This is a genomic window from Aeromonas sp. 96A, from assembly GCF_051919165.1.
Taxonomy (GTDB): Bacteria; Pseudomonadota; Gammaproteobacteria; order Enterobacterales; family Aeromonadaceae; genus Aeromonas; species Aeromonas veronii.
Genome location: NZ_JBQBFE010000001.1, coordinates 2883071 through 2930000, shown reverse-complemented (window position 1 = coordinate 2930000; position 46930 = coordinate 2883071). Strand labels below are relative to the sequence as shown.

Here is a 46930-nt window from a genome sequence, read left to right as displayed (position 1 = left end):
ATGTACAGGCTGCACGATGGCATGCCCGCCATTGTTCAGCAACCAGGCCACCCGTTTGGCAACGGCACTGCCCGAGTCAATAAGCTGACATTGCGGCATCAGTTGCCCAATCTCTTCATTGAGTAGCGGGAAGTGAGTGCAACCAAGCACCAGCGTATCCGGCTTCTCTTCCCCTTCCAGCCAATCGGCCAATACCTCGCGCAGTAGCGCCATATTGACCGGCAGGCCCGCCAGCTTGTGTTCGGCTTCTATAACCAGCTCGGTGGTGCCCTTGAGCAGCACCCGCTTGCCGGGAGCAAACTGGGTGATCAGTTCGTGGGTATAGTCGCGGCTAACGGTGCCTGGAGTGGCCAGCAGACCGATACAACCGTTGCGAGTCTGTGCAGCGGCGGGCTTGATGGCTGGCACCACCCCCACCACGGGAATATCCAGTGCCTCACGCAAGGCCGGCAGCGCTATGGTGCTGGCCGTGTTGCAGGCAATCACCACCAGATCGATATGATGACGGGCTACCATGGTGGTCACCAAGCGGGTGCAGGCAGCAATCAGGGCGGGCTCGCTCAATTCACCATAGGGGAAGTTGGCGTTGTCGAAGCAGTAGAAATAGTTGTGTGCCGGCAGAACGCGGCGGATTTCGCGGTAGATGGTCAGGCCACCCATACCGGAATCAAACACGAGAATATTGGCCACTTGAGCTCCCCTTTGGTGCAAGGCGGCGATCATACTCCCGCCTGCCGCCAATAGAAAAGGCCCTGCCAATGGCAGGGCCTCGGTTTTTCAAGGATGAACCGAATAAAGCATCAGAAGCGGTAGTCGGCAGTTACTTTGAACTCTGTCCCCGGTGATGCATAGCCTTTAGCGACTTCGTAATTGCGATCAAACAAATTATCGATACGACCGCCCAATGTCAGCTGATTGGTAGCTGCATAGGTAGCACCCAAGTTCACAAGGGTATACGGGCTCAATTCAACATTGCCTACATCGAGTCTTTCACCAACATATAGCACCTCTGTACTCCAGGTCATTTGACCTGTCGTGAAACTGGTCAGCCAAGCACCTTTGTGTTTCGCTCGACGCAAGAGTTGCTGATCATTCTCATTTTTGTCCTTGGCACGTGTGTAGTCATAGTTGAAATCATGATGCACAAGCCAGGTATCCAAACCAAGGGCCAACTCGATGCCTTCAATGTCGGCATCAGTATTACCCTTGGTGCAGGTGATATAACCTTTTTGGCACTGAATCAGGTTTTGGATTTGGTTACGATAGAAGTTTGCTGACCAGTCCCAACCGGTATAACGACCGGAGAAATCCAGCTCCAAATTCTTGCTTTCTTCTGGTTTCAATGCCGGATTCTCATAACCCGGGTAGTAAAGATCCATAAAGGTGGGCGCTTTGAAGCCAGTACCGTAGCTCAGCCGGACATTATGGTTCTCATCGATATCCAACCCGCTGGCGGCAGACCATGTGTTGTGACGACCATATTGCTGGTTGTCATCGGTACGACCTGACAGCTCCCACAGCAGCACCTGCCAACGGTAGCTTCCCACAGCAAACAGACCGGTATTGTCGCGATTAGGTGCGCTGAAGGTTTTGCCATAGCTGCGAGAATCTGACTTCATCTCCTCGCGCTGCCAATCTGCGCCACCAGTTAGATTAATCCCTTCGATGCCGCTCCAACTGTTAATCCAGGAGAAGCGGGTTAAACCTGTATGAATAGGCTCACCGCTAGCCTCTCCTTTAGCCTCCTGCCAAGTCTTCAGCTTGTTCTCACCGTAACTGGCTTCAAGTCGACTGATCAGATCCTGACCCTGGAACTTGACACCACCATCATATTGGAAAGCCTGTACCCGACTCTGATCCGTGCTGCCATCGGTGTCGGTGAGATTGTCATAGCCCTGAGCATTGAAGTCCGCACTCCAGGCATCATTAAACGCGTGGTTCAAACCCATTTGGCCATTACGGCTGGCAAAACCATCACGATCCGGCTGTTTGGTATTGGCTACGACATCAAAACCGTCAGTACGCTCGTAGCCAATCAGCATGTTCATATCGGTTTTTTGGCCAAATGACTGAACTGTTCTTAGCTCGCCCTGACCATAGCCATTGCTGCCAGCACCACCTTTCAGATGTGTCTCGCTGCCATTCTTGGCGGATGTTTTGGTGATGAGGTTGATAACACCGCCAATGGCATCGGAACCATACACTGCCGCTCGTGGGCCACGGATATACTCGATGCGCTCGATATTGCCGAGCGGGATTTGGCTGAGATCGGGCGTGCCCGCCACCATGGCGGCAATCGGGCGACCATTCATCAAGACCAGAGAGTGGTTGGAGTTGGTTCCACGGACAAACAGGCTGCTGATGTGCCCCCGGCCTCCCAGAGTCGCCATCTGCACGCCGGGCAGGGTTTTCAGCAAATCAGGCAAACTCTGCACCTGACGAGATTCGATCTCGGCACGATCGATCACCACAACGGGCGCCAGCACCGAGCTGACCGGTTGTTCCACGCGGTTGGCCGTAATTACCAGAGTTGGATTGATGGGGATGGTAGTTTGGGCAAACGCCGCCGTCGGCAACAGGGCAGCCGCCAGAAATTTCTTCGACATGAGAGATCCTTAAGTTCGCGTAAGTATCTACTTCGTGGCCGGTTTCTCTCGGCCCGAAATACGAACTCTGGCAGGTCTTCGGGCTCGGGGGCTGATAGCCTACGGCGACGGCTTCCCGCCTGACGGCAGTGCCCTGATGTCGCTTCGTTCCCCCTTACCGCTGCGCGCCAGCTCCGGATTTTCACCGGATTCCCTATTAAGCATGATGCGCCAAAGCGGGAGGATTATAGGCAGAGCCAAGCTGGATGTATAGCCATCCAGATTTCTATTTCTTGCCAGCCAACGCCGCCAGCCGCTGTTGGGCCCCCTCCATCACCGCCTGTACCCCGGGATGGGAGAGATGGCGCCCTGCCGAGACCAGATAATAAGAGAGGGTAACGTCGGTGAGGGTCGCAATCCGCTCCACTCCGTAGAGGCGACCAATCTCGTCAGCCATCGCCAGCGGCGCCGGGAAGATCCCCATCCCCGCCTTGCCGAACGACTTCATCAGAGTGGAGTCATCAAACTGCCCCACCAGATGGGGATGAATGCCCTGCTGGCGATACCACCCCAGCAGCCGATCGTGGGTGGCAGACTTCTCTCCGGGGATCAGCAGCGGCAACCCCTCCAGCGAGGCGGGAAAGCCGTCCCGCGCCCGCGTCGCCAGCTCGGGGCTGGCAAACAGCGCCAGCGGGCTACGCCCCAGCTCGTGGTTGTAGCCGCGCACACCACTGTCGGGAGGAAGCGGGCGATCGATCAGCACCATGTCGAGCTTGTGACGGGCCAGCTCGCTGAACAGCTGCTCGGCCCGCTCCTCGTGGCACACCAGTCGCAGCGGGGTCGCCAGCGCCATGGCGGGAGCCAGCAGCTCGAACGCCAAGGTACGGGGAACCGAATCGGCGATCCCCACCTGCATGGTCAGCTCCTGACTGGCGTGGCGCAGGGTGTGCTCCAGCTCGGCGCCGAGCGAGAAAATGGCCCCCGCCTGCTCCTGCGCCTGCCGTCCCGCAGCAGTCAGCACCAGACGTCGCCCCACCCGGTTGAACAGTGCCACCCCGAGGGACTGCTCCAGCTCGGCGACCTGACCGCTGATGGTCTGCGGCGTGAGATGCAGCTGTTCGGCGGCCTGTGTCACGCTGCCGCTGCGTGCCACATGCCAGAAGTAGTAGAGCTGTTTGTAGTTGAGCATGCCGTCCCCTATCAGTTTTTACCGAGCAACCATCAGCGAGAATCTGATTTTATCGAAACATTGCGGGCTCTAGCATGCAACCATTATCTGAACTGCCCTGCGAACCATCATGCTGGACGTTGTTGTACTCTTCTTTCTGTTTGGTCTGCTGGCCGGTCTGGTGCGCTCCGAGCTCAAACTGCCGCCTGCCCTCTACGACACCCTCTCTCTCTTTCTGCTGCTGGCCATCGGCCTCAAGGGCGGCGTCGGTCTGGCCCAGCAATCCCTGCAGCCTCTGCTGCCACAACTGGCGCTGGTGATCCTGCTCGGCGTGGTGCAGACCCTGCTCGGCTTTGCCGTGCTGCGCCTCAAGATGAACCGGGTCGATGCCGCCGCCACCGCCGCCCACTACGGCTCGGTCAGCGTCGCTACCTTCGCGGTCGGAGTGAACTGGCTCACCGAACGGGGCATCAGCTTTGAATCCCAGCTTTCGATCTTCCTCGCGGTGATGGAGATCCCCGCCATTCTGGTGGGCATAGTGCTGGCCCGCGGCATCAGCCGCGAGACCCGCTGGCGCATGCTGGCCCACGAGACCTTCCTCGGCAAAGGGGTGACCCTGCTGCTGGGCGGCATGGCCATCGGCTATCTGGCCGGGCCGGACGGAATTGCCCCGCTCAAACCGCTGTTTGTCGACCTGTTCAAGGGGGCGCTGGCGCTGTTCCTGCTGGAGATGGGCCTGATCGTCGCCCGCCAGTGTCAGGATCTGCGCCGCCACGGCCTGTTCCTGCTCGGCTTCGCCCTGTTGATGCCGCTCGCCTCGGCGGGACTGGGATTGGCTGCTGGCCAGCTGATGGGGCTCTCCCTCGGTGGCCTGACCCTGCTGGCTACCCTGGCGGCCAGCGCCTCCTATATTGCCGTGCCGGCCACCATGCGCATCGCCGTGCCTCAGGCCAACCCGGGGCTCTCTCTCAGCGCTGTGCTGGGGGTCACCTTCCCGTTCAACATCATGCTGGGGATCCCGCTCTACCACAGCTGGGCCCGCCACTTCACGGAGTAGCCACATGCAGACCGAGACCCGCACCCTGCTGACCATCATCACGGAAGCCAATCTGGAGCCTACCCTGCTGCGCACCCTCACCCGCGAGGGGCTGCGCGGCTACACCATCACAGATGCCCGCGGCCGGGGGGATCATGGCGAGCGCAACGCCAGCTGGAGCGAGAGCGGCAACATCCGGCTGGAGGCGATCTGCAGCCGGGAGCAGGCGGAGCGGCTGCTGGCTCACCTGCAGAGTCGTTACTACCCCGATTACGCCATGATCGCCTTTCTGCAACCGGTCGAAATCGTGCGACCCGAGAAATTCTGAGCCGGCTTGCCGGCTCTTTTTGTTTACCAAAAGCAAACGTTTAACAGTAAGGATTCAGAGAAAATGAACACCCCTCCCCTGATCGGCCTGGTAATGGGCTCCGACTCCGACTGGCCCGTGCTGCAGGCTGCCGCCCGCATCCTCAAGGAGCACGGCGTGCCCTACGAGGCACAAGTAGTCTCGGCCCATCGCACCCCGGATCTGCTGTTCGAGTATGCCGCCACTGCCCGCGAGCGCGGCCTGCGCGCCATCATCGCCGGAGCCGGTGGCGCCGCTCACCTGCCGGGTATGGTCGCCGCCAAGACCACATTGCCGGTGCTGGGGGTGCCTATCCCCTCGCGCCATCTCAAGGGGATGGACTCCCTGTTCTCCATCGTGCAGATGCCCAAGGGGGTGCCGGTCGCCACCTTCGCCATCGGCGAGGCGGGGGCTGCCAACGCCGCCCTGTTCGCGGTCTCCCTGCTCTCCGTTGCACAAGACGACGACGCCCCCCGCTACCGGCAGCAGCTCGACGACTTCCGCACCCACGAGCGAGATCGGGTGCTGGCACTGCAACTGGAGGAGCCGACATGATCCTGCCCCCCGCGACCCTCGGCATGCTCGGCGGCGGTCAGCTTGGCCGCTACTTTGTGATGGCCGCCCACCGCCTCGGCTACAAGGTAGTGGTGCTGGACCCCGATCCGGCCAGCATCGCCGGGGCCGCCGCCGATCACCATATTGTCGCCCCCTATGACGACACTAGTGCACTGGTCGAACTGGCCAGCCGCTGCGAGGCCATCAGCTGCGAGTTCGAGAACGTGCCCGCCGCCACCCTCGCCCTGCTCGAAAAACAAAAGCCGGTACGCCCGGGCGCCAGCGCGGTGCGCATCTGTCAGGATCGCCGCGAGGAGAAAGTCTTTCTGCACGGAGCCAACATCCCGATCGCCCCCTATCTGGCGCTACAGGCGGAGGACCCCATCCCCGCACAGGCCAGCGAACTCTTCCCTGCCATCCTCAAGACGGCCCGCGAAGGGTACGACGGCAAGGGACAGTGGCAGGTGAGCGACCTGGATGAGCTGGCGACGGCGCTGGCAGCCAGTGGCGTGCCCTGCGTGCTGGAACAACGGCTGGCGCTGGAGGGGGAGTTTGCCCTTACCCTGGCCCGCAGCCCGAGCGGCGCCATCAGCGCCCTGCCACTGGTGCAGAACTGGCACAGCGGCGGCATCCTCGATCAGACCCGCTCCCCGGCCAATGTGCCGGCGCTGGAGAGCGGGGCCAAAGGGATCGCCGAACACATTATCGCCGCCCTCGATTACGTCGGGGTGCTGACGGTAGAGTTCTTTCTGGTGGAAGGCCGATTACTGGTCAACGAGCTGGCACCCCGCCCCCACAACTCGGGTCACCCCAGCCTCGACAACGCCGCATGCAGCCAGTTCGAGCTGCAGGTGCGGGCCCTGTGCGATCTGCCGCTGCCGGAGCAGATCGCCGTGCGCCCCGCCCTGTTAATCAACCTGCTGGGGGATCTCTGGCAGAACGGCACGCCAGACTGGGCCGCCCTGCTGGCGCTGCCCGGCCTGCATCTGCACCTCTACGGCAAGAGCGAACCCCGCCCCGGCCGCAAGATGGGCCATATCACGGTGACCGGTGACGACTGGTCAACGGTGGAGGAGACCTGCCGTCAGGCCCGCCAGCTGCTGGGGCTAGCGCCACGCTGATCGAGCATCGGAAATGCAAAGACCCGGGCATGGCCCGGGTCTCTGTTTTTGCTTGCTGTGGCAGGGAGGCTTATCAGGCCCGCTCCACCGCTACCGGTGCCGGCAGGCGGATGGTGAGGGAGAGCACCAGCGCCACCACCAGCAACACCAGGATCAGGTGGAAGGTCGCCATAAAGCCGCCAAACAGAGAGGCCACGATGGAGCCGATGATGCTGCCCAGACCAAAGCCCAGATAGATGACGCCGTAGTTCTTGGTCAGGTTGTTGAGACCGAAGAAGTCGCTCACCAGCGAGGGGTAGACGGTGATGGTGCCACCGAAGCTGAACGCCACACAGGCGACCGCCACAAAGAACAGGTTGGCGTTGAGCGGCACGAAGAGCAGCAGTGCCATGCCCGCCAGGGTAATCAACTGGGCGATGGTGATGACCCGGATGCGGGACATCTTGTCGGAGAGGATACCCAGCACCAGCCGGCCACCCAGGTTTGCCATGGCGATGATGGCGACGGCATTGGCAGCCACCACTGCTGGCAGACCCACCATCTTCTCGCCGATGTCCTTGGCCACGCCGATGACGTAGAGGCCGCTCATGCAGGCGGTGAGGAACATCAGCGCCAGCATCCAGTACTGCGGCTTGCGCATCGCCTCGGCCAGGGTGAAGTCACGGCTCTCGCTCTGCTGCACGGAGGCGGCCTGCTTGGGCGCATCCTTCATCAGCATGCCGCCCACCAGCACCATGGACATGGCGATCAGCCCCCACAGCTGGAAGGTGGTCTCAAGGCCGGAGCTGGAGAGCAGCAGCAGGTTGATGTATTTGAAACCGAGACTGCCGAGGCCATAGGCACCGATGGAGCAGGCGGAGATCAGCCCCTTGCGCTCCGGGAACCACTTCACGCAGTTGGAGAGGGTCATCAGGTAGCCGGTGCCGTCGGCAAAACCGACCAGAATGCCCGCGCAGAGGTAGAGCATCGCCAGATTGCTGGCGTGGGCGGTGAGGAAGAAACCGATGCCGAGCAGCACGCCAGCCCCCAACGTAACGTTGCGCACCCCGAACCGATCCTGCAGCTTGCCCGCCATGGAGGAGGCAACCGCCAGCGACAGGCTGAGCAGGCCGAAGGCGAAGGCCACCTGACTCACCGGCTCGTCCAGCTTGTCGGAGAGCTGGGCGTTGAACAGGCTCCAGGTATAGACAGAACCCAGTGCAAACTGGGTGATGATGGTACCGATCAGTGTCAGGTACCGGGTGCGATTCATCTCTTTGGTCATGATGCGTCTCGGTCGATGGCCTTAAGGAAATTGAGGCCACTATAGGCAAGACGCAGTTCGCGCCGATCGATTAAGGCATGAAATGCAGATCGGCGGGAATGAATGACAATCAGAGCCGCATCAGCTGACGGAACGCCTTGATGTTGCTGCGACTGACCGGCACCTCGAACGGCAGATCATGGAGTCGGATGAGATAAGTGCTGTTAAACCAGGGGACTATTTCGCGGATCTTGTTGATGTTGACGCAGTAGGAGCGGTGGCAGCGAAAGAACCCCTCGGCAGGCAGCCGGCTGACAAACTCGCTGATGGTCATGGTCATCACGTAGCGGTCATCACGGGTGTAGACATAGGTAAGCTTCTCGTCGGCTTCCGCGTAGTAGATCTGCTCGCAGGGGGTGACGATGATGCGCTCCCCCTTCACCAGATTGACGGTGCGATTGTGGGGGCTGTTCCCCTCGCCGCTCGCCTCCCCCGTGGTGGCTGGCTGCGACTTGCCCGCATGCTCGAGCTTTTGCAGCAGATTGATGATGCGCGGCTCGTTGTAGGGTTTGAGGATGTAGTCGAACGCCTCCAGCTCGAACGCCTCCACCGCAAACTCCTTGTAGGCGGTGACGAAGACGATGTGGGGCGGATGGCTCGACTTGTGCAGGTTCTTGGCCAGCAGCAGGCCGTCGATGGAGGGGATCTGGATATCCAGAAACACCACGTCCACCTCGTGATCCTGCAGGTATTTGAACGCCTCCAGCCCGTCCTCGAAACTCGCAACTATCTCGATCTGGCTGTGCTGATTCACCAGATAGATCAGCTCCTCGCGGGCCAGATACTCATCTTCGACAATAATGGCTTTCAGCATGACAACACCTCTCGCGGCACACACTTATCCTCAACCATGATGGCACTCAGCATGGCATCGACTCCTGATCCGGCAGATAGAAACTCACTTCGGTACCCGGCTCCAGCCGCTTGAGGTGCAGGCCATCGCCATAGAGCAGCTTGACCCGCTGATGCACGTTCATCAGGCCGATGCTGCGGCTCTCCACCCGACCGGCGGCCACCCCGTCGATCACCGCCTGACTGATGCCGTAACCGGTGTCTCGTACTGAGACCCGGATGCCGCCCGCCAGCTGCTTCACCTCGATGGTGACCCGACCCGGCGCACTGCGAGGCTGGATACCGTGCAGGATGGCGTTTTCCACCAACGGCTGCAACAGCAGGCTCGGCACCTGAATGTGCACGTCGTCTACCTCGAACACCACCTCCAGCTTGTCGCCGAAGCGGGCCTGCTCGATGGCCACGTAGTCGCGCACCTGCTGCAGCTCCTCCTGAATGTCGATCAGTTCATCCCCCTTGTTGAGGTTGTAGCGCAGGTAATCCGCCAGATTGGCGATGAGCTGGCGCGCCTGCTGGGGACGGATGCGGATCAGCGACGAGATGGCGTTGAGGGCATTGAACAGGAAGTGCGGGTTGATCTTGCTCTGCAATGCTGTGAACTCCGCCTTGCGGGTCATCTCCTTGAGCTGCTCGATGCGCGACACCTCCATCTGGGTGGAGATGAGCTGGGAGAGGCCCACCGCCATCTCCCGCAGGGAGCTGGTGATACTGTGGGTGCGGCGGTAGTAGATCTTGAGGGTGCCGCTCACCGAGCCGTTTTCCCGCAGCGGAATAATGATGACCGAGTGGAAATCGGAGAGGTGATACTGGCGCAGATCGTTGTTGATGATGATCTGGTCGAGCAGCACCGCCTGCTGGGTCATACCGCTGATGGCGTGGTGCTCGTCCAGCTCGTAATAGTCCTTGCCCACCCCGACATAGGCCAGCACGTCATGGGTATCGGTGATGGCCACCGCATCGGCGCTAATGTCGCGCCGGATCACATCGCACACCTGACTGAGGGAGTGGCGATCGATGTTCTGGAAGAAGGGCAGCGTCTTGTTGGCGATATCCAGCGCCAGCTTGGCCTGCTTGGCAGCAATCAACTCCTTCTCGTCATCCAGATCCTGCACCAGCTTGATGATTAGGCCGATACAGAGCGCCCCGGCGATCATCGGATAGGCGATGTGGTTAACGATCTCCACCCCGACTTCGTGGGGCTCGGTCAGCAGCCAGATCAGCAGCATGGTCAGCCCTTCGCACAGCATCCCCGCCAGAATGCCGTAGAGCCAGAGCCGCGACTTGCGGCAGCGCAGGTGCAGCCAGGTGGCGAGCAGGCCGGCGATGATGCTGGCGATGAGACACGGGATAGAGGTATGACCGTCCATATCGATGAGATAGCGGTGCAGGCCGGAGATGACCCCGGCCGGAATGCCGACCCAGGGGCCGAACAGGATGCCGCCGGAGATGATGGCGATGATCCGCACGTTGATCAGCGCCCCCTCCACCGGAATGCCGGTGTAGGTGCTGAACACCGCAAACAGACAGAAGATGGAGGCCACCAGCACCAGCTCGGCCGGGGTGTGATCCCGCTTCTGGAACAGCCGCTGGAACGGCCGGGTGCGGGTCAGGAAGAAGAGGGTCATCAGCATCAGCGCCGCCCGTTCGAACACCGCCAACAACATCATTTGATTCTCAAGCATCTGCGCCCCCTTGCGGCAACCCGACCGATCACCATAACCCTGACCAATAAATCGGGGCCGGATAAACCAGCCCCTGTGACATCAACAGTACTGACCGGCCACCCAGCCGGAAGACCAGGCCCACTGGAAGTTGTAGCCACCGAGCCAGCCGGTCACATCCACCACTTCACCGATGAAGTAGAGGCCGGGCACCTTGCGTGCCTCCATGGTCTTGGAGGAGAGCTCGTTGGTATCGACGCCGCCCAGGGTCACTTCGGCGGTGCGATACCCCTCGGTGCCGTTGGGCAGGATCTGCCAGTCACCCAGCAGATTGGCCACCGCTTCAAGCTCCCGCTCGTTGTATTGGCGCATCGGCTTGCTGACCAGCTGACCCAGCTCCACCAGCTTGTCGACGAAGCGCTTTGGCAGCTCGCGCCCCAGCACGGTTTTCAGCTCCTGCGCCGGGTGCGCCTGCGCCCATTCACGCAGGGCAGCCGGAATATCCAGCTCCGGCAGCAGGTTGATGTGGATCTTCTCACCCGCATGCCAGTAGGAGGAGATCTGCAGGATGACGGGACCGGATAGGCCACGATGAGTGAACAGCATCGCCTCCTTGAAGCGAGTGCCATCCTCGGCGGTCACCGATACCGGCAGGCTGATGCCCGCCAGATCGGCGAACGCCTCTTTTTCCGCCTGATGGAGGGTAAAGGGCACCAGACCGGCGCGGGTCGGCAGCACCTTGAGGCCGAACTGCTCCGCCAGCTTGAAGCCATAAGGGGTCGCCCCCAGCTTGGGCATGGAGAGACCGCCGGTCGCCACCACCAGCGAGTGACAGCCGATCTCCCCCTTGCTGGTGGTCAGCAGAAAGCCCTCGTCCTGCTTGCTGACGGTGAGGATTTCGGTCTGGAACTGCAGGGTCACCCCGGCCCAGTCGCACTCGGTGAGCAGCACATCGACGATATCCTTGGCACTCTCGAGACAGAACAGCTGCCCCAAAGTGCGCTCGTGATAGTTGACCCCGTGGCGATCCACCAGATCGATGAAATCCTGCTGGGTGTAGCGGGCCAGCGCCGACTTGCTGAAGTGGGGATTCTCCGACAGGTAGGCGTGAGCGCCCGCCTGATGGTTGGTGAAGTTGCAGCGGCCACCGCCACTGATGAGGATCTTGCGGCCCGGCTTCTTGGCATTGTCGAGCACCAGCACGGAGCGGCCACGGTAGCCCGCCTGAGCCGCACACATCAATCCGGCCGCACCGGCCCCGATCACCACCACATCGACCTGCTTCATCATCACTCACTTATCAAAATAGAAACGGCACCTGGCCAGAACCGTGATTGCCTCTGGCTGACATCACAACGGTGACTGCCCACCAGAATAAACAACGGCCCTTAAAAGGGCCGTTATTGTACTGGCTGAACACTAAGTGTCCACGACTATCAGGCGTTGCTGTCCATGATGCTGGCAGGGGCGCCTTTGGCCAGTTCGGCCAGCTCCTTGTCGATGAAGTAGAGGCCTTTGCCATCTTCACCCACCAGACCCAGACGGTCGACGATGCTCTTGAACAGCTTCTCCTCTTCATGCTGCTCGGCCACATACCACTGCAGGAAATTGAAGGTGGAGTAGTCCTGGGTGGTGAAGGCTACGTGGGCCAAACCATTGATGCACTTGGTGATGTGATACTCGTGCTCCAGAGTGGTACGGAACACATCGCCCAGCGACTTGAACTCGTGGGGAGGGGCATCAATGGCACCCAGCTTGGGCATGGCGCCGGTCTCGCTCACATAGGTGAACAGACGCTCCATGTGCTGGCGCTCCTCGACCGCGTGCTGACGCAGGAAGGTGGCAGCCCCCTCAAAGCCCTTGTCTTCGCACCAGGCGCTCATCTGCAGATAGAGATTGGAGGAGTAGAACTCCAGGTTAATCTGCTCGTTCAACTTCTCGATCATGGCTTGGGCCAGCATCTTGTTTCTCCTCAGTGATTTGGTATCGATTGTCGCCACACTCCCGTCACGAATCAACCCGCCAACGAGAGGGAGATCCCGTTTCTTTCAGCTCAGGGGGTCAGCTCGCCAAGGGAGGCAACATCCACCGGCGCTGCATAATCGACGCCCGGCAGCTCGAAGCCATTGAGCTGCATGAAATCCTGCCGCAGCCCGGCAAAGTCCCCCAGCGCATGGAAATTGTCCGGCGTCACCTTGGGCCAGAGCGCCGAAACGGCGGCCTGAATGGCCGGGTCGAGCTCGTAGTCATCCATCCGGATCAGCCGGTTGCCATCGGCCACCGCCCCATTGGCCCCATACATCTTGGCGGCAAACAGTCGCTGCATCTGCTCAATGCAACCTTCGTGTACACCGCGCTCCTTCATCACCCCCATCAGCAGGCCCAGATAAACCGGCAGCACCGGAATATAGGCGCTCGCCTTGGTCACCAGCGCCTTGCAGACCGATACCCAGGCGTGGCCGCCAATCTCGGCCAGTTGCAGGTTGATGGTCTCGGCGGTGGCGTGCAGATGCTCCTTGGCATAACCGATGGTGCCATCCCGATAGAGGGGATAGGTGGATTCGGGGCCGATGTAGGAGTAGGCCACGGTTTGCGCACCGGGGGCGAGACAACCGGCCTGCTGCAACGCCTGCATCCAGAGCTGCCAATCCTCGCCCCCCATCACGGTGACGGTGTCGCGGATCTCCTCCGGCGTGGCAGGTGCCAGCGACTGCTGCACCAGGGTATCGCGCTCCAGATCCAGCCCCCAGCCGCTAAATGGCTGGCCGGTGGTCTTGAGCACCGAGCGCACTTGCGTGCCATCGGGCAGCACCCGGATGCCGCTCGCGAGCGAATAGATCACCAGATCCACCTGCCCAAGCTGCTGGCGGATGGTATCGATGGCCTGCTGGCGCATGGCATCGGAGAAGGCATCACCGATCAGGTTGATGGCGATACGCCCCTCCTGCTCCGCCTCCTTGCGAAACCAGATGTTGTTGTACCAGCCGGCGCTGCCCAATCCTTTGTCGGAAGGGCCACGCTCAAACGAGATACCGATGGTGTCGGCACCGGCACCGAAGGCGAGTGCAATGCGCGACGCCAGTCCAAACCCGGAGGAGGCACCCAGCACCAGCACCCGCTTGGGGCCGTTGAACGGGCCAGCGGCCTTGATACGTTCGATCTGCTGCTGCACGGCGGCGCGACAGCCGATGGGATGACAGTTGCGGGCAACACAACCTTGAATCTGGGGATGAATGATCATGGGAAGGCCTCCAAAGAAACTGGCTACAGCATAACCAAATCGAAAGAGATTAACTTGATGCCGGATCGCTATCAGTCAGAAAAGCCGCGGGAATTGAGGCAGAAAAACAAAAGGGAGCACGTGGCTCCCCAAAGCGGTATTCAGATGCTTTTTGTTGTTTTGTGTTCATTGCGAAGCACGGGCCCATCCTATGCCTCTCCCCCCTGATCGGCAAGCCGAGGGGTGTGACCGGCGTCAAACTCTTGTTTAATTTATAGGCAAATAGTGGTTAATAACTGAGTGGCTGACCCTGTGTCACACGTCATTAAACTCATTTAAATCCCAAAACTGTGCCTGAGGCACCATTTTAGTTTCAGCAGAGATTGGTATAGTGGGCTGAAGGATCGGTAAGGAGAACCCCCATGAGTGGAACAACCTATTACAAGCATATTCTGGCCGCGATCGACCTCTCTGAAGATAACCGCAAGGTGATCGACAAGGCGGTGGACAGAGCCCGCTCCAACGGCGCCAAGCTGTCGGTTATCCATGTCGATGTGGACCTCAAGGATCTCTACACCGAGATGATCGATATCGACATCGACAACGTGCAGGATCAGGTGATCGCCGAAGCGAAAGAGAAGCTGGAGGCATTTCTGGCCTCGGTGGACTATCCCATCGAGAAGAAGCTGGTGATCTGCGGCGATCTGAGCGAGCGGGTCAATCAGGCGGTCAAGGAGTACGAGATCGACCTGCTGGTGTGCGGCCATCGCCAGAGCTTCTGGAGCCTGCTCACCTCCAGCGCCCGTCAGCTGATGAATACGGTGCCCTGCGATCTGCTGGTCGTCCCCTTGCAGAAGTAATGAAACCGGCGTAGTGTGATTTGCTATGAATATGACCGCATTCAATCACAACTACTGGTGGTGCTGCTCCTAAACAGGCGGCACCGCGTTTCTATTCAAGATTTCCCAAAGAAAACACCGTGACCGCCGAGAGGCGGTCAACTGTTTTTATCCCTTTGTCGCCTCCCGGCTCACCCAACTGGAGAGAGTGACATGCACAACCCCGTTATCCTGACTGGCGATCGTCCCACCGGCAAACTGCACATCGGCCACTATGTCGGCTCCCTGCGCCAGCGCGTCGAAGCTCAGCACCACTACCGTCAATTCGTGATGATCGCCGATCTGCAGGCGCTGACCGACAACGGCCACAACCCGGCCAAGGTGACCGACAATGTGCTGGAGGTGATGGCCGACTATCTGGCGGTCGGCCTCGACCCGGCCAAGACCACCTTTTGCCTGCAGAGCGCCCTGCCCGCCCTCGCCGAGCTCACCTGCTACTACCTCAATCTGGTCAGCGTCGCCCGGCTGGAGCGCAACCCCACCGTCAAGGCGGAGATCCAGCAGAAAGGGTTCGAACGCACGCTGCCGGCCGGTTTTCTGGTCTATCCGGTGAGTCAGGCCGCCGACATCACCGCCTTTCGCGCCAGCCATGTGCCGGTCGGGGAGGATCAGCTGCCGATGCTGGAGCAGACCAACGAGATCGTCCGCCGCTTCAACTCTCTGGTAGGCCAAGAGGTGCTGACCGAGTGCCAACCGATCCTGAGTGACACCGGCCGCCTGCCCGGCATCGACGGCAAGGCCAAGATGTCCAAATCCCTCGGCAACACCATCGAACTCGGCATGTCGGCGGAAGAGGTCAAACAGGCGGTGTTCGCCATGTATACCGACCCCAACCACCTCAAGGTGAGCGATCCGGGTCAGGTGGAGGGAAATACGGTGTTCGCCTATCTCGATGCTTTCCACCCCGACAAGGCGCTGGTCGCCGAGATGAAGGCCCACTACCGACGAGGCGGACTGGGGGACATGCGCTGCAAGCAGGTGCTCAACGACTGCCTGCAGACCCTGCTCGCCCCGATGCGAGAGCGCCGGGCCGCGGCCATTGCCGACAAGAAGATGCTGCTGGAGCTGCTCTATCAAGGCACCGAGCAGGCTCGCATCATCACCGATGAGGTATTGGCGGAGGTGAAAAGCGCCATGGGGCTCGACTACTTCGCCAACATCCGCTGAGCGGGAGTCCCGAGTGCATCGTCGCCGTAGAGGTCGAACACCAACTGGTGCAACAGGCTCTTGAACCAGCCGATCGCCTCGTCATGGGCGGTCAGCGGGTGCCCCGCCATCAGGTAGACGATAGGGATGGCGGGGTCGAGCTGGTGCATCCGCAGCGGGTAGTAGCGGCAGAAGTGGCGCCCGATCATCTCGGGCACCACCACCAGATAGCGGCCGGTCGCCATCAGCGGCGGCACCGCCATAAAGCTCGGCAACCGCACGCCCAGCTCCCGCTCCACCCCGAAACGGGCCAGCCAGAGCTCCACCATCGCCTGACTGTGACCCCAGCTGGAGGTGTGGATGTGGGGACGGCTCACCAGCTCAACCGGCGTCAGTACATCGGGCAACTCGCTGCCGAGCGGCGATAGGCAGACCAGCGGGTTGTTGAACCACTCCTCCCGCCACAAGCGCGGTGAGAGATGATTCGCCCCGGCGAAACCGATCACCAGATCCAGCTCACCCTTTTCCAACTCCCGCTCGTAGTTGCTGTCGGCCAGCTCGCACACCTCAAGCCGACAGTGAGGGGCCTGCCGATGGAGCCGCTCCACCAGCACCGGCACCAGCCCATGCTCTACCGAACCCGGGGTAGCGATGCGGAAAATCCGCCGCGCGCTGGCGGGATCAAACCCTTTGGCCTGCCGCAATCCCTGCTCCAGCATCGCCAGCGCCTGGCGCACCGGACCGGCCAGCGCCTTGGCTCGCTCGGTCGGCATCATCTCGCGCCGACTCATCACGAACAGCGGGTCATCCAGCGCCACTCGCAGCCGCCCCAAGGCGTGACTGACGGTGGATTGGGAGAGATGTAGCCGTTCGGCGGCACGGGTGACATTGCGCTCCTGCATCAGCATGTCGAATACGGCGAGCAGGTTGAGGTCAAGACGGGCGAGCGAGCTATCCATCGATATTAGCCATAGTTAAATGCCAACAATTCATTTTTACCATAGTAACAGATTGCCTAGAATGCGCTGGCTTAATACATCGGAGATTCAAATGCGTAGCTATCTGTTATTGCTGGCCATTGGCCTGCTGTGGGGTTCCCAATTCATTTTCATGCACCAGGCCGTTGCCGAGTTGCCCCCCATTCTGGTGGCTGCCGGTCGTGCCCTGTGCGGCAGCCTGACCCTGGGTCTGCTCTGCCTGTTCATGCGGCTCAAGAGTGAGCACACCCCGTGGCGCACCTATATGCTGATCGCCCTGCTGGATGCCACCATCCCCTTCATCATGGTCGCCTGGGGCCAACAGTATGTGGATAGCGCCATCGCCGCCGTGGTCATGGGTTGTATCCCGTTTGTGACCATTCTGGCTGCACCGCTGTTTATTTCTGGTGAAAGAATCACCAAAACCGGTCTGCTTTCCGTGATCATCGGCTTTGCCGGTGTACTCACCCTGTTCTGGCCGAAACTCTCCCAGGGCATGAACGCCGGTCTGCTTGGTGCCATGGCCATCCTGCTGGGAGCCAGCTGCTTCGCCATCGGCCTGCTGATGATCAAGCGCTTCGCCAAGGACCATCCGGTCGTGGTCGCCCGCAATATCCTGATCTCCTCGGCAATCCAGTTGCTGCTGGTCGCCCCCTTCATGGTTGATCTCGGCAGCCTGACCCTGCCGAGCACCCAGGCCCTGAGCGCGATTACCGTGCTGGGTACCCTCTGTACCGGTCTGGTCTACTTCCTCTACATGGCACTGATCCAGAAGGCCGGCCCGACGTTCGCCTCCTTCAGCAACTATCTGGTGCCGCTGTTCGGCGTGATGCTGGGTGCCCTGTTCCTCGGCGAGCAGATCCACCCCACCACCGGCGTGGCCCTGGCCCTGATCCTCGGCTCGGTCGCCATGAACCAGTGGGCGCAACAGCGTCGCATGCAGCGCGAGGTCTCCCTATGTCAGGCATCCTGACCACACTGTGCGGTGGTCTGGTACTGATTGCCGGCTGGCAGTATCGCCAGCGGCTGGCCGGGATCCTGGGCCTGCTGATGGTACTGCTGCCCTGGTTCTTCGATAGCAAGCTGCAAGCCATGCTGAGTTATGCCCTGAATGTCTGAAGTCCATCTCTGAATGTGTGACGAGAGTCTATCTCTCCTGTTTTTGGGACTGTTTTAAAAAACCTCCGATTTGTCCCCCGCTACCGGCGCTCTGCGCCGGTTTTTTTATGCCTGCCAGCCGGCGTCAGATCAGATAGCGATAGCTGAGTCGCTCGTTCTTGCGCGGCCCGGTGATCTGCCAGCTCAGCAGAAAACCACCGTCGATCTCGGTCAGCTCGGCGCTGTAGTGATCCGCCCCGCACAGATGGGGTTCGGCGGTCAGCCAGCGGCCATCCCCCTGCGGCAGCAGCTCGAACAGTTCAACCGGCGCTTGATAACGCAGATGGGAGAGACGGATCCCCCGCGCACTGCGCTGCCACCAGAAGCGGTTGTGCATGGCGAGTTCCCTGCCATGAGGCGTGATGTAACGGCCCTGCTCGTTAAACAGCCAGCCCCCCTGATGATCGGTCACCTGCACACGCCCCTCGCCCCGACCATTCCAGTCGGTCGCCGACCCCTCGCTATTGCTGGCGGTAAAGGAAAATGCTCCGACCTGTGGCAATCGCGCCCATAAACGCTGGATTGCCGCTTCCATCTCGGCCATCATAGCCCCCTTAAAATTGACAACTGATGATAAATCAAACACATGAACTACTTGATAGGGGTCACCCTGCTCTGGTCATTCTCCTTCAGCCTGATCGGGGTCTACCTCGCTGGCCAGGTCGATGCCTACTTCTCGGTGCTGACCCGCATCGCCCTCGCCAGTCTGGTGTTTCTCCCCTTCCTGCGCCGCCGCTGGCTGCGCCCCGATCTGGCGGCCAAGCTGATGGCGCTGGGCGCCATCCAGCTCGGCATCATGTATCTCTTCTACTACCACTCCTTTCTGCTGCTGACGGTGCCGGAAGTGCTGGTCTTTACCATCTTCACCCCCATCTACGTCACCCTGCTCCACGACCTGCTGGAAGGGCGCTTCAAGCCCACCTATCTGTGGGGCGCCCTGCTGGCGGTGCTCGGGGCTGCCGTCATCCGCTTCGACGGCCTGACCGAAAGCTATGTGCTGGGATTTATGGTGGTGCAGGGGGCCAACCTCTGTTTCGCCCTGGGTCAAGTGGGCTACAAGGTACTGCTGGCAAGGGAGGCGGAGCAACCGCCGCAACTGGCGGTGTTCGGCTGCTTCTATCTGGGAGCGCTGGTGATCGCATTGCCCGCCTGGTGGCTGCTGGGCAAGCCGCAATACCCAACGTCAGGGTTGCAGTGGGGCATTCTGCTCTGGCTGGGGGTGGGTGCCTCCGGCCTAGGCTACTTCCTCTGGAACAAGGGGGCGACGCTGGTCACCAGCGGAGTGCTGGCCATCATGAACAATGCGCTCATTCCGGCCAGCTTGCTGGTCAATCTGCTGCTCTGGGGCAAGGATACCGACCTGACCCGACTGACCATCGGCGGCCTGCTGATGCTGGCCTCGCTCTGGGTCTGCCAGCGTGACAAGCGCAACCAACCCTGACCACACTCAGCCGATGACGGTGTTGTGCTCCCGTCTGGCCTGACTGTGACAACTGGCCAGCCGGGCCAGCAGATGATCGAGCTGCTCGCCAGCCTGACTCTGCACCAGCCCGATACTGACGGTGACCGGCCGCTGTGACAGCAGGCTGGCATCGGCAATCTCGAGGCGCAGCCGCTCGGCGATCTCCAGCGCACTCATCCGCTCGGTCTGGGAGAGCATCAGGATAAAACCGTCCTCATCCCAGCGGGCGAAGGGATCTTCCCGCCGCAGTTCGTGACGCACGATACGCGCCAGCTTGGCCAGCATGGCGTCGCAAGCCGCTTCACCAAACAACTGCTGGATTTTGGCCATGTGATCGACCGAAAACTGCAGCAGACTGAAAGTGCCGCTCTCGGTCGCCAGCCGCTCTTCAAGCAGTTGCTCGAAACAGCCACGGCTCTCCAGACCGGTCAGCGGATCGGTGCCATGTCGCTCCTCCACCAGCACGGCAGCGGGATCGAGGTGACGGACACCCCCAGCAGATAACCCCGCTCATCACGACGCATCCGCTCTTCCAGCCGGATGTAGTGACCGTGATGATGCAGAATGCGGTATTCGAGGCGCAGACCGCTGCTGCGGCCGCTCTGGCAGGCGAGCAGGGCATCTTCCAGCCGGGCGACATCGTCGGGATGAACCCGATCCAGCCAGCCAAGATCATCCGGCCAGCGCTCTCCCAATCCCAACAGGCGCAGGCAGGAGGGATCACGCTGCAGTCCATGTTGGGCTGACCAGCTCCAGATCCCCGCCTCCAGCAGCGCCATGGCATCAGACAGCAGACCCGGATCAAGCCGGGCAGTCACATCGACCAAAGGTGTCTTGAGCATTTCCATGGGGCGCCTCGAAACAGGATCTGAATACCTGCTCAATAAGTAACATTGGCGTTCACGCCGAGCAACAGGGTCAGATCGCTTTTCCCTGATACCCGTTCATCAAGGTCTGCCAGTTCTCCGGTACGAAGTGGAAACTGGTATGCAGTTGAGACTCTTTATTGAATGAACGGAGCAAGCGTTCCAGATTGGCCTTCTGCCATTCGCCGGGGGAGCGGATCGCACCCTTGTCAAAATCGATCACCCACACCTTGCCCTCTTTATCGAGCAGCAGGTTGTGGCTGTTGAGATCGGCGTGATAGACCCCGGCATCGTGCAGCTGACGCACCGTCTGGCCTATCTTGTGCCACACCTCGGTCGCCACCGGCCCCTGCTTGAGCAGCGCCACCATATCCTTGGCACCGCGAATTCGCTCAATCAGGATATCGGCACGATAGAATGGGCCCTGTTTGACCATGCGGGCACCAAACGGACGCGGCACCGGCAGCCCCAGCTCGCACAGCTTGGCCAGCAGGGTGTATTCGGCCATGGCACGGCTCGACTCGACCCCTTCGAACCAGAAGCGATCCCGCACAACCTTGCCCACCATGCCGCCGCGATAGTAGTGGCGCAGCACCAGATGGCGGGACTCATCCTTGACGAACCAGGTCACCCCCCGCCCGATGGAGGTTCCCACCACCTGACGGTTGTTCTGCCACCAGGCAGGATCGAATAACTGGGGAGAGGGGTCGCGAAAGGCCCCTTCGGCATACCAGCAGATCTGGTTGTGTTCGGTCTGTACTCGCATCGTGGAGATCCCGCTCGGTGGGTCATGGATCGCAATTTTTCAATTGGCGATGAGGCTGCCGCTCTGGCATGCCCGCAATAGTGGCCTTTAATCAACGACGTGCAGAAACAGGTCATGGCGCAGGGCCTGGCCTATCCCGGCTGACGATTGTGCGCAATTTTACAATCCAGAGGGGAGTTTGCATAATGCCATCCACCCTTTTTGCCAGCCGTGCGCCACAACATGCCGCTATTTCAAACGCCCCCTTCCTCCATCTGCATCCTGCGGCTCTCCGCCATCGGGGATTGCTGCCACGCACTGGCGCTGGTGCGCGTCATCCAGCGGGAGTGGCCACAGACCCGCATCACCTGGATCACCGGCAAAATCGAGGCAACCCTGTTTGCCGATCTGCCCGGGGTCGAGGTGATCCCCTTCGACAAGAGCAAGGGGTGGCGCGGCTATCGCGATCTCTGGCAGACCCTCAAGGGGCGCAAATTCGATGCCCTGCTCCACCTGCAGGCGGCGATGCGGGCCAGCATCGCCACCCTCGGCATCAGCGCCAAGGTCAAACTCGGGTTTGATCGGGAGCGGGCCAACGACGGCCAGTGGCTGTTCACCAACCACAAGGTGCCTTCGCCTGCCTCCCCCCATGTGCTGGACGGTTTCCTCGCTTTCGCCAAAGAGCTCGGCATCCAGGATCTGACCCCGGACTGGCAACTGCCCATCAGCGCCCAACATCAGGCGTGGGCAAGGGATAAGATTGGCGGCAAACCGACCTTGCTTATCTGCGCCGCCGCCAGCAAGGCGTTCAAGAACTGGACTGCCGCAGGCTATGCCGCGCTGGCGGATCACGCCGCCAGCAAGGGCTTTCAGGTTTATCTCTGTGGCGGGCCGGCCAAGCTGGAGCGGGATCTGGCCGCCGAGATCCGGCAACTCAGCCAGAGCAAGCCGGTCGATCTGGTGGGGCAGACCAACCTCAAGCAGTTATTGGCACTGATTGGTGAGGCGAGTCTGGTGCTGGCCCCCGATACCGGCCCCACCCATATGGCCACCATAGTGGGCACGCCGGTGATCGGTCTCTATGCCCACCACAATCCGGCCCGCACCGGCCCCTATCTGTGCCGCGACTACGTGGTCAGCGTCTATCAGGAGCTGGTCGAGCAGGAGACCGGCAAGCCGCTGGCCGAATTGAGCTGGCGCACCCGCCTCAAGGATCCGGAGGCCATGCGAAAAATCACCAGCGAGCAGGTGATCGCCGCGTTCGATCGGCTCTGCGCCGATCGCCAGCTGCCGTACTGACAGAGCACCTCGGGAATTCCGAGCCATCAGGCAGGGATAACCTGATAGCCTCTGCCCTCAGCCAAAGGCACAATGCAGGCTGATGTGGGTTACGCTCCCGCAGCAAGCTACGAATACTTTGATCGGCTGGAATATGATTCCGGCCGTTTTTTTATTCGCCGCATTCTGGTAAAATTCGCCGCCTTTACATCCTCCTGACTCAAGAATTTTCCGCGTTTCGCGTTTGGCTGTCTCCCTTTCGGGCACAAGACGGCAGTCTCTGCTACAACCAAAACAGCGGTTTCGATTAAAGGTAATAATATGGCGCAACAAGGCACTCTCTATATCATCTCTTCTCCGAGCGGCGCTGGTAAATCCAGCCTGCTCAATGCCTTGCTGACCCAACATAACGCTGCGGGCAAGATGCAGCTGTCGGTTTCCCACACCACTCGCGCCACCCGTCCTGGCGAAGAGCACGGCGTACACTACCACTTCGTTCAGGTGGAAGAGTTCAAGGCACTGATCGAACGCGGTGATTTTCTGGAGTGGGCCGAAGTGTTCGGCAACTACTACGGCACCTCACGCGCCGCCATCGAAGTCTGTCTGGCCAAGGGGATCGACGTATTCCTCGACATCGACTGGCAGGGTGCCCGCCAGATCCGCGAGCAGATGCCGACCAAATCCATTTTCATCCTGCCCCCTAGCCGCGAAGAGCTGGAACGCCGCCTGATTGGGCGCGGTCAGGACAGCGCCGAGGTGATTGCCGGCCGGATGGCGAAAGCCATTGCCGAAATGGTGCACTACGACGAGTATGACTATGTCATTATCAATGAAGACTTCGAGCAGGCGCTGTTCCAGCTCAGGTCCATTATTGAGTGCCAACGGCTGGAGATGCGTCACCAGCAACAGGCTCAAAAAAACTTGCTGCAACAGCTACTGGCAGAGTAAGCCAAAAACAAGTAAACTTTTGCGTCATTTTTAAACACTGCTTTTCTAAATACAGAAAGCCCAAACACTGGAGTCCTGCATGGCACGCGTTACTGTAGAAGATGCTGTAAAACAGGTAGGTAACCGTTTTGACCTGGTGCTGGTCGCCGCGCGCCGCGCTCGTCAAATCGCGGTACAAGGCAAAGATCCCCTGGTCGACGAAGAGAACGACAAGCCGACTGTGATCGCCCTGCGTGAGATCGAGCTGGGTCTGGTGAACAATCAAGTGATGGACACCCAGGACCGCTACGAACAGCAAGAGCAGGAAGCCGCCGAGCTGGCTGCCGTTGCTGCCATCGCCGAAGGCCGCGGTTAAGTTATTCCTCCGGTTGGCACCCGCCCGGGTGCCGACTGTTCATCCCCATTTACAACCGCTCGAAAACCTCGCAAACTCAGGGCTATACCCTCAATTCCACGAATTGCCGTTTCACCGCTGCGGGGACTGTCTTGTATTTATTTGAAAACCTTAAAGAAATAGCCAGTTCCTACCTGCCGCCAGAGCAGGTTGAGAAGCTCAAGCAAGCCTATGTGGTGGCCCGTGATGCCCACCAGGGCCAGATGCGTTCCAGTGGCGAACCCTACATCACCCACCCTGTTGCCGTTGCCCGGATCCTGGGTGACATGCGCCTCGATCATGAAACCCTGATGGCCGCCGTACTGCACGACGTCATCGAAGACACCTCTGTCACCAAGGCCGATCTGGCCGAACAATTCGGCAATGCGGTTGCAGAACTGGTGGCCGGGGTCTCCAAGCTCGACAAGCTGAAATTTCGCGATCGCAAAGAGGCGCAGGCCGAGAACTTCCGCAAGATGGTGATGGCGATGACCCAGGATATCCGGGTCATTCTGATCAAGCTGGCCGACCGCACCCACAACATGCGCACCCTGGGCTCCCTGCGCCCTGACAAACGCCGCCGCATCGCCCGGGAAACCCTCGAAATCTTCGCCCCCATCGCCAACCGCCTCGGTATTCACACCATGAAGAACGAGCTGGAAGAGCTGGGTTTCGAGGCGCTCTATCCCATGCGCTCCCGCGTGTTGCGCGAATCGGTGCGCCGCGCCCGTGGCAATCGCCGCGAGATCATCGACTCCATCCAGAGCGAAATCAGCGGTCGTCTGAAAGAGGCAGGAATCGAGCATCAGGTCAGTGGCCGCGAGAAGAATCTCTTCTCCATCTACAACAAGATGGAGAAAAAAGAGCTGCAATTTCATGAGGTAATGGATATCTACGCCTTTCGGGTCAAGGTGAAGGACATAGATACCTGTTACCGGGTGCTGGGGCAGATGCATAGCCTCTACAAGCCGCGCCCCGGCCGCTTCAAGGATTACATCGCCATCCCCAAGACCAACGGCTACCAGTCGCTGCACACCTCTCTGGTGGGGCCGCACGGGGTACCGGTGGAGGTGCAAATTCGTACCGAGTTCATGGATCAGATGGCCGACAAAGGGGTTGCCGCCCACTGGGCCTACAAGCAGGATGGCGACAGCTCGGGCACCACTGCCCAGATCCGCGCCCAGCGCTGGATGCAGAGCCTGCTGGAATTGCAACAGAGCGCCGGCAGCTCGTTTGAATTTATCGAAGGGGTCAAGACCGACCTCTTCCCCGACGAGATCTACGTGTTCACGCCGGAAGGACGCATCATGGAGCTGCCCGCTGGCGCCACGCCGGTGGACTTCGCCTACACGGTGCACACCGATATCGGCCATGCCTGCGTCGGTTCGCGGGTCGACCGCCACCCCTACCCGCTCAGCAGCCCGCTGCACTCGGGCCAGACGGTGGAGATCATCACGGCGCCGGGCGCTCGCCCCAACGCGGCCTGGCTCAACTTCGTGGTGACCACCAAGGCACGCTCCAAGATCCGCCAGTTCCTCAAGAACCTGCGCACCGAAGAGTCGGTGGTGCTGGGTCGCCGCCTGCTCAACCATGCGCTGGGCGCCAAGAATATCGAAGACATTCCCGAGCCGCGCATCAAACAGGTGCTGGCCGACACCAAGCACGAGAACCTGCAAGGGCTGCTGGCCGATGTTGGCCTCGGCAACGCCATGAGTGTCATGGTGGCGCGCCGCATGCTGGGGGATGAACTGCCGCCGGAAGAGCAGCCCAAAACCAGCAGCAAGAAGATGCCGATCAAGGGTGCCGACGGCATGCTGGTCACCTTCGCCAACTGCTGCCGTCCGATCCCGGGGGATGCCATCATCGCCCACATCAGCCCGGGCAAGGGTCTGGTGATCCACCAGGAAGCCTGCCGCAACATCAAGGGCTACAGCAAGGAGCCGGACAAGTATCTGCCGGTGCAGTGGGAAGTGGACAAGGAGCAGGAACAGGAGTTCCGCACCGGCATCAGCATCGAGATCGTCAACCATCAGGGTGCGCTGGCCGAGCTGGCCAACGTGATTGCCGCCACCGGCGCCAACATTCACGCCATCAGCACCGAAGAGAAGGATGGCCGGGTCTATCAGGTCAGCCTGCTCATCACCACCAAGAGCCGCATCCACCTGGCCAACATCATGCGCAAGATCCGCGTCATGCCCAACGTGCTCAAGGTGAGCCGACAGAAGAACTGAACACAGGCGGCGTAAGCCGCCTGCTGCTTTTATAGAGACAAGCCATGACCCCCGAACGCTTCAAGCGCATCACCGACATGCTGGCCCAGCGTCAGCTCGATTTGACCGTCTGTATGGAAGAGGTCCATAAACCTCACAATCTGGCCGCCATCGTGCGTACCGCCGATGCCATCGGCATCCACCGGGTACACGCCGTCTGGCCCAAAACCTGGATCCACAAGCGCAAGGGCACCGCCCGCGGCAGCCAGAACTGGGTGGATGTAAAACTGCACCCGGATATCGGCACAGCCGTTGCCGAGCTGAAAGCCTCCGGCATGCAGATCCTGGCGACTCACCTCTCCGACAGCTCGGTCGATTTTCGCGCCATTGACTACACCAAACCAACCGCCATTCTGGTGGGTCAGGAGAAACACGGCATCGGTGAAGAGGCGCTGGCGCTGGCCGACCACCATATCGTCATCCCCATGGTGGGCATGGTGCAGTCCCTCAACGTCTCGGTGGCTGCCGCCGCCATCCTCTACGAAGCGCAGCGCCAGCGCGAGCTAGCCGGCTGCTATCAACGCGGCTGCCCGCTCACGCTGGAGGAGCAGAACAGCATCCTGTTCGAGGGGGGTTATCCTATCTATGCCCAGCTCTGCAAAGAGAAAGAGATGCCCTACCCCCAGCTCGGCCCGGCCGGTGAAATTCTGGCGGACGAAGAGTGGTGGCAGCGGATGCAGCTGACCCGCAAAGGGTGGGCGCAGCAGAGCGAGCAGGACGACCTACAGGAGGAGTGATGGAGAACCCTTTTGGTAGCTGGCTGGAATCGCAAATCATCCGGGATCACCTGACCAACCCGAACATAGAGGCCGGCGACTACAGCTACTACTCCGGCTACTACCACGGCAAGCCGTTCGAGGATCACTGCGTCCGTTACCTGCTCGGCGATGGCTCGACCCGCGATACCTGGGAGAGCGGCCTCTGGGGCGAGGTGGATCGGCTGATCATCGGCAAATTCTGCTCCATCGGCTCGGGCGCCACCTTCATGCTGGCGGGCAATCAGGGCCACCGGCTGGATTGGGTCTCCACCTTCCCGTTCAACCCCGACACCTTTGGCGAAGGGGCCCGCAGCGGCTTTCTGCGCAAGGGGGACACCCGGATTGGCAACGATGTCTGGATCGGCTCGGAAGCGATGATCATGCCCGGCATCACCATAGGTGATGGCGCCGTCATCGCCACCCGCGCCGTGGTGACCAAAGATGTGGCCCCTTACACCATAGTCGGCGGCAACCCGGCCAAAACGATCCGCCGTCGCTTCAGTGATGAGCAGATCCTCATGCTGCAAGAGATGCAATGGTGGGACTGGCCCCTGCCCCGCTTGCAAGCCAGCATGGCGCTGCTCTGCTCGGGGGATATCGCTGCCCTTTATCACCATTGGCAACAGGAATGTGCCTGATGAAACCCCTCTCTCTTTCCCTGTTGGCCCTGACCCTGTTTTCTGCCGGAGCCCTTGCCGTGACCAATACCTATCAGCTCACCAGCGAAGCCGATGTACCCAGCCTCTACCAGCAAACCCTGCCCGACTTCTGGCGCCAGCATGCGGTGGAAGGAGAGTTCAAGGGCAAGGATGTGGTGACCATCCGCTATGCCGCGCTGCGGCAGGAGAAGGTTGATCGTGCCATCCTCATCGTCAATGGCCGGGTCGAGAGCTACCTCAAGTATCAGGAGCTGGCGTGGGATCTCTGGCGTCAGGGCTACAGCCTCTATCTCATCGACCATCGCGGTCAGGGGATGTCCGATCGGATGCTGAATGACCCGCAGAAGGGATATGTTGACCAGTTCGACGATTATGTGGTCGATCTCAAGCAGTTTCACGACCAGATAATCATGGCGGACCAGCCTGCCAAGCTGTTCCTGCTGGCCCACTCCATGGGCGGCGCCATCTCGGCCCGCTATCTGGAACGCTGGCCCGATGATATCAAAGCAGCCGTACTCTCCTCCCCCATGCTGGGCATCAACCTAGGCGGTCTGCCCAAGTGGCTGGCCAAGGGATTGGCGAGCACCATAGGCACAGTCGGCGGCTGGCTTGGCGAGCCTCCCTACGGCCCCGGTCAGGGCACCTATCAGGATCACGGCTTTGCCGATAACGAGCTGACACACAGCCAGTCCCGCTATCAGGCGTTCCGTCAGCTCTACGAACAGCACCCACAGATCAAGCTGGGTGGTGCCACCGCCCACTGGATTTATCAAGGGATCACCGGTGCCGATGCCGCCATCGCCGATGCAGGCGCCATCAAAACCCCGCTGCTGGTGCTGCAAGCTGGCAGCGACAGCGTGGTGGACAATGCCGCGCAGGAACGCTTCTGCACCATTGCCAAGTGCGAAGGGGGCAAACCGCTGCGCATCGAGGGAGCCTGGCACGAGCTGTTTATCGAATCCGATGACAAGCGCCAGCCCGCCCTGACCGCGATGGTCGACTTTTTCGCCCGCTTCTGAGCTGGCTATTTTTTGTAACCCTAAATAAATGGGGTGACAGTGCGGGCTAAGGTAAACTGCCCCTGTTTTCAATCGATGCCGAGGTAATGATGTTCAAGGTAGTTGTATCCGATCTCGATGGCACTCTGCTCAACAAGCAGCACCAGATCTCTCCCCGTACCCGGGATACCCTGCACCGCCTGGTAGAACAAGGTGTGAAATTCGTGGTCGCCACCGGCCGTCATCACGTTGACGTTCGCAGCTTCCGCGATGCGCTGGGGATGGACATCTACCTCATTACTTCCAATGGCGCCGTGGTCCATGACAAACAGGATCAGCTGATTTTCAACCAGCCGCTGCCGACCGAGATTGCCGCCGAGCTGATTGCGCTGGAGCGCGATCCCTCTATCCACCTCAATGTCTATCAGGGTGATGACTGGGTGGTGGAAGAGGAGCTGCCCTGGCTGCTGCAGTTCCACGACGAGTCAGGGTTCACCTACCGTCTGGTCGATGACCTGAAGCAGGAACCGAAAGAGCAGATCAACAAGGTGTTCTACATCGGTGACCACGAGAAACTGCTGAAGATCGAGGCGCGCACCTCAACCAGCGCTACGGCGATCAGCTCAACGTCACCTTCTCATTGCCGGACTGCCTCGAAGTGATGCACGCCGGAGTGCATAAGGGCAATGCTGTGCGAGCCGTGCTGGAGCAAAACGGGTTCGATATGTCGGAGGCGATCGCCTTCGGTGATGGCATGAATGACTTCGAGATGCTGACCATGGTGGGACGCGGTATCGTGATGGGCAACGCCCATGACCGCCTGAAAATGGCGCTGCCGGAGTACGAGCAGACCCTCACCTCCGACGAAGATGGCGTCGCCGTCTATCTGGAGAAGCTGTTCAAGCTGGAGAGCATCAGCGCAGCCTGAGCCTCTTCATACCGACATTCGATTCAGCAAAGCCTCACCATGTGAGGCTTTGTTTTTTAAGGGTTTCCAGCCAGGGATTGGGCCGCTGCCAGCTGAAGCTCTGGTTCGCTCCGCCGTAGCATTCGGCCAGCCGCAGCGGCGTGCCGGGGGTATGGCGTCGCCCGGCCACATCGAGGCAGCGAGAGACCTTGCTGTTGAACAGCTTGTCTTTCTGCCACTCCCACTGCGCCTGACCGTCACAGGGTGCCAGCATCACTTCGCTGTCGTTTTTGGCTTGCAAACAGAGATCCTGCAGGCGCAACTCACCCAGATCCCACTCGAACAGTTGATCGTCTTTTCCGCTGCAAGGTTGTGCCAACACCTTCTGTTGGGACACCGCAACGCAAAAATCACCGCTGGTCAGCAAGGGAGAGAGAGAGCGCTCCTCCTGCGGTTGTGATGCAATGGAGCCCATCATCACATCGGTGGATGGCGGCTTGATGGTACAGCCCCCTAGCAGCAAGGCAGCCAGCATGGCGGGGGAGTAAGCAAAGGAAATTTTGTTATTCATGGAAAAATGCCTGAAATGGGCCGATGACATCCGGTTGTCAGTGACTCGAGGCTGAAGCATAACCGAAAGGCGGGGCGCGCTGCCCAAATAGAGTGTAAACAGACGTAACAGGGAGAGAGTACTGGCCCAGCGGAGGCCAGAAAGCAAAAAACCCCGCCGAAGACGAGGTTTTTCTAAATGTGGTCGGTGATAAAGGATTCGAACCTTTGACCCTCTGGTCCCAAACCAGATGCGCTACCGGACTGCGCTAATCACCGAGGCTATTTCTTTCAAAATAGTTTACTTCAAAAAAACAAAGAGGACCTGATGGTCATCCTCGTCATACAGCAAGTATGGTGCGAAGAGAGGGACTCGAACCCTCACACCCGGGGGGCACTAACACCTGAAGCTAGCGCGTCTACCAATTCCGCCACCTTCGCGTACCTGACAAGCTGTAAAATGGGGTGGCTGATGGGGCTCGAACCCACGACAACCGGAATCACAATCCGGGACTCTACCAACTGAGCTACAGCCACCACAGCTGTTTTCGTTCCACAACAACGCCCGTTTAACCGACGCACTTTTGATGGTGCGCCCGACAGGATTCGAACCTGTGACCTCTGCCTCCGGAGGGCAGCGCTCTATCCAGCTGAGCTACGGGCGCTACGCTGTCGAACGGGGCGCATTATTAATGATGGTTGCTGGTTTGTCTACACTTTTCTGTCACCGAAACACTGTTCGTTGTTTTTTCAAGCACATTGCGCACTTTTCTTCCACTATTCCCCAGCTGACAGCCGAAAAGGGGCAGATCGCAGTCGCAAATCGCCTTGCTGCCTTGACTTGATTTGATGCCCATCTAGAATGAATGAACGTTCATTCAATCGAAAGTCACACTGATGATTCTGGATAAAAAAGAGAGCATCTTCAACGCGGCCCATGAGGTGCTGGGTGAACGGGGTTTTCATGGTCTGTCGATTGCAGAAGTCGCCAAGAAGGCCAATGTTGCCACCGGCACTATCTATCGTTACTTCGGCGACAAGGATGATCTGATCCGGCAACTGCACCAGCACACTATCTTGCAGTGTGTGCCCATGGTCATGGCCGATGTAGCAATCGATAAAGTTTCATTTCAACAATTTCGCCAATTATGGCTCAATATTCATGCCATTTTTGTTAACGAACCCAACGCTATCCGGTGCAAATTGCAGTACGAGAGCTCTCCGCTAGGGGCAGAATTGGAGACCAATCCTGTCATTCTGGCTGCCTGGGAGCCTCTGGACCGATTTTTTGAACAGGGCGTTGAACAAGGATTGTTTATTGATTTACCGATACGGGCACTCCAGGTGTTGAGTCTGGACAGTGTCATGCATCTGGCCCTGCAGTGCAGGGTGCACAGCATCACGCTGACCGAATCGCAGTTGGAAACCGCGATCCGGGCCAGCTGGAATGCCATTTTATCCCCCAATCTTTCCACCTCAGGAGCCTGTTCATGAAAAAGTGGATGGCCATTATGTTGCTGATAGCGATCGCCTTGTTTGGCAGCGTCATCGGCTTCAATTTGTTCAAACAGAAGATGATTGCCCAGTACATGGCCAACCGGCCGGAACCCGAGTTCCCCGTCACCGCCATGGTGACCAAGGCGCAGGATTGGGTACCGACCATCGAAGCGATCGGCTTCATCGAGCCGAATCAGGGGGTGACCCTCTCCACCGAACTGGCAGGCACCATTGACGCCATCACCTTCGAGTCGGGCAAACCGGTCAAGGCTGACCAGCTGCTGTTGAGCCTGGACTCCACCGTGGAGCGGGCCAATCTGCGTGCCTCCCAGGCCAAACTGCCGGCGGCAAAAGCCAAGTTCGATCGTTTCCAGAACCTCTACAAGACCAGCTCCATCTCCAAAGAGCAGCTGGATGAAGCTGAAGCGGCCTATCGCTCGCTGGAAGCGGATATCGAGAGTCTGAAGGCGACCATTGCCCGTCGTGAAGTGCGAGCACCCTTTAGCGGCGTGGTCGGCCTGCGCAATGTGTTCCTCGGTCAGTATCTGCAGCCGGGCACAGATATCGTGCGCCTGGAGGATACCAGCGTGATGCGCCTGCGCTTCACCGTGCCCCAGACCGATATCTCCAAAATCAAGCTGGGCCAGACCATCAAGATCAATGTGGATGCTTATCCGCAAACCCAGTTTGACGGCCATATCACCGCCATCGAACCTGCGGTCAACTTCCAGAGCGGCCTGATCCAGGTACAGGCAGACATTCCGAACAACGACGGCCAGCTCCGTTCCGGTATGTTCGCTCGCGCCAGCATCATTCTGCCGACGGTGAAAGATCAGATTGTGATCCCGCAGACCGCTATCTCCTTCACCCTTTACGGTCAGAACGTCTACGTGCTCAAAGAGGGCGAAGAGACCGACAAAGAGGGTAACAAGGTGAAAGTGCTGCGAGCCAAGCAGGTTGTGGTCAAGGCGGGTGAGCGCCGTGGCAACGATGTGCATGTGCTCTCCGGCATCCAGGCCGGTGACCAGATCGTACTGTCGGGTCAGGTTCGCCTGAGCAACGACACCAAGGTGCATGTGGTCGAGAACGATGCCCTGGCCGTTCCGGCACAAACCCCGATGCTGTAAGCGCGGAGATCTGCGATGCGATTTACTGACATATTTATAAAACGGCCTGTGCTGGCGATCTCGCTCAGCTTCCTGATCGCCTTGCTGGGCTTTCAGGCCATCTTCAAGATGCAGGTACGGGAATACCCCGAGGTGACCAACACGGTGATCACCGTCAGCACTGGCTACTATGGCGCCAGTTCTGATCTGATCCAGGGGTTCATCACCCAGCCGCTGGAACAGGCGGTCGCGCAAGCCGACAACATCGACTTCATGACCTCCTCCAGCCAGCTGGGCAGCTCCACCATCACTGCGTACATGAAGCTCAACACCGACCCCAACGCCGCGCTGTCCGACATCCTGGCGAAGGTGAACTCGGTGCGCTCCCAGCTGCCGAAAGAGGCGGAAGACCCGTCGGTCACCTCCTCCACCGGTTCAACCACGGCGGTGCTCTACCTCGGTTTTACCAGCCCGGAGCTCAACTCCAGCCAGATCACCGACTATCTGGAGCGGGTTATCAAACCGCAGCTCTTTACTGTCGGCGGGGTCTCCAAGGTTGACCTCTACGGCGGTGTCGAGTTTGCCCTGCGGGTATGGCTGGATCCGGCCAAGATGGCGGCCTTCAACCTGACTGCCAGTGACGTGATGACGGTGCTCAACAGCAACAACTATCAGTCCGCGACAGGTCAGGCGACCGGTTACTTCACCCTGTTCAACGGCAACGCCGAGACCCAGGTCAAGGATGTCGACGAGCTGAAGCGTCTGGTCGTAGCTACCCGTGACGGCAAGGTGATCCGCCTTTCCGACATTGCCAAGGTGACCCTCGAGAAGAGCCACGACATCTATCGCGCCAGCGCCAACGGCCGCGAAGCCGTGGTCATGGCGGTCAACGCCGCGCCGACAGCCAACCCCATCAACATCGCCCGCGATGTGCTGGCGTTGCTGCCGAGCCTTGAGCGCAATATGCCGAGCACCATGCGTCTCAACGTGATGTATGACTCCACCGTGGCGATCAACGAGTCCATCCACGAGGTTATCAAGACCATCCTGGAGGCAGCCGCCATCGTTCTGGTGGTCATCACCCTGTTCCTCGGTTCGTTCCGCGCGGTCATCATCCCGATCATCACCATTCCGCTCAGTCTTATCGGCGTGGTGATGATGATGGATATGTTCGGCTTCTCGATAAACCTGATGACCCTGCTGGCGATGGTGCTGGCGATCGGTCTGGTGGTGGATGACGCCATCGTGGTGCTGGAGAACGTCGACCGTCATATCAAGGAGGGGGAAGAACCCTTCCGGGCAGCCATTATCGGTACCCGTGAAATTGCGGTGCCGGTTATCGCCATGACGGTTACTCTGGCGGCGGTATACGCCCCTATCGCCCTGATGGGGGGCATCACCGGCTCCCTGTTCAAGGAGTTTGCCCTGACGCTAGCCGGTGCCGTGTTCGTCTCGGGCATCATCGCCCTGACTCTGTCACCGATGATGTGTTCCAAGATGCTCAAGGCCAACGAGCAACCGGGCAAGTTCGAGAGCACAGTCCATCACCTGCTGGAGCGGATGACCGATCGCTACGACAGCATGCTGCACGCCGTGATGAAAAAGCGCCCCGTCATCGTGGTGTTCGCCGTCATCGTCTTCGCCAGCCTGCCGCTGCTGTTCAAGTTCATCCCGAGCGAACTGGCACCGTCAGAGGACAAGGGGGTAATGGCCGTGCTGGGTACCGCACCGTCCAACGCCAACCTGGACTACATCGAAAACACCATGGCGGATGTGAACAAGATCCTGGACGATCAGCCCGAGATCGCCTTCTCCCAGGTCTTCTCGGGGGTGTTCAACGCCAACCAGGCGTTCGGTATCGCCTCCATGGTGCCCTGGAGTCAACGTGAAGCGAGCCAGAAAGAGGTGCTGGATCGGGTCGCCAATCTGGTGAAAGACATCCCGGGTATGGCCATCACCACCTTCCAGTTCCCGGAACTGCCGGGTGCATCGAGTGGTCTGCCGATCCAGTTCGTCATCACCACCCCGAACAGCTTCGAAAGCCTGTTCCTGGTGGCCGGGGAAATTCTGGCAGCGGCGCAGAGTAACGGTCAGTTCGTCTATTCGGATCTCGATCTGAACTACGACTCCGCCACCATGAAGATCCGCATCGACAAGGACAAGGCGGGTGCCTACGGCATCACCATGCAGGATATCGGAATCACCATGGGCACCATGATGGCGGACGGTTACGTCAACCGTATCGATCTGGATGGCCGCTCCTACGAGGTGATCCCGCAGGTCGAGCGCAAGTACCGTCTCAATCCGGAGTCAATCAAGGGCTATTACGTGCGGGCAGCAGACGGCAAGTCGATCCCGCTCGGCAGCCTGATCAGCATTGAAGTGGTTGGCGAGCCCCGCGCCCTGCCCCACTTCAACCAGCTGAACTCCGCCACCATCGGCGCCGTTCCGGCTCCGGGCGTGGCCATGGGTGATGCGATCAACTGGTTCCAGACCACCGCCGACGAGAAGCTGCCGCAAGGCTATCGTTACGACTTCATGGGTGAAGCCCGTCAGTTCGTCACCGAAGGCAATGCGCTCTATGCCACCTTCGCGCTGGCACTGGCCATCATCTTCCTGGTGCTGGCAATCCAGTTCGAGTCGGTGCGTGACCCGCTGGTCATCATGGTCTCTGTACCGCTCGCCATCAGCGGGGCCTTGATTGCCCTGGCATGGGGTATGGCGACCATGAACATCTACTCCCAGGTGGGCCTCATCACCCTGGTGGGTCTGATTACCAAGCACGGTATCCTGATCTGTGAAGTAGCGAAGGAAGAGCAGCTGCTGCGCGGCATGAACCGGATGGAGGCCGTGATGCAGGCCGCCAAGGTGCGTCTGCGTCCGATCCTGATGACCACAGCCGCCATGATTGCCGGTCTGATCCCGCTGCTCTACGCCGCAGGCGCCGGTGCGGCACAGCGTTTCAGTATCGGTATCGTCATCGTGGCAGGTCTTGCCATCGGTACCCTGTTCACCCTGTTCGTGCTGCCGGTGATATACACCTATCTGGCTTCCGAGCACAAACCCTTGCCGGTATTCGATGAAACCATTCCGCCCAAAGCAAACGGCGGACATTAATCATCAATCACATGCAAAGGCCCCGATACGGGGCCTTTTTTATGCTTCGCAGGAAAGACGACATAAGTGCATGAAGCAGTTAAACTAAAAAACACCACATCCAGACCGCAAGGACGCCATGTCAGGACTCTTCACCAAGACCGCCAGGGCCGTAGGCCGCAACGGACTCTCATATCGCCTGCTCTCCTACATTCTGGTCTGCAGTACCGTATTGGCGATGATCATTACGGCGCTGCAACTCGCCTGGGATTACCGCAAGGATGTCGCCGTCATCGAAGACAGTATCGGCCAGATCGAGGCCTCGTTCCTGCAACCCATCGCTGCCAGCTTGTGGAACCTGGATGAAGAGCAGGTCAAAGTGCAAATTGAAGGGATCATGAACCTGCCCAACATGCAGTTCGTGATGGTCAAGGAGATGCTCGGCAACTCCGAAGTCCCGCTGCTGACCCAGGGGGTCGAGCGGGAAAGCTATGATATCTCCCGAGAATTCAACCTCACCTATCAGGGGGAGATTGTCGGCAAGCTGTTCGTTGCCGCCTCTCTCGAGCAGATCTACCAGCGCCTCATCGAAAAATCGGTGCTGATCATGGTCAGCCAGACCATCAAGACCCTGGTAGTCTCATTTTGCATCCTGATCATCATTTACTATCTGGTGGTCAGGCACATCAACCGCATCGCCAACTACGCCCAGAAGTTCAACCTCGATCGGCTCGACATGGCGCTGGAGCTGGAAGGCCGCCCGCAGCCACGCAAGAAACCCGATGAGCTGGATACCCTGGTCTCCACCCTCAACCAGATGCGTACCAGACTGCGTGACGAGCTGGTTGCCCGCCATCAGGCGGTCGAACAACTGCAAAAGGAACGGGACTTCTCCGCCACCCTGATCAACTCCGCCAACATGGTTATCTGCTGCATGGAACCGGATTTGACCATCGCCAGCATCAACCCGGCAGCCATACTGCTGACCGGCTACCACCAGCAGGAGCTGTTGCAGCACAACTGGCTGGATCTCTTTGTCAGCCCGGCACAACGGGAAGAGCTGAACGATATTCTGGCGGCGGAAGGTTCACTGGCCGACAAAGAGGTCATCATGCATGACCAGCAGGCCCATGAGCTGGTACTGCAATGGACCTTCGTCCCCTTCTACGATGGCCCCAACCTCAAATACCAGATCGGCTTCGGCTACGACATCACCCAGCTGAAAAAGGTCGAGCGGGAGATAATCCAGCTCAACGAGCAGCTGGAGGGCAAGGTGGTGGAGCGTACCCGCAGCCTGAGCGAAGCCAACAACCAGCTGGGCAAGGCGTACGACGACCTGAAACAGGCCCAGCAGACCCTTGTGGAGTCCGAGAAGATGGCCTCCCTCGGCTCGCTGGTAGCCGGGGTGGCACACGAGATCAACACTCCGATCGGCATCAGCGTGACCGCCTCCTCCTACCTGCAAGAGCGGGTCGCCGACTTCAAGTCCCATATCGACTCTAAGCAGCTGTCGCGCTCCTATCTCAACGAGTTCACCGTCAACCTCGACGAATCGATGCAGCTGCTGCAGAGCAACCTGCGGCGCGCCTCCGAGCTGATTGCCAGCTTCAAACAGGTGGCTGTCGACCAGTCATCGGAAGCACGCTACAACTTCAGCCTCGCCGACAACCTCCATCAGGTGGTGGTCTCGCTTGGCCACAAACTGAAGAAGAGCCAGTGCGAAGTGGATATCCAGTGCGATCCCAAGCTGTCAATCTTCTCCTTCCCGGGCAGTTTTACCCAGATCTACTCGAACCTGATCCTCAACTCCATCAACCACGGGTTCGACAGCTGGGACAAACCGAAGAAGATCACCATCAAGGTGGAACAGCAGGGAGAGGAGCTGTTTATCGACTATTCGGACAACGGCCGCGGCATCCCGCCCGAAATCTTGCCGCGCATCTTCGATCCCTTCGTCACCTCCAAGCGGGGTCAGGGTGGCAGCGGCCTGGGCACCCACATCATCTACAACCTGGTGGTGCAACTGCTGAAAGGCCGTATCAGCTGTGCCAGCGAACCTGGCCAGGGCGCCCAGTTCCATATTCGCCTGCCGATCCAACATAACTGAGCGCTGGCTCTTGTGAGCCAGCCGCTTTATCCCCATCATGCTGTGATTGCATTCTTAATGAGCGGAGAACCTCGCAATGGCACAGCATTTTGACTATATCGCCATCGGCGGCGGCAGCGGCGGCATCGCCTCTGCCAACCGGGCTGCCATGTACGGTAAGAAAGTTGCCCTGATTGAAGCCAAAGAGTTGGGTGGAACCTGCGTCAACGTAGGCTGCGTACCGAAGAAGGCCATGTGGTATGCAGGCCAGATCGCCGATGCCCTGAAATATGGCGCCGACTACGGCTTTGACACCACCCTCAACCACTTCAACTGGGCCAAGCTGGTCGAGTCCCGCCAGGCCTACATCGGCCGCATTCACCAGTCCTATCAGAACGTGCTGGGCAAGAACCAGATCACCGTCATCAAGGGCTTCGCCCGCTTCGTCAGCAGCAACACCATCGAGGTTAATGGCGAGCACTACACGGCCGATCACATTCTGATCGCTACCGGTGGCCGCCCGGAAATTCCGGCTATCCCGGGTGCCGAGCTGGGTATCGACTCCGACGGTTTCTTCGAATTGCAGGCACAACCGAAGCGGGTTGCCGTAGTGGGTGCTGGCTACATCGCAGTCGAGATCGCCGGGGTGATGCAGGCGCTCGGCTCAGAGACCCATCTGGTGGTGCGCAAGCACGCGCCGCTGCGCAACTTCGACCCCATGATCCACGAGACTCTGGTCGAAATCATGGCGCAGGAAGGGCCCAAGCTGCACACCCACGCCATTCCCAAAGCCGTGCTCAAGAACGCTGACAACAGCCTTACCCTGCAACTGGAAGATGGTCGCCACCTCACCGTCGACTGCCTGATCTGGGCCATCGGCCGAGTACCGGCTACCGACAACCTCAATCTGGCCGCCGCAGGCATCGCGCTGGACGAGAAGGGCTTTATCCCGACCGACAAGTTCCAGAACACTTCCGTCGCCAACATCTATGCAGTGGGTGACAACACGGGTCGCATCCAGCTCACCCCGGTGGCCGTCGCTGCGGGCCGTCGCCTCTCCGAGCGGCTGTTCAACAACAAGCCGAACGAACACCTCAACTACGATCTGGTGCCGACCGTGGTGTTCAGTCACCCGCCCATCGGCACCATCGGCATGACCGAACCTGAAGCTATCGCCGAATACGGCGAGGACCAGGTGAAGGTCTACCGCAGCCAGTTCACCGCCATGTACTCTGCACTGACTCAGCATCGCCAGCCCACCCGGATGAAGCTGGTCTGTGTCGGCCCGGAAGAGAAGGTGGTCGGTCTGCACGGTATCGGCTTTGCGATGGACGAGATCCTGCAAGGCTTCGGCGTCGCCATGAAGATGGGAGCCACCAAGGCGGATTTCGACAACTGCGTTGCTATCCATCCGACCAGCGCGGAAGAGTTCGTCACTATGCGTTAAGGGCAGATGAAGTTGGCCTGTCACGAGCAGCCGGCATCTACAGCCATATAACCCCTTCACCCAAACCCGGCTCAGGCCGGGTTTTTTTGATCCCTCCTCGCTATTTCTCTCGCAAATCAGTCGTTCTTTACGCCGATTTTACGCCTGCCACATGGCGCTTTATGGCGCCTTTACGCCTGTTTTACATACCCTTTTCAGCGTCAATGACACCAACAGAGTCGATATGGTCTTACATCGGCTCTCGCAGCTAATTATCTCAATGGAGTCGATATGAATTGGCTATATCTGCTGCTCGTCCTCGCCTTGATGACCTATCTGATGCGCGCACTCACGCGCAGTCACGAGTGAGGGACTACCTATATGCAGCAAGAAATTATCTACCCGGTGGCCAGCAAACTGCCGAGCCTCGTGGGCAATCCAATGCGTGCCCTGACGCACCGTGACCACGAGTGAGGAACTAGAACATGTGGCAAGAAATAATCTATCCGGTGGCCTTCGTGCTGCTGGTTCTGCTGCCGGCACCGCTGCTGGGCAACTACATCTACCGGGTATTTGAAGGCAAAATCCGCTGGCTGGCACCGGTCGAGCGCGCCACGCTGGCTTGCTGTGGCACCGATGGACGGGAGCAGGACTGGAAGTCCTACGCCCTCAGCCTGCTGGCCTTCAACGGCGCCGGTTTCGGTCTACTGTTCCTGATCCTGATGGCGCAGGGGTTGCTGCCCCTCAACCCGCAACAACTGCCGGGTCTGAGCTGGCAACTGGCATTCAACACCGCGGTCAGCTTTATGACCAACACCAACTGGCAAGCCTATTCCGGTGAGGCCAGCCTCTCCTACTTCAGCCAGATGGTGGGCCTGACCACCCAGAACTTCGTCTCCGCAGGGACGGGCGCCGCCGTCGCCATTGCCCTGTTCCGCGGTATCGCCCGCCAGCAGACCATCAACCTTGGCAACTTCTGGCAGGATCTGGTGCGTTTCTGCCTCTATGTGCTGCTGCCCATCGCGCTGATCATGGCGCTGGTGCTGGTATGGCAAGGGGTGCCGCAAAGCCTGTCAGCCTATCTGCCGTTCCACGGTGTGGAAGGTCAGGAGCAGCTGCTGCCCCTCGGCCCGGCGGCCTCGCAGATCGCCATCAAGCAGCTTGGCTCCAACGGCGGCGGCTTCTTCGGCATCAACTCGGCACATCCGTTCGAGAACCCGACAGCCCTCTCCAACTGGCTGGAGATGGTCGCCCTGCTCACCATCGCCGCCGCCATGGTCTTTACTCTGGGCCGCTATGTGAAAGACATGGCCCACAGCCGCGCTATCGTCATTGCCATGACCATCATGCTGGCACTGGGACTCTTCGTTTCCATCACTCAGGAGATGAAACTGGATCCGGCCCTGACTCATCTTGCCAGCGAAGCGGGCAACTGGGAGGGTAAGGAGAGCCGCTTCGGCCCGGTGCTCTCCAGTATCTGGGAAGTGGCGACCACCGCAGCCTCCAACGGCTCAGTTAACTCAATGCACGACAGCTTCGCCCCTCTCTCCGGCATGGTCGCGATGATCAACATGCTGCTGGGTGAGGTGGTCTTCGGCGGCGTGGGCGCCGGCATCTACGGCATGATGCTGTTTGTGCTGCTCACCGTCTTCCTGTGCGGTCTGATGGTGGGTCGTACCCCGACCTATCTGGGCAAGCGCCTCGGTATCACCGAGATGAAGTGGGTCGTCGCCAGCATGCTGGTGATGCCGGTGGGGGTTTTGGTGATCGGCGGCGTCACTCTGCTGATGCCGGATGCGGCCACTATCATAGGCCACGATGGCCCGCACGGCCTGTCACGCCTCATCTATGCCTACGCCTCGGCTGCCGGTAACAACGGCTCAGCCTTCGCCGGCTTTGCTGCCGGTGACAACTGGCAGTGCGTTGCCATCGGTCTGGCCATGCTGCTCGGTCGCTTCGGCTACATCATCCCCATCATGGCCATCGCCGGCCAGCTCGCCCGCGCTCCGCGTCAGGAGATAAGCGAGGGGGATTTCCCGATCCGCGGCCCGCTCTTCATTACCCTGCTGATCATCACCGTATTGCTGATTGGCGGCCTCTCCTTCCTGCCGGTGCTGGCACTGGGCCCCGTGGCAGAACATCTGATGCTGGGAGCTTTCTAAATGAGCAAGTCCACTTCAATGAGTCCCGACACCATGCTGGTGAAGGGCAAAAAACAGCAATCGCAGATCCTGCAGGCCATGGTTGAAGCCATCTACCGCTTCAATCCCAAGGCGCTGTTTGGCAGCCCCATCCTGTTCACCCTCTGGCTGGCAGCAGTCATGGCGACGGTGGAGTCACTGCTGGGGCAGCCGTTCTCCGGCGTCGCCCCCTCGCTTGCCTGGCAGCTGACAGCCTGGCTCTGGCTCACCCTCTGGTTTGCCAACTTCGCCGAAACCCTGGCCGAAGGTCGCGGCAAGGCGCGGGCCGACAGCCTCAAGGCTGGCATGAGCCAGCTCAAGGCCCGTCGGGTGGCTAATGCAAAAGATGGTCAGGGCGAATGGGTCCCCGCCACCAGCCTGATGAAGGGTGATCTGGTGCTGGTACGCAGCGGCGAGATGATCCCGGCCGACGGCGAGGTAATCGCCGGTATCGCCTCGGTCAACGAGGCCGCCATCACCGGCGAATCCGCCCCCGTCATCCGCGAATCGGGTACCGATCGCAGCGGTGTAACCGGCAATACCACCGTCGTTTCAGACGAGATCTGGGTACGCGTCAGCAACAATCCGGGCGAAAGCACGCTGGATCGCATGATTGCACTGGTGGAAGGGGCCAAGCGCCAGAAAACGCCCAACGAGATGGCGCTGGATGCCCTGCTGGTCGGGCTGACCCTCATCTTCCTGCTGGTGGTCGCCACCCTGCCCTGGTTCCTCGACTACAACGGCACTCAGGTCCCGCGCCTCTACCTGATCGCGCTCTTTATCACCCTGATCCCGACCACCATCGGCGGCCTGCTCTCCGCCATCGGCATTGCCGGTATGGATCGACTGGTGAAACTGAACGTGATTGCCAAATCGGGCCGGGCCGTCGAAGCGGCCGGTGACGTGCGCACCCTGCTGCTGGACAAGACCGGCACCATCACCTTCGGCAACCGGATGGCTGACGAACTGATCCCGGCACCCGGCGTTGACCCGGCCCTGCTGGCACAAGCGGCCATGCTGGCCTCGCTGGGTGACAACACTCCCGAGGGTAAATCTATCCTGACTCTGGCGGGCAAGAGCCACACCAAACCGAGCCAACTGGACGATGACAAGGTGATCCCCTTCAGTGCCGAGACCCGTCTGAGCGGACTGGATCGCAACGGTCACCAATATCGCAAGGGGGCTGTCGATGCGGTGCTGAACTACCTCTCCCTCGACCGCAAAGCGGTACCGGAGCTGGTGCTCAAGTGTGTCGACAACATCGCCCGTCAGGGTGGTACACCGCTGCTGGTCTGTACCCATGAACAGCTGCTGGGGGTGGTCTATCTCAAGGACATCATCAAGCCCGGCATCAAGGCCCGCTTCCAAATCCTGCGCCACATGGGGATCCGTACCGTGATGATCACCGGTGACAACCCGAAAACGGCCGCCGCCATCGCTGCCGAAGCAGGGGTGGATGACTTCATCGCCGAAGCGACGCCGGAGAAGAAGCTCGCCTATATCCGGCAGGAGCAGGCCGATGGCCGTCTGGTCGCCATGTGCGGTGACGGTGCCAACGACGCACCGGCACTGGCACAGGCTGATGTGGGTCTGGCCATGAACGAGGGTACCCAGGCCGCCAAGGAGGCGGGCAATCTGGTGGATCTCGACTCCAACCCCACCAAGCTGCTGGATGTGGTGCTGGTCGGCAAACAGCTGCTGGTGACCCGTGGCGCCCTGACCACCTTCTCCATCGCCAACGACGTGGCCAAGTACTTTGCCATCCTGCCGGCCCTGTTCATCGCCGCCTACCCGCAACTGGGGGTACTGAACCTGATGCAGCTGGGCAGCCCGCAGAGCGCCATCCTGTCGGCCATCATCTTCAACGCCCTGATCATCGTAGCGCTGGTACCGCTGGCCCTGCGCGGTGTCGACCTGAAGGGGTCGGCCGCCAGCCTGCTGCGCCGCAACCTGCTGATCTACGGTGTCGGCGGCCTGCTGGTGCCATTTATCGGCATCAAGCTGATCGACCTGGTCATTACCGGCCTGGGTCTGGTGTAACGACATAACCGGGATGCGGGTCAGCCCGCATCCACACAACGAATTCGGAGCATATCCATCATGATCGCAATCAGAACCCTGTTGACCCTGACCCTGCTGCTGGGCGTGGGTTATCCGCTGGCCGTCACCGGACTGGCCCAGCTGCTCTTCCCCTGGCAGGCCAACGGCAGCCAGCTGACCGACAGCAAGCAGCAACTCATCGGTAGCGCCCTGCTGGCACAGAAATTCGAGCGGGCTGACTACTTCCATCCCCGTCCCTCCGCCAGCGATTTCAACACCATTGGCGGCAGCGCCAGCAATCTGGGGATGAGCTCACCGCTGCGGGCAGAGTTTGCCGAACAGGTGGCCAAGGCACAGCCTGGAACCAGCTCCCCCGCCATGCTGACCCGCTCCGCCTCCGGCCTCGATCCCCACCTGCCGCTGGATGCGGTGCTGGCTCAGGTCGACCGCGTCGCCAAAGAACGTGGGCTGGATCCCGCCCAACTGACGGAGCAGGTCAAGTCGGCCACACAAGCTGGTATCCTTGGCCCGCAGGTGGTCAACATTCTCCAGCTGAATCTGCAACTGGATCATCAAAAGGGCGCCTGATGGTGCCCATTCCGGTTTGGTGATGACCTCGATTTTCGCAACGGGCGGTTGGCTCGATAGGGATAACAATGGCTGATGTAGCAAGCGCTGACGCCCTGCTGACGAGTCTGATGCAGGAGCATGGGGATGCGTGATGAGGTAAGGGCCGACGCCCTGCTGGCGAGCCTGGAACAGGAGCACAAGGGCAAGCTGAAGGTGTTTCTCGGCGCCGCTCCCGGCGTGGGCAAGACCTACGCCATGCTGCAGGCGGTGCGGGAACAGGCCAAAGAGGGGGTCGATATCCAGATCGGTGTGGTGGAGACCCATGGCCGTCAGGATACGCTGGCCCTGCTCGACAAGCTCGCCATCATGCCGCGCAAGATCCACATGCACCGCCAGCAGCGACTGGAGGAGATGGATCTCGACGGCCTGCTCGCCCGCAAACCGGCCATCGCCGTGGTGGACGAGCTGGCCCACAGCAACGCCCCCGGCAGCCGCCACGAGAAGCGCTGGCAGGATGTGGAGGAGCTGCTCAACGCCGGGATCGACGTCTACACCACCCTCAACGTGCAGCATCTTGAGAGCCTCAACGATCTGGTGTGGCAGCTGACCGGGGTCAGGGTGAAAGAGACCCTGCCCGATCAGGTGCTGCTGGAAGCCGACAGTCTGGTGCTGATCGACCTGCCCCCCAAGGAGCTGCTCGGCCGCCTCAAGGAGGGCAAGGTCTATGTGCCCCATCAGGCCAAGGCTGCGCTGCAATCCTTCTTCTCCCTCAACAACCTCACCGCATTGCGGGAACTGGCGATGCAGACCGCCGCCAGCCATGTGGAGGGCGATCTGCAACTGCAGTGGCAAGCAGCAGGCAAGAGCACCTTGCCGCTGCGGGGCAAGCTGATGGTTTGCCTCGGTGACCTGCACGGCTCGGCGCTGGTGCGCTACGGCCACCGCTTTGCCCAGCGCCGTCAGCTCCCGTGGCTGGTGGTGCATGTCGACAGCAATGGCCGCCGCTCTGCTGATGTGGAGCAGGCGCTGGCGCTCGCCTCCCACCTCGGTGCCAAGGTGCTGACCCTCTCCAGTCCGGCGGTCGCCAACACCCTGCTGGAGACCGCCGAGCAGCAGCAGGTCTCCCAGCTGCTGCTCGGCAAACCGCACAAGGCGCCGTGGCGCCGCTCGCTGGTGCAGCACCTGCTCAAGCAGGCGCAGGGGCTCGAAATCACGCTGGTCGATACCGAGAAGCAGAAGCCCGAAGTGGGAATGCGCGTCCCGACCCCGAAGGATATTCACCACAGCCTGCTGGCGGTGACCATCATGGGGATCACCTCGGCCGCCGCCTGGGGGCTCTCCTACTGGCTACCACCCGCAGCGTTGCCGCTCATCTTCGTGCTGGGGGTGCTGGCGACGGCCCTCACCACCAGCCTGGTACCCGCCACGTTGGCGGCGGTGCTGGGCTTTATCGCCCACAACCTGCTCTTCACCGCCCCCTACTTCTCCCTGAGCGTCGCCAACCACAGCGACCTGCTCACCCTGTTTGTGCTGCTTATCGTCGGCATGACGGCGGGACGGCTCGCCTCCCGCCAGCGGCAACAGCTGATCGGTCTGCGCGAGACCCAGCAGCTGGGCAATGCCCTGCTCTCCCTCAGTCAGGGGCTGGCCACCGCCAGCAGCCCAGAGGAGGTGCTCAGACAAGGTGCCCAGGCCATTGCACTGGCGCTAGGCCAGCCGACCGTGGTGATCGACAAGGAGTTCAACGACAGGCTCGGCAACGAGAAGCACAGGCCCGGCCAGACCGACAAGGCGGCTATCGACTGGTGTCTGGCCCAGAAGCAGAGCGCCGGGGCCCACACCGCCACCCTCAATGCCGCCGAGGCCCAGTATCATCATCTCAGCGACGATCTGGTGATCGGTATAACACTGGCCAATCCGCTCTCCTCCTCTGCCGAGCATCAGCTGCAAGCGCTGCTCACCGACATTCGCGCCGCACTGGCGCGGATCGACCTCAACGAGCGGCTGGCCGACAGCCAGTTGCAGGCGGAGACCGACCGAATGCGCGCAGCCTTGCTTTCCTCGGTCTCCCACGATTTGAAGACACCGCTGGCCACCATCATGGGGGCTGGCAGCACCCTGCTGGAATATGGTGACCGGATCCCCGCCGAAGACCGTGACGAACTGCTCCACTCGGTGCAGGAGGAGGCGCGCCGCCTGCACAGCTATGTGCAGAATCTGCTGGATATGACCCGCATCGGCTCCCCCGACTTCCAGCTGAAACGGGACTGGGTCGATCTGGCGGATCTGGTGGAGAGCGCCCGCAAGCGGCTCGACTCCTCCTGGCGCCAGCACAAGCTGCTGGTCCATTTCGATCAGCATGTGCCCCAGCTCTATGTGCACGGCGCCCTGATCGAGCAGGTGCTGGTCAACATCCTCGACAACGCCTCTCGCTACTCGCCGGCAGGCACCCCCATCGAGTTCAAGGTAATGGTGGCCGAACCCGACCTCATCATCGACATCATCGATATCGGGGTCGGTATCGCCGAATCGGATCGGGAGAAGATCTTCAACCTCTTCTACACCCAGCCGGTGGGCGATTGCGGTAGCCGTGGCACCGGACTTGGCCTCGCCATTTCCCGCGCTATGATAGAGGCCCACGGCGGCAAGATTTGGGCCTTCTCCGGCCCCAATGGCAACGGAACCTGCATGCGCATCTCCCTGCCGCTCGCCCTCAATTCACCGGAGGTATGATGGCTGACCGCCAGCTTGGGTCACTCAGCCCCTCCCACCATTCGCCTCTGGAGGTTCGATGGCGCACATTCTGGTCATAGATGATGAAGCGGCGATCCGTCGCTTTCTGCGGATCAGCCTGATTGCCGAGGGGCATCAGGTGAGTGAGGCGGTGGGGGTCAATGAAGGGCTGGAGCAGTATCGCCACCTCAACCCCGATCTGGTGATCCTCGATCTCGGTCTGCCGGATGGCGATGGCATTCAGGTGTTGCAGGCCATTCGCGAACACCACCCCAATCCGGTGCTGGTGTTGTCGGCCCGCGATTCGGAGCAGGAGAAGGTGCGGCTGCTGGATGCCGGTGCCAACGACTACATGA

The 46930-nt window shown here is 60.2% G+C and carries 39 protein-coding genes, 4 tRNA genes, 2 pseudogenes and 1 riboswitch (2 of these 46 cut by a window edge); of the genes and pseudogenes, 27 read left to right on the top strand and 18 right to left on the bottom strand.

All coding sequences use genetic code 11. The features are described from left to right. The 3 genes from murI to ACTG2W_RS13460 form a co-directional block, all read right to left on the bottom strand. Positions 1–690, bottom strand: partial view of a glutamate racemase gene (gene murI, locus ACTG2W_RS13470; protein ID WP_440016270.1) — the 5' portion only. Its footprint begins 114 nt before the window's first position; 690 of the gene's 804 nt are visible here — the first part of the coding sequence; its start codon is at positions 688–690; the stop codon falls past the left edge of the window. Between the two features lie 110 nt (positions 691–800). Further along, positions 801–2606, bottom strand: a complete 1806-nt coding sequence (locus ACTG2W_RS13465) for a TonB-dependent receptor domain-containing protein (RefSeq protein WP_440016269.1) — start codon at positions 2604–2606, stop codon at positions 801–803. Between the two features lie 52 nt (positions 2607–2658). After that, a riboswitch (cobalamin riboswitch) is annotated at positions 2659–2836 on the bottom strand. A gap of 35 nt (positions 2837–2871) precedes the next feature. Then, positions 2872–3774 carry a LysR family transcriptional regulator gene (locus tag ACTG2W_RS13460; protein ID WP_440016268.1) on the bottom strand — a complete coding sequence of 301 codons (903 nt, stop codon included), beginning with the start codon at positions 3772–3774 and terminating at the stop codon, positions 2872–2874. A 109-nt stretch (positions 3775–3883) separates the two neighbouring features. Between ACTG2W_RS13460 and ACTG2W_RS13455 the strand changes: the two genes are divergently transcribed. The 4 genes from ACTG2W_RS13455 (at position 3884) to ACTG2W_RS13440 (ending at position 6811) form a co-directional block, all read left to right on the top strand. Continuing rightward, positions 3884–4810 carry a sodium-dependent bicarbonate transport family permease gene (locus ACTG2W_RS13455; protein ID WP_005342109.1) on the top strand — a complete coding sequence of 309 codons (927 nt, stop codon included), beginning with the start codon at positions 3884–3886 and terminating at the stop codon, positions 4808–4810. Positions 4811–4814: 4 nt separating this feature from the next. Continuing rightward, on the top strand, positions 4815–5117 hold the full coding sequence (locus ACTG2W_RS13450; RefSeq protein WP_033138869.1) for a P-II family nitrogen regulator: 303 nt from the start codon (positions 4815–4817) through the stop codon (positions 5115–5117). A 63-nt stretch (positions 5118–5180) separates the two neighbouring features. After that, the gene (purE, locus tag ACTG2W_RS13445) at positions 5181–5690 is read left to right on the top strand and encodes a 5-(carboxyamino)imidazole ribonucleotide mutase (protein WP_106844420.1); all 510 of its coding nucleotides are present in this window, start codon (positions 5181–5183) and stop codon (positions 5688–5690) included. Continuing rightward, positions 5687–6811 (top strand): 5-(carboxyamino)imidazole ribonucleotide synthase, encoded by a 1125-nt coding sequence (locus tag ACTG2W_RS13440; protein WP_106844421.1) that lies wholly within the window; start codon positions 5687–5689, stop codon positions 6809–6811. Before purE ends, ACTG2W_RS13440 begins: the two co-directional genes overlap by 4 nt. A gap of 73 nt (positions 6812–6884) precedes the next feature. Here the strand turns inward: ACTG2W_RS13440 and ACTG2W_RS13435 are convergent, their stop codons facing one another. The 6 genes from ACTG2W_RS13435 to fabV form a co-directional block, all read right to left on the bottom strand. After that, complete coding sequence (locus tag ACTG2W_RS13435; protein ID WP_181281694.1) at positions 6885–8075, bottom strand: L-lactate MFS transporter; 1191 nt, start codon at positions 8073–8075, stop codon at positions 6885–6887. 109 nt (positions 8076–8184) lie between these two features. Further along, the gene (locus ACTG2W_RS13430; RefSeq protein WP_047439826.1) at positions 8185–8928 is read right to left on the bottom strand and encodes a LytR/AlgR family response regulator transcription factor; all 744 of its coding nucleotides are present in this window, start codon (positions 8926–8928) and stop codon (positions 8185–8187) included. Between the two features lie 46 nt (positions 8929–8974). Then, the gene (locus ACTG2W_RS13425; protein WP_160880862.1) at positions 8975–10648 is read right to left on the bottom strand and encodes a sensor histidine kinase; all 1674 of its coding nucleotides are present in this window, start codon (positions 10646–10648) and stop codon (positions 8975–8977) included. 81 nt (positions 10649–10729) lie between these two features. Further along, positions 10730–11914, bottom strand: a complete 1185-nt coding sequence (locus tag ACTG2W_RS13420; protein ID WP_219899355.1) for an NAD(P)/FAD-dependent oxidoreductase — start codon at positions 11912–11914, stop codon at positions 10730–10732. 149 nt (positions 11915–12063) lie between these two features. Further along, entirely contained in the window at positions 12064–12588 is a 525-nt protein-coding gene (ftnA, locus tag ACTG2W_RS13415; protein WP_005339225.1) for a non-heme ferritin, read from the bottom strand. A gap of 92 nt (positions 12589–12680) precedes the next feature. After that, positions 12681–13868, bottom strand: a complete 1188-nt coding sequence (fabV, locus tag ACTG2W_RS13410) for an enoyl-ACP reductase FabV (protein ID WP_106844423.1) — start codon at positions 13866–13868, stop codon at positions 12681–12683. Between the two features lie 401 nt (positions 13869–14269). Between fabV and ACTG2W_RS13405 the strand changes: the two genes are divergently transcribed. Both ACTG2W_RS13405 and trpS read left to right on the top strand, forming a co-directional pair. Beyond that, positions 14270–14707 (top strand): universal stress protein, encoded by a 438-nt coding sequence (locus tag ACTG2W_RS13405; RefSeq protein ID WP_005339229.1) that lies wholly within the window; start codon positions 14270–14272, stop codon positions 14705–14707. Between the two features lie 192 nt (positions 14708–14899). After that, positions 14900–15913, top strand: coding sequence for a tryptophan--tRNA ligase (gene trpS / locus ACTG2W_RS13400; protein WP_106844424.1), 1014 nt, complete (start codon positions 14900–14902; stop codon positions 15911–15913). Here trpS and ACTG2W_RS13395 read toward each other — a convergent pair. Beyond that, the gene (locus tag ACTG2W_RS13395; RefSeq protein ID WP_106844425.1) at positions 15892–16851 is read right to left on the bottom strand and encodes a LysR family transcriptional regulator; all 960 of its coding nucleotides are present in this window, start codon (positions 16849–16851) and stop codon (positions 15892–15894) included. The two genes, trpS and ACTG2W_RS13395, sit on opposite strands and share 22 nt — an antisense overlap. A gap of 91 nt (positions 16852–16942) precedes the next feature. Between ACTG2W_RS13395 and ACTG2W_RS13390 the strand changes: the two genes are divergently transcribed. Next, positions 16943–17842: a DMT family transporter gene (locus ACTG2W_RS13390; RefSeq protein ID WP_005357113.1), complete on the top strand. Its 900-nt coding sequence runs from the start codon at positions 16943–16945 to the stop codon at positions 17840–17842. Next, a complete protein-coding gene (locus tag ACTG2W_RS13385) occupies positions 17827–17988 on the top strand; it encodes a hypothetical protein (protein WP_106844426.1) in 162 nt (53 codons plus the stop codon). The genes ACTG2W_RS13390 and ACTG2W_RS13385 overlap by 16 nt, the downstream gene beginning before the upstream one ends. Positions 17989–18112: 124 nt before the next feature. Here the strand turns inward: ACTG2W_RS13385 and ACTG2W_RS13380 are convergent, their stop codons facing one another. Beyond that, positions 18113–18574: a DUF6314 family protein gene (locus ACTG2W_RS13380; protein ID WP_106844427.1), complete on the bottom strand. Its 462-nt coding sequence runs from the start codon at positions 18572–18574 to the stop codon at positions 18113–18115. 39 nt (positions 18575–18613) lie between these two features. Here ACTG2W_RS13380 and ACTG2W_RS13375 point away from each other — a divergent pair, with 39 nt between their 5' ends. Further along, entirely contained in the window at positions 18614–19468 is an 855-nt protein-coding gene (locus ACTG2W_RS13375; RefSeq protein WP_440016265.1) for a carboxylate/amino acid/amine transporter, read from the top strand. A gap of 6 nt (positions 19469–19474) precedes the next feature. Here ACTG2W_RS13375 and ACTG2W_RS13370 read toward each other — a convergent pair. Together ACTG2W_RS13370 and ACTG2W_RS13365 are read right to left on the bottom strand one after the other, a co-directional pair. Continuing rightward, positions 19475–20337: pseudogene (locus tag ACTG2W_RS13370) on the bottom strand (GGDEF domain-containing protein). Positions 20338–20407: 70 nt separating this feature from the next. Beyond that, entirely contained in the window at positions 20408–21121 is a 714-nt protein-coding gene (locus tag ACTG2W_RS13365; RefSeq protein ID WP_005357122.1) for a 3-deoxy-D-manno-octulosonic acid kinase, read from the bottom strand. A gap of 222 nt (positions 21122–21343) precedes the next feature. On the opposite strand from ACTG2W_RS13365, the gene ACTG2W_RS13360 reads away from it, so the two are divergent. The 8 genes and pseudogenes from ACTG2W_RS13360 to ACTG2W_RS13325 all read left to right on the top strand — a co-directional run bounded on the left by ACTG2W_RS13360 (position 21344) and on the right by ACTG2W_RS13325 (position 29312). Continuing rightward, positions 21344–22399 (top strand): glycosyltransferase family 9 protein, encoded by a 1056-nt coding sequence (locus tag ACTG2W_RS13360; RefSeq protein WP_106844478.1) that lies wholly within the window; start codon positions 21344–21346, stop codon positions 22397–22399. A gap of 300 nt (positions 22400–22699) precedes the next feature. Beyond that, a complete protein-coding gene (gene gmk, locus ACTG2W_RS13355; protein WP_106844429.1) occupies positions 22700–23326 on the top strand; it encodes a guanylate kinase in 627 nt (208 codons plus the stop codon). A gap of 79 nt (positions 23327–23405) precedes the next feature. Next, positions 23406–23681, top strand: a complete 276-nt coding sequence (gene rpoZ, locus ACTG2W_RS13350; RefSeq protein WP_005307060.1) for a DNA-directed RNA polymerase subunit omega — start codon at positions 23406–23408, stop codon at positions 23679–23681. A gap of 131 nt (positions 23682–23812) precedes the next feature. Beyond that, complete coding sequence (spoT, locus tag ACTG2W_RS13345) at positions 23813–25930, top strand: bifunctional GTP diphosphokinase/guanosine-3',5'-bis pyrophosphate 3'-pyrophosphohydrolase (protein WP_005339255.1); 2118 nt, start codon at positions 23813–23815, stop codon at positions 25928–25930. 44 nt (positions 25931–25974) lie between these two features. Continuing rightward, positions 25975–26706 (top strand): tRNA (guanosine(18)-2'-O)-methyltransferase TrmH, encoded by a 732-nt coding sequence (gene trmH, locus ACTG2W_RS13340; RefSeq protein ID WP_005355744.1) that lies wholly within the window; start codon positions 25975–25977, stop codon positions 26704–26706. Next, positions 26706–27365, top strand: coding sequence for a CatB-related O-acetyltransferase (locus tag ACTG2W_RS13335; RefSeq protein ID WP_106844430.1), 660 nt, complete (start codon positions 26706–26708; stop codon positions 27363–27365). The genes trmH and ACTG2W_RS13335 overlap by 1 nt, the downstream gene beginning before the upstream one ends. After that, on the top strand, positions 27365–28405 hold the full coding sequence (locus tag ACTG2W_RS13330) for an alpha/beta fold hydrolase (protein ID WP_106844431.1): 1041 nt from the start codon (positions 27365–27367) through the stop codon (positions 28403–28405). Before ACTG2W_RS13335 ends, ACTG2W_RS13330 begins: the two co-directional genes overlap by 1 nt. Positions 28406–28494: 89 nt before the next feature. Further along, a pseudogene (locus tag ACTG2W_RS13325) lies at positions 28495–29312 on the top strand (Cof-type HAD-IIB family hydrolase). Between the two features lie 34 nt (positions 29313–29346). Here the strand turns inward: ACTG2W_RS13325 and ACTG2W_RS13320 are convergent. The 5 genes from ACTG2W_RS13320 to ACTG2W_RS13300 form a co-directional block, all read right to left on the bottom strand. Then, on the bottom strand, positions 29347–29862 hold the full coding sequence (locus tag ACTG2W_RS13320) for a ricin-type beta-trefoil lectin domain protein (protein WP_106844432.1): 516 nt from the start codon (positions 29860–29862) through the stop codon (positions 29347–29349). A gap of 180 nt (positions 29863–30042) precedes the next feature. Further along, positions 30043–30119: transfer RNA gene (locus ACTG2W_RS13315), tRNA-Pro, on the bottom strand. Between the two features lie 76 nt (positions 30120–30195). Beyond that, positions 30196–30281 (bottom strand) — tRNA-Leu (locus ACTG2W_RS13310). Between the two features lie 20 nt (positions 30282–30301). Beyond that, positions 30302–30377 (bottom strand) — tRNA-His (locus ACTG2W_RS13305). A 51-nt stretch (positions 30378–30428) separates the two neighbouring features. Then, a tRNA-Arg gene (locus ACTG2W_RS13300) sits at positions 30429–30505 on the bottom strand. Positions 30506–30737: 232 nt separating this feature from the next. On the opposite strand from ACTG2W_RS13300, the gene ACTG2W_RS13295 reads away from it, so the two are divergent. From ACTG2W_RS13295 to ACTG2W_RS13250, 10 genes are all read left to right on the top strand, one after another. Further along, on the top strand, positions 30738–31334 hold the full coding sequence (locus ACTG2W_RS13295; RefSeq protein WP_106844433.1) for a TetR/AcrR family transcriptional regulator: 597 nt from the start codon (positions 30738–30740) through the stop codon (positions 31332–31334). Next, positions 31331–32464, top strand: coding sequence for an efflux RND transporter periplasmic adaptor subunit (locus tag ACTG2W_RS13290; RefSeq protein WP_005355753.1), 1134 nt, complete (start codon positions 31331–31333; stop codon positions 32462–32464). Before ACTG2W_RS13295 ends, ACTG2W_RS13290 begins: the two co-directional genes overlap by 4 nt. 15 nt (positions 32465–32479) lie before the next feature. Next, a complete protein-coding gene (locus tag ACTG2W_RS13285; RefSeq protein WP_021230459.1) occupies positions 32480–35560 on the top strand; it encodes a multidrug efflux RND transporter permease subunit in 3081 nt (1026 codons plus the stop codon). 118 nt (positions 35561–35678) lie between these two features. Beyond that, positions 35679–37646: an ATP-binding protein gene (locus tag ACTG2W_RS13280; RefSeq protein WP_043820745.1), complete on the top strand. Its 1968-nt coding sequence runs from the start codon at positions 35679–35681 to the stop codon at positions 37644–37646. Positions 37647–37722: 76 nt separating this feature from the next. Beyond that, positions 37723–39072, top strand: coding sequence for a glutathione-disulfide reductase (gorA, locus tag ACTG2W_RS13275; protein WP_106844434.1), 1350 nt, complete (start codon positions 37723–37725; stop codon positions 39070–39072). 464 nt (positions 39073–39536) lie between these two features. Further along, positions 39537–41213 (top strand): potassium-transporting ATPase subunit KdpA, encoded by a 1677-nt coding sequence (gene kdpA / locus ACTG2W_RS13270; protein ID WP_106844435.1) that lies wholly within the window; start codon positions 39537–39539, stop codon positions 41211–41213. Next, positions 41214–43271 (top strand): potassium-transporting ATPase subunit KdpB, encoded by a 2058-nt coding sequence (gene kdpB, locus ACTG2W_RS13265; RefSeq protein ID WP_440016261.1) that lies wholly within the window; start codon positions 41214–41216, stop codon positions 43269–43271. A gap of 60 nt (positions 43272–43331) precedes the next feature. Further along, positions 43332–43859: a potassium-transporting ATPase subunit C gene (locus ACTG2W_RS13260; protein ID WP_106844436.1), complete on the top strand. Its 528-nt coding sequence runs from the start codon at positions 43332–43334 to the stop codon at positions 43857–43859. A 126-nt stretch (positions 43860–43985) separates the two neighbouring features. Continuing rightward, the gene (locus ACTG2W_RS13255) at positions 43986–46574 is read left to right on the top strand and encodes a sensor histidine kinase (protein ID WP_106844437.1); all 2589 of its coding nucleotides are present in this window, start codon (positions 43986–43988) and stop codon (positions 46572–46574) included. Between the two features lie 58 nt (positions 46575–46632). Further along, positions 46633–46930, top strand: partial view of a response regulator gene (locus tag ACTG2W_RS13250; protein ID WP_005357169.1) — the 5' end (the start) only. 386 nt of this gene lie beyond the right edge of the window; the window shows 298 of its 684 coding nt (coding positions 1–298); the start codon lies at positions 46633–46635; its stop codon lies beyond the right edge, outside the window.

What these genes read in the sequence shown, in the direction of transcription:
- ACTG2W_RS13460 (WP_440016268.1), bottom strand. Translation starts at nt 3,774, where the DNA reads ATGCTCAACTACAAACAGCTCTACTACTTCTGGCATGTGGCACGCAGC.
- fabV (WP_106844423.1), bottom strand. Translation starts at nt 13,868, where the DNA reads ATGATCATTCATCCCCAGATTCAAGGTTGTGTTGCCCGCAACTGTCAT.
- ftnA (WP_005339225.1), bottom strand. Translation starts at nt 12,588, where the DNA reads ATGCTGGCCCAAGCCATGATCGAGAAGTTGAACGAGCAGATTAACCTG.
- ACTG2W_RS13365 (WP_005357122.1), bottom strand. Translation starts at nt 21,121, where the DNA reads ATGCGAGTACAGACCGAACACAACCAGATCTGCTGGTATGCCGAAGGG.
- purE (WP_106844420.1), top strand. Translation starts at nt 5,181, where the DNA reads ATGAACACCCCTCCCCTGATCGGCCTGGTAATGGGCTCCGACTCCGAC.
- ACTG2W_RS13430 (WP_047439826.1), bottom strand. Translation starts at nt 8,928, where the DNA reads ATGCTGAAAGCCATTATTGTCGAAGATGAGTATCTGGCCCGCGAGGAG.
- ACTG2W_RS13435 (WP_181281694.1), bottom strand. Translation starts at nt 8,075, where the DNA reads ATGACCAAAGAGATGAATCGCACCCGGTACCTGACACTGATCGGTACC.
- ACTG2W_RS13455 (WP_005342109.1), top strand. Translation starts at nt 3,884, where the DNA reads ATGCTGGACGTTGTTGTACTCTTCTTTCTGTTTGGTCTGCTGGCCGGT.
- ACTG2W_RS13360 (WP_106844478.1), top strand. Translation starts at nt 21,344, where the DNA reads ATGCCGCTATTTCAAACGCCCCCTTCCTCCATCTGCATCCTGCGGCTC.
- gmk (WP_106844429.1), top strand. Translation starts at nt 22,700, where the DNA reads ATGGCGCAACAAGGCACTCTCTATATCATCTCTTCTCCGAGCGGCGCT.
- ACTG2W_RS13255 (WP_106844437.1), top strand. Translation starts at nt 43,986, where the DNA reads ATGCGTGATGAGGTAAGGGCCGACGCCCTGCTGGCGAGCCTGGAACAG.
- ACTG2W_RS13395 (WP_106844425.1), bottom strand. Translation starts at nt 16,851, where the DNA reads ATGGATAGCTCGCTCGCCCGTCTTGACCTCAACCTGCTCGCCGTATTC.
- trmH (WP_005355744.1), top strand. Translation starts at nt 25,975, where the DNA reads ATGACCCCCGAACGCTTCAAGCGCATCACCGACATGCTGGCCCAGCGT.
- ACTG2W_RS13465 (WP_440016269.1), bottom strand. Translation starts at nt 2,606, where the DNA reads ATGTCGAAGAAATTTCTGGCGGCTGCCCTGTTGCCGACGGCGGCGTTT.
- ACTG2W_RS13440 (WP_106844421.1), top strand. Translation starts at nt 5,687, where the DNA reads ATGATCCTGCCCCCCGCGACCCTCGGCATGCTCGGCGGCGGTCAGCTT.
- trpS (WP_106844424.1), top strand. Translation starts at nt 14,900, where the DNA reads ATGCACAACCCCGTTATCCTGACTGGCGATCGTCCCACCGGCAAACTG.
- ACTG2W_RS13405 (WP_005339229.1), top strand. Translation starts at nt 14,270, where the DNA reads ATGAGTGGAACAACCTATTACAAGCATATTCTGGCCGCGATCGACCTC.
- ACTG2W_RS13380 (WP_106844427.1), bottom strand. Translation starts at nt 18,574, where the DNA reads ATGATGGCCGAGATGGAAGCGGCAATCCAGCGTTTATGGGCGCGATTG.
- ACTG2W_RS13260 (WP_106844436.1), top strand. Translation starts at nt 43,332, where the DNA reads ATGATCGCAATCAGAACCCTGTTGACCCTGACCCTGCTGCTGGGCGTG.
- ACTG2W_RS13450 (WP_033138869.1), top strand. Translation starts at nt 4,815, where the DNA reads ATGCAGACCGAGACCCGCACCCTGCTGACCATCATCACGGAAGCCAAT.
- kdpA (WP_106844435.1), top strand. Translation starts at nt 39,537, where the DNA reads ATGTGGCAAGAAATAATCTATCCGGTGGCCTTCGTGCTGCTGGTTCTG.
- kdpB (WP_440016261.1), top strand. Translation starts at nt 41,214, where the DNA reads ATGAGCAAGTCCACTTCAATGAGTCCCGACACCATGCTGGTGAAGGGC.
- ACTG2W_RS13425 (WP_160880862.1), bottom strand. Translation starts at nt 10,648, where the DNA reads ATGCTTGAGAATCAAATGATGTTGTTGGCGGTGTTCGAACGGGCGGCG.
- ACTG2W_RS13295 (WP_106844433.1), top strand. Translation starts at nt 30,738, where the DNA reads ATGATTCTGGATAAAAAAGAGAGCATCTTCAACGCGGCCCATGAGGTG.
- ACTG2W_RS13285 (WP_021230459.1), top strand. Translation starts at nt 32,480, where the DNA reads ATGCGATTTACTGACATATTTATAAAACGGCCTGTGCTGGCGATCTCG.
- ACTG2W_RS13290 (WP_005355753.1), top strand. Translation starts at nt 31,331, where the DNA reads ATGAAAAAGTGGATGGCCATTATGTTGCTGATAGCGATCGCCTTGTTT.
- ACTG2W_RS13375 (WP_440016265.1), top strand. Translation starts at nt 18,614, where the DNA reads ATGAACTACTTGATAGGGGTCACCCTGCTCTGGTCATTCTCCTTCAGC.
- gorA (WP_106844434.1), top strand. Translation starts at nt 37,723, where the DNA reads ATGGCACAGCATTTTGACTATATCGCCATCGGCGGCGGCAGCGGCGGC.
- ACTG2W_RS13420 (WP_219899355.1), bottom strand. Translation starts at nt 11,914, where the DNA reads ATGAAGCAGGTCGATGTGGTGGTGATCGGGGCCGGTGCGGCCGGATTG.
- ACTG2W_RS13335 (WP_106844430.1), top strand. Translation starts at nt 26,706, where the DNA reads ATGGAGAACCCTTTTGGTAGCTGGCTGGAATCGCAAATCATCCGGGAT.
- rpoZ (WP_005307060.1), top strand. Translation starts at nt 23,406, where the DNA reads ATGGCACGCGTTACTGTAGAAGATGCTGTAAAACAGGTAGGTAACCGT.
- ACTG2W_RS13385 (WP_106844426.1), top strand. Translation starts at nt 17,827, where the DNA reads ATGTCAGGCATCCTGACCACACTGTGCGGTGGTCTGGTACTGATTGCC.
- ACTG2W_RS13330 (WP_106844431.1), top strand. Translation starts at nt 27,365, where the DNA reads ATGAAACCCCTCTCTCTTTCCCTGTTGGCCCTGACCCTGTTTTCTGCC.
- ACTG2W_RS13280 (WP_043820745.1), top strand. Translation starts at nt 35,679, where the DNA reads ATGTCAGGACTCTTCACCAAGACCGCCAGGGCCGTAGGCCGCAACGGA.
- ACTG2W_RS13320 (WP_106844432.1), bottom strand. Translation starts at nt 29,862, where the DNA reads ATGAATAACAAAATTTCCTTTGCTTACTCCCCCGCCATGCTGGCTGCC.
- ACTG2W_RS13390 (WP_005357113.1), top strand. Translation starts at nt 16,943, where the DNA reads ATGCGTAGCTATCTGTTATTGCTGGCCATTGGCCTGCTGTGGGGTTCC.